The 55947-nt window shown below is 69.2% G+C and carries 55 protein-coding genes, 1 tRNA gene and 3 rRNA genes (1 of these 59 running past the window's edge); 18 read left to right on the top strand and 41 right to left on the bottom strand.

Going from position 1 to position 55947, the window contains the following annotated elements; translation table 11 throughout:
- Positions 1–1171, top strand: partial view of a PIG-L family deacetylase gene (locus HNR67_RS06165; protein WP_185001139.1) — the 3' portion only. It extends 686 nt beyond the left edge of the window; 1171 of the gene's 1857 nt are visible here — the last part of the coding sequence; its start codon lies beyond the left edge, outside the window; the stop codon is at positions 1169–1171.
- Between the two features lie 17 nt (positions 1172–1188).
- Here the strand turns inward: HNR67_RS06165 and HNR67_RS06160 are convergent, their stop codons facing one another.
- Positions 1189–3153 (bottom strand): DUF6541 family protein, encoded by a 1965-nt coding sequence (locus HNR67_RS06160; RefSeq protein ID WP_185001138.1) that lies wholly within the window; start codon positions 3151–3153, stop codon positions 1189–1191.
- 109 nt (positions 3154–3262) lie between these two features.
- Here HNR67_RS06160 and lhgO point away from each other — a divergent pair, with 109 nt between their 5' ends.
- Complete coding sequence (gene lhgO / locus HNR67_RS06155) at positions 3263–4450, top strand: L-2-hydroxyglutarate oxidase (RefSeq protein WP_185001137.1); 1188 nt, start codon at positions 3263–3265, stop codon at positions 4448–4450.
- Between the two features lies 1 nt (position 4451).
- Here lhgO and HNR67_RS06150 read toward each other — a convergent pair whose 3' ends face one another.
- Both HNR67_RS06150 and HNR67_RS06145 read right to left on the bottom strand, forming a co-directional pair.
- The gene (locus tag HNR67_RS06150) at positions 4452–4934 is read right to left on the bottom strand and encodes a DUF2304 domain-containing protein (RefSeq protein WP_185001136.1); all 483 of its coding nucleotides are present in this window, start codon (positions 4932–4934) and stop codon (positions 4452–4454) included.
- 3 nt (positions 4935–4937) lie between these two features.
- A complete protein-coding gene (locus HNR67_RS06145) occupies positions 4938–5624 on the bottom strand; it encodes a glycosyltransferase family 2 protein (RefSeq protein ID WP_185001135.1) in 687 nt (228 codons plus the stop codon).
- Between the two features lie 81 nt (positions 5625–5705).
- Between HNR67_RS06145 and HNR67_RS06140 the strand changes: the two genes are divergently transcribed.
- The gene (locus HNR67_RS06140; RefSeq protein WP_185001134.1) at positions 5706–6650 is read left to right on the top strand and encodes an NAD-dependent epimerase/dehydratase family protein; all 945 of its coding nucleotides are present in this window, start codon (positions 5706–5708) and stop codon (positions 6648–6650) included.
- Here HNR67_RS06140 and HNR67_RS06135 read toward each other — a convergent pair.
- From HNR67_RS06135 to HNR67_RS06125, 3 genes are read right to left on the bottom strand one after another with little or no spacing between them, the layout of a single operon-like run.
- Positions 6643–7950 carry a lipopolysaccharide biosynthesis protein gene (locus HNR67_RS06135; RefSeq protein ID WP_185001133.1) on the bottom strand — a complete coding sequence of 436 codons (1308 nt, stop codon included), beginning with the start codon at positions 7948–7950 and terminating at the stop codon, positions 6643–6645. The genes HNR67_RS06140 and HNR67_RS06135 overlap by 8 nt on opposite strands.
- A 16-nt stretch (positions 7951–7966) precedes the next feature.
- Positions 7967–8848 (bottom strand): glycosyltransferase family 2 protein, encoded by an 882-nt coding sequence (locus HNR67_RS06130; protein ID WP_246492923.1) that lies wholly within the window; start codon positions 8846–8848, stop codon positions 7967–7969.
- 34 nt (positions 8849–8882) lie between these two features.
- Positions 8883–9719 (bottom strand): Cof-type HAD-IIB family hydrolase, encoded by an 837-nt coding sequence (locus tag HNR67_RS06125; RefSeq protein WP_221489788.1) that lies wholly within the window; start codon positions 9717–9719, stop codon positions 8883–8885.
- 24 nt (positions 9720–9743) lie between these two features.
- On the opposite strand from HNR67_RS06125, the gene HNR67_RS06120 reads away from it, so the two are divergent.
- A complete protein-coding gene (locus HNR67_RS06120) occupies positions 9744–10619 on the top strand; it encodes an LLM class flavin-dependent oxidoreductase (RefSeq protein WP_185001130.1) in 876 nt (291 codons plus the stop codon).
- 50 nt (positions 10620–10669) lie between these two features.
- Here HNR67_RS06120 and HNR67_RS06115 read toward each other — a convergent pair whose 3' ends face one another.
- The 6 genes from HNR67_RS06115 to HNR67_RS06090 all read right to left on the bottom strand — a co-directional run bounded on the left by HNR67_RS06115 (position 10670) and on the right by HNR67_RS06090 (position 16496).
- On the bottom strand, positions 10670–12223 hold the full coding sequence (locus HNR67_RS06115; RefSeq protein WP_185001129.1) for an MFS transporter: 1554 nt from the start codon (positions 12221–12223) through the stop codon (positions 10670–10672).
- Entirely contained in the window at positions 12220–12771 is a 552-nt protein-coding gene (locus HNR67_RS06110) for a TetR/AcrR family transcriptional regulator (protein WP_185001128.1), read from the bottom strand. Before HNR67_RS06110 ends, HNR67_RS06115 begins: the two co-directional genes overlap by 4 nt.
- Before the next feature lie 86 nt (positions 12772–12857).
- Positions 12858–14126 carry a serine--tRNA ligase gene (serS, locus tag HNR67_RS06105; protein ID WP_185001127.1) on the bottom strand — a complete coding sequence of 423 codons (1269 nt, stop codon included), beginning with the start codon at positions 14124–14126 and terminating at the stop codon, positions 12858–12860.
- 80 nt (positions 14127–14206) lie between these two features.
- Positions 14207–14674 (bottom strand): DUF350 domain-containing protein, encoded by a 468-nt coding sequence (locus HNR67_RS06100; RefSeq protein WP_247760995.1) that lies wholly within the window; start codon positions 14672–14674, stop codon positions 14207–14209.
- A gap of 50 nt (positions 14675–14724) precedes the next feature.
- Entirely contained in the window at positions 14725–15894 is a 1170-nt protein-coding gene (locus HNR67_RS06095; protein ID WP_185001126.1) for a glutathionylspermidine synthase family protein, read from the bottom strand.
- Between the two features lie 2 nt (positions 15895–15896).
- Positions 15897–16496, bottom strand: coding sequence for a hypothetical protein (locus tag HNR67_RS06090; protein WP_185001125.1), 600 nt, complete (start codon positions 16494–16496; stop codon positions 15897–15899).
- Between the two features lie 163 nt (positions 16497–16659).
- Here HNR67_RS06090 and HNR67_RS06085 point away from each other — a divergent pair, with 163 nt between their 5' ends.
- Entirely contained in the window at positions 16660–17709 is a 1050-nt protein-coding gene (locus HNR67_RS06085; RefSeq protein ID WP_185001124.1) for a septum formation family protein, read from the top strand.
- Between the two features lie 3 nt (positions 17710–17712).
- Positions 17713–18063, top strand: coding sequence for a metallopeptidase family protein (locus HNR67_RS06080; protein WP_185001123.1), 351 nt, complete (start codon positions 17713–17715; stop codon positions 18061–18063).
- Here the strand turns inward: HNR67_RS06080 and HNR67_RS06075 are convergent.
- Both HNR67_RS06075 and pheA read right to left on the bottom strand, forming a co-directional pair.
- The gene (locus HNR67_RS06075; RefSeq protein WP_185001122.1) at positions 18060–18686 is read right to left on the bottom strand and encodes a histidine phosphatase family protein; all 627 of its coding nucleotides are present in this window, start codon (positions 18684–18686) and stop codon (positions 18060–18062) included. The genes HNR67_RS06080 and HNR67_RS06075 overlap by 4 nt on opposite strands.
- Positions 18683–19603, bottom strand: coding sequence for a prephenate dehydratase (gene pheA / locus HNR67_RS06070; RefSeq protein WP_185001121.1), 921 nt, complete (start codon positions 19601–19603; stop codon positions 18683–18685). The genes HNR67_RS06075 and pheA overlap by 4 nt, the downstream gene beginning before the upstream one ends.
- 141 nt (positions 19604–19744) lie before the next feature.
- On the opposite strand from pheA, the gene HNR67_RS06065 reads away from it, so the two are divergent.
- The gene (locus HNR67_RS06065; protein WP_185001120.1) at positions 19745–20323 is read left to right on the top strand and encodes a macro domain-containing protein; all 579 of its coding nucleotides are present in this window, start codon (positions 19745–19747) and stop codon (positions 20321–20323) included.
- Positions 20324–20389: 66 nt separating this feature from the next.
- Here HNR67_RS06065 and HNR67_RS06060 read toward each other — a convergent pair whose 3' ends face one another.
- Entirely contained in the window at positions 20390–20866 is a 477-nt protein-coding gene (locus HNR67_RS06060; RefSeq protein WP_185001119.1) for an Hsp20/alpha crystallin family protein, read from the bottom strand.
- Between the two features lie 107 nt (positions 20867–20973).
- Here HNR67_RS06060 and HNR67_RS06055 point away from each other — a divergent pair, with 107 nt between their 5' ends.
- Both HNR67_RS06055 and HNR67_RS06050 read left to right on the top strand, forming a co-directional pair.
- Positions 20974–21621, top strand: a complete 648-nt coding sequence (locus HNR67_RS06055; RefSeq protein WP_185001118.1) for a response regulator — start codon at positions 20974–20976, stop codon at positions 21619–21621.
- 12 nt (positions 21622–21633) lie between these two features.
- Positions 21634–22443 (top strand): CPBP family intramembrane glutamic endopeptidase, encoded by an 810-nt coding sequence (locus HNR67_RS06050; RefSeq protein ID WP_185001117.1) that lies wholly within the window; start codon positions 21634–21636, stop codon positions 22441–22443.
- 396 nt (positions 22444–22839) lie between these two features.
- Here HNR67_RS06050 and HNR67_RS06045 read toward each other — a convergent pair whose 3' ends face one another.
- Positions 22840–23703, bottom strand: coding sequence for a glutamate ABC transporter substrate-binding protein (locus HNR67_RS06045; RefSeq protein ID WP_185001116.1), 864 nt, complete (start codon positions 23701–23703; stop codon positions 22840–22842).
- Between the two features lie 57 nt (positions 23704–23760).
- Positions 23761–24303, bottom strand: coding sequence for a DM13 domain-containing protein (locus tag HNR67_RS06040; protein ID WP_246492468.1), 543 nt, complete (start codon positions 24301–24303; stop codon positions 23761–23763).
- 175 nt (positions 24304–24478) lie between these two features.
- Here HNR67_RS06040 and HNR67_RS06035 point away from each other — a divergent pair, with 175 nt between their 5' ends.
- Together HNR67_RS06035 and HNR67_RS06030 are read left to right on the top strand one after the other, a co-directional pair.
- Positions 24479–25720, top strand: a complete 1242-nt coding sequence (locus tag HNR67_RS06035; protein ID WP_407645113.1) for an arginine deiminase — start codon at positions 24479–24481, stop codon at positions 25718–25720.
- A 137-nt stretch (positions 25721–25857) separates the two neighbouring features.
- On the top strand, positions 25858–26394 hold the full coding sequence (locus tag HNR67_RS06030) for a ferritin (RefSeq protein ID WP_185001114.1): 537 nt from the start codon (positions 25858–25860) through the stop codon (positions 26392–26394).
- Between the two features lie 78 nt (positions 26395–26472).
- Here the strand turns inward: HNR67_RS06030 and HNR67_RS06025 are convergent, their stop codons facing one another.
- The 4 genes from HNR67_RS06025 to HNR67_RS06010 all read right to left on the bottom strand — a co-directional run bounded on the left by HNR67_RS06025 (position 26473) and on the right by HNR67_RS06010 (position 29478).
- Positions 26473–26961, bottom strand: coding sequence for a SigE family RNA polymerase sigma factor (locus tag HNR67_RS06025; protein ID WP_185001113.1), 489 nt, complete (start codon positions 26959–26961; stop codon positions 26473–26475).
- Between the two features lie 49 nt (positions 26962–27010).
- Positions 27011–27835, bottom strand: coding sequence for a hypothetical protein (locus HNR67_RS06020; protein ID WP_185001112.1), 825 nt, complete (start codon positions 27833–27835; stop codon positions 27011–27013).
- Positions 27832–28365, bottom strand: a complete 534-nt coding sequence (locus HNR67_RS06015; RefSeq protein WP_312986560.1) for a SigE family RNA polymerase sigma factor — start codon at positions 28363–28365, stop codon at positions 27832–27834. Before HNR67_RS06015 ends, HNR67_RS06020 begins: the two co-directional genes overlap by 4 nt.
- A gap of 162 nt (positions 28366–28527) precedes the next feature.
- The gene (locus HNR67_RS06010; protein WP_185001110.1) at positions 28528–29478 is read right to left on the bottom strand and encodes a DUF5926 family protein; all 951 of its coding nucleotides are present in this window, start codon (positions 29476–29478) and stop codon (positions 28528–28530) included.
- 123 nt (positions 29479–29601) lie between these two features.
- Here HNR67_RS06010 and HNR67_RS06005 point away from each other — a divergent pair, with 123 nt between their 5' ends.
- Positions 29602–30792 carry a cytochrome P450 gene (locus tag HNR67_RS06005; RefSeq protein ID WP_185001109.1) on the top strand — a complete coding sequence of 397 codons (1191 nt, stop codon included), beginning with the start codon at positions 29602–29604 and terminating at the stop codon, positions 30790–30792.
- Here HNR67_RS06005 and HNR67_RS06000 read toward each other — a convergent pair.
- The 12 genes from HNR67_RS06000 to HNR67_RS05945 form a co-directional block, all read right to left on the bottom strand.
- A complete protein-coding gene (locus HNR67_RS06000; protein WP_221489787.1) occupies positions 30789–31697 on the bottom strand; it encodes a DUF4328 domain-containing protein in 909 nt (302 codons plus the stop codon). The genes HNR67_RS06005 and HNR67_RS06000 overlap by 4 nt on opposite strands.
- A 4-nt stretch (positions 31698–31701) precedes the next feature.
- A complete protein-coding gene (locus tag HNR67_RS05995) occupies positions 31702–32010 on the bottom strand; it encodes a rhodanese-like domain-containing protein (RefSeq protein ID WP_312986557.1) in 309 nt (102 codons plus the stop codon).
- A gap of 65 nt (positions 32011–32075) precedes the next feature.
- A complete protein-coding gene (locus tag HNR67_RS05990) occupies positions 32076–32984 on the bottom strand; it encodes a hypothetical protein (RefSeq protein ID WP_185001107.1) in 909 nt (302 codons plus the stop codon).
- Between the two features lie 19 nt (positions 32985–33003).
- Entirely contained in the window at positions 33004–33549 is a 546-nt protein-coding gene (locus HNR67_RS05985; protein WP_246492467.1) for a SigE family RNA polymerase sigma factor, read from the bottom strand.
- 176 nt (positions 33550–33725) lie between these two features.
- Positions 33726–35345 carry a solute symporter family protein gene (locus HNR67_RS05980; RefSeq protein ID WP_312986554.1) on the bottom strand — a complete coding sequence of 540 codons (1620 nt, stop codon included), beginning with the start codon at positions 35343–35345 and terminating at the stop codon, positions 33726–33728.
- Positions 35342–35692 carry a DUF485 domain-containing protein gene (locus tag HNR67_RS05975; protein ID WP_185001105.1) on the bottom strand — a complete coding sequence of 117 codons (351 nt, stop codon included), beginning with the start codon at positions 35690–35692 and terminating at the stop codon, positions 35342–35344. Before HNR67_RS05975 ends, HNR67_RS05980 begins: the two co-directional genes overlap by 4 nt.
- Positions 35693–35885: 193 nt before the next feature.
- On the bottom strand, positions 35886–37676 hold the full coding sequence (locus tag HNR67_RS05970) for a sodium/solute symporter (RefSeq protein ID WP_185001104.1): 1791 nt from the start codon (positions 37674–37676) through the stop codon (positions 35886–35888).
- 12 nt (positions 37677–37688) lie between these two features.
- Entirely contained in the window at positions 37689–38099 is a 411-nt protein-coding gene (locus HNR67_RS05965; protein ID WP_221489785.1) for a hypothetical protein, read from the bottom strand.
- Entirely contained in the window at positions 38096–38881 is a 786-nt protein-coding gene (locus tag HNR67_RS05960; protein WP_185001103.1) for a LytR/AlgR family response regulator transcription factor, read from the bottom strand. Before HNR67_RS05960 ends, HNR67_RS05965 begins: the two co-directional genes overlap by 4 nt.
- A 211-nt stretch (positions 38882–39092) precedes the next feature.
- The gene (locus HNR67_RS05955) at positions 39093–39512 is read right to left on the bottom strand and encodes an aminotransferase class V-fold PLP-dependent enzyme (protein ID WP_185001102.1); all 420 of its coding nucleotides are present in this window, start codon (positions 39510–39512) and stop codon (positions 39093–39095) included.
- Between the two features lie 92 nt (positions 39513–39604).
- Complete coding sequence (locus HNR67_RS05950) at positions 39605–40438, bottom strand: S49 family peptidase (RefSeq protein WP_185001101.1); 834 nt, start codon at positions 40436–40438, stop codon at positions 39605–39607.
- A 37-nt stretch (positions 40439–40475) separates the two neighbouring features.
- A complete protein-coding gene (locus HNR67_RS05945) occupies positions 40476–41732 on the bottom strand; it encodes a sensor histidine kinase (protein ID WP_185001100.1) in 1257 nt (418 codons plus the stop codon).
- Between the two features lie 127 nt (positions 41733–41859).
- On the opposite strand from HNR67_RS05945, the gene HNR67_RS05940 reads away from it, so the two are divergent.
- The 3 genes from HNR67_RS05940 to HNR67_RS05930 are packed head-to-tail and all read left to right on the top strand — an operon-like array spanning position 41860 to position 44610.
- Entirely contained in the window at positions 41860–42582 is a 723-nt protein-coding gene (locus tag HNR67_RS05940) for a (Fe-S)-binding protein (RefSeq protein WP_185001099.1), read from the top strand.
- On the top strand, positions 42561–44000 hold the full coding sequence (locus HNR67_RS05935) for a LutB/LldF family L-lactate oxidation iron-sulfur protein (protein ID WP_185001098.1): 1440 nt from the start codon (positions 42561–42563) through the stop codon (positions 43998–44000). The genes HNR67_RS05940 and HNR67_RS05935 overlap by 22 nt, the downstream gene beginning before the upstream one ends.
- A 13-nt stretch (positions 44001–44013) precedes the next feature.
- Positions 44014–44610 (top strand): LutC/YkgG family protein, encoded by a 597-nt coding sequence (locus HNR67_RS05930; protein WP_246492919.1) that lies wholly within the window; start codon positions 44014–44016, stop codon positions 44608–44610.
- Position 44611: 1 nt separating this feature from the next.
- On the opposite strand, the gene HNR67_RS05925 is transcribed toward HNR67_RS05930, so the two are convergent.
- Positions 44612–45475 (bottom strand): Fpg/Nei family DNA glycosylase, encoded by an 864-nt coding sequence (locus tag HNR67_RS05925; protein WP_185001096.1) that lies wholly within the window; start codon positions 45473–45475, stop codon positions 44612–44614.
- 17 nt (positions 45476–45492) lie between these two features.
- Complete coding sequence (locus tag HNR67_RS05920; RefSeq protein ID WP_185001095.1) at positions 45493–45930, bottom strand: DUF983 domain-containing protein; 438 nt, start codon at positions 45928–45930, stop codon at positions 45493–45495.
- Positions 45931–46251: 321 nt separating this feature from the next.
- Between HNR67_RS05920 and HNR67_RS05915 the strand changes: the two genes are divergently transcribed.
- Positions 46252–46324, top strand: a tRNA-Gly gene (locus HNR67_RS05915).
- 49 nt (positions 46325–46373) lie between these two features.
- On the opposite strand, the gene HNR67_RS05910 is transcribed toward HNR67_RS05915, so the two are convergent.
- Positions 46374–46913: an alpha/beta fold hydrolase gene (locus HNR67_RS05910; RefSeq protein ID WP_185001094.1), complete on the bottom strand. Its 540-nt coding sequence runs from the start codon at positions 46911–46913 to the stop codon at positions 46374–46376.
- Positions 46914–47055: 142 nt separating this feature from the next.
- On the opposite strand from HNR67_RS05910, the gene HNR67_RS05905 reads away from it, so the two are divergent.
- Entirely contained in the window at positions 47056–47394 is a 339-nt protein-coding gene (locus tag HNR67_RS05905) for an MmcQ/YjbR family DNA-binding protein (RefSeq protein ID WP_185001093.1), read from the top strand.
- Positions 47395–47434: 40 nt separating this feature from the next.
- Here HNR67_RS05905 and HNR67_RS05900 read toward each other — a convergent pair whose 3' ends face one another.
- Positions 47435–48940, bottom strand: coding sequence for a chitinase (locus tag HNR67_RS05900; RefSeq protein WP_185001092.1), 1506 nt, complete (start codon positions 48938–48940; stop codon positions 47435–47437).
- 139 nt (positions 48941–49079) lie between these two features.
- The gene (locus HNR67_RS05895; protein ID WP_185001091.1) at positions 49080–49748 is read right to left on the bottom strand and encodes a DUF1990 family protein; all 669 of its coding nucleotides are present in this window, start codon (positions 49746–49748) and stop codon (positions 49080–49082) included.
- A 68-nt stretch (positions 49749–49816) separates the two neighbouring features.
- Here HNR67_RS05895 and HNR67_RS05890 point away from each other — a divergent pair, with 68 nt between their 5' ends.
- Complete coding sequence (locus tag HNR67_RS05890; RefSeq protein ID WP_185001090.1) at positions 49817–50491, top strand: alpha/beta hydrolase; 675 nt, start codon at positions 49817–49819, stop codon at positions 50489–50491.
- A gap of 61 nt (positions 50492–50552) precedes the next feature.
- On the opposite strand, the gene rrf is transcribed toward HNR67_RS05890, so the two are convergent.
- The 3 genes from rrf to HNR67_RS05875 form a co-directional block, all read right to left on the bottom strand.
- A 5S ribosomal RNA gene (gene rrf / locus HNR67_RS05885) occupies positions 50553–50669 on the bottom strand.
- A gap of 89 nt (positions 50670–50758) precedes the next feature.
- Positions 50759–53870 (bottom strand): 23S ribosomal RNA (locus tag HNR67_RS05880).
- Between the two features lie 373 nt (positions 53871–54243).
- Positions 54244–55761, bottom strand: a 16S ribosomal RNA gene (locus HNR67_RS05875).
- The 16S, 23S and 5S rRNA genes sit together here, the layout of an rRNA operon.
- Between the last annotated feature and the right edge of the window lie 186 nt (positions 55762–55947).

Raw genomic sequence — 55947 nt, 5'->3', positions numbered from 1 at the left:
CGACCACGTGATGGCCGCCCGGCTCACCGGCGAGGCGGTGCGCGTCTACCAGCGCTCCGGCCGCGCCGCGGTGGAGCTGAACTACCGCAACTACAACGTGGCCGACGCCCCGGTGAACCTGGCGCCCGGGGTGCAGCGGGACAAGCTGGAGGTCTTCGGCGCCTACGTGCCGCACGACCCCGAGGTGAGCCTCGGCGAGCCCTACGACGGCTGGCTGCGCCGCCAGTACCAGCGCTGGCCTGCCGGTTCGAGCTGGGCCGGTACCGACGAGGACGGCTCGCTGTACGCCTTCGCGGTGCGCTCCGGCGAGCTGACCTACTGGCGCCGCACCGGTGCCACCTGGTCCGGCCCGGCCGCGGTCGGCGGAGCGCCGCTCAACCCAGGGCTCAGCGTGGCCGCCGACGCCAGGGGCAGGCTGCACGTCTTCGCCCGCAGCCGCGATTCCGAGGACGTGGTGACCACCAGCCCCGGCTCCTGGACCTGGACGAAACTGGGCAGCCCCAACGATCGGGTGCTGCCCGGCCAGCGCCGCGCGGTGGGCACCCCGGTGGCGGCCAAGGACCCGGGTGGCGCGCTGGTGGTCTTCGTCAAGAACGGCGGCGGCGGGGTGAGCGCACTGCGTCAGTCCACTTCGGACGGCTGGCCGACGGCGTGGCTGGACCTGGGCGGCACGGACGTGCAGGACGGCCTCGCGGTCGGTCCGGGGCTGACCGTGGCGGCGAGCACCCGCACCGAGGTGCTGCGCTGGAAGCAGCAGGGCGAGGGCTTCACCGCCGAAGCGCCGATCCGCGCGCCACGGCCGGCCGGAGCACCGGTGACCGGCGGCGGACTGCTGGCCTACCCGGTCGAGGGCAGCGGCGCGCTGGCCATCGCGGCCGGGGCGGATCCCGTTGTGCGGCAAGGCACCGAGGGCCTGACCGAGCTGGGCCTCGCGGTCTCCGGCGACCTGGTCACGCTCTACGGCAGGCGAATCGACGGCTCACTGACCGTGGGCGTGGGCCGGGGCGCGAACCTGACCTGGTCGGAACTACGCGGCCCGGTGCTCACCCAGCCGGCCGCGGTGGCCGGGCCGGACGGGGTGACGCTGACCGCGATCGGTGAGGACGGCAGGCTGCTGGTCGCCACCGCCCCGCCGGGCGGCACGTTCCCGGCCTGGACCGCGGTCGGCTGACCGCGGCCCTGGGGCACTCAGCGGTCCAGCGCGCCGGGCTTGATCCGGTACAGCCGGTCGGACGGGCTGTCGTCCACGATCTCCAGCGACTTCACCAGGTCCAGGTTGCGCAGGCCGTTGGCCCTGCGGTTGGTCTCCCTGATCATGCCGAAGCTGACGTAGACGTACTCGATCTTGAGGTCCTTGGCCGCCTTGCGCACGTCCGGGTTGGTGTCGAACTGGTTGAACTTCTCCAGCAACAACTTCCGCGGCTTGTCCAGCGCCTGGTAGCTCTCCGGCGCGACCACGTGCCCGAACACCGGGGTCAGCCCGGCCAGCGCACGCATCCAGGCCGAACCGTCGAACGGGTCGTTCATCACCACGTGGCCAGGTCCGACGATCGGCTTGATCCGTTGCAGCGCCTGCCACTCGCCGGGGGTCACCGTGACGCCGATGTGCCAGCCCCAGCCCATCCGGGTGGCGTTGCGGCTGACGTAGAAGCCGCGGCTGGCCACGCCGACCACGCTGAGCATCACCAGCAGCAGCACCATCGGCCGGGCCAGGAAGCGCAGCCTGGCCAGCCGATCCCTGGTGCGCAGCTGGTGCAGCAGCCAGTCCCGGCTGACCAGCACGCCGTTCGCGGTGATCACGATCATGCCGATGGTGGCGATCGCGGCCAGCCGGTACCGGTCGTCCCACCAGGGCCGGGTCAGCACCGAGACGATCGGGTGGTCATAGGAGTAGGCCAGCATGGTCAGCACGCCGAAGAACCCGCAGCCGAGCAGGAACCAGGTGTACCGGCGCAGCCGCTTGATGGTCAGCAGGCCGATCAGCGCGAACGGGGTCAGGAACCACTGCGGGAACGGCGAACCGTGGTTGAGCGTGATCAGCTCGGCCACCGCGGCGGGCGGCGAGCCGACCGAACCCCAGTTCACCGGCTCGTCCGCACCGGCGGTGGACAGCGCGCCGAGCAGGTGCGGCAGGCCGATCACCACGGCCAGCGCGCCGACGCCGAGCAGCGCGGTCACCCCTGGCAGGATCTCCGCGCGGTGCCGGTACCAGTGCTGGCCGATCTGGAAGACGGCGAAGCCGAGCGCGATGAAGGCCGCGCTGGGGTGCAGCGAGACCAGGCCGACCGCGGCGATCGCGGTGAGCAGCACCAGGCAGATCCGCCGGGTGGCCAGCACCTGGCCGAGCAGCACCAGGAACGCGGGCACCAGCACCAGGCCGGTGGTGTAGGGCAGCAGCGGGCCGCGCCAGAGCACGTCCCAAGGCACCGAGGAGAAGGAGGCGCTCAGCACCGCGGTCACGCCGACCAGCAGCGCGGGCGCGCGCATCGTGCGCAGCACCGCGACCAGGCCGGTGGTCAGGAACAGCGGCACCAGGATGAGCTGGGCGTTGAGCACCTGCGGGATCGGCATCCCGGTGATGTCGTAGGCCACCGCGGCGATCAGGTGGTACCCGTTGGGGTAGAAGAAGCTGTCCAGGTTGTAGTTGTTGATCGCCTTGAGCGCGGCCGGGGTGCCGTCGCCGGTGTCGGCGATGAACCGGACCACCGCGCCGTGGAAGATCGCGTCCCAGTCCTGGTGGATGGCATCCAGCGAGCGCAGGCCGATCAGCACCACGAACGCGCCGACCAGGGTGGCGAAGGCGACCGCGCCGATCACACCCCACTGCGCGCGCCTGCTCCAGGCAGGCAGCGGCTCCTGCCGCGCCTTGGCCGGGCGGCGGCCGCGCAGCCAGGCGGTGACCAGGTAGATCAGCAGCATCAGCACGAACAGCGCGAGTGCCGAGCCGAGCAGGGTCACCGGCCCCCAGGACAACCCGAACTGCTTGGCCACCGGGCCGACCGCGCCGCCGATGCCGTAGGTGAGCACCGGAGCCACCGCGACCAGCCGCCATCCCCGCAGACCGGCCGCGGCCGCGATGGCCAGGCCGGGCAGGAATAGCAACAGCGCGTAACTAAGCACCAGCGCGACATCCGCGCCCGTCAGTGAGAACACCTTTGTCCTTGCTCTCCGGTCGTCCCCCCGGCCACAAGTCGTGCCAAGCCTACGGATCCGCCTGTTCGGCCCGCGCACCAGGCCCATTTGGAGCCGTACGGTGTCCGCTATGGCACATATCGCGGTGGTCGGCGGCGGCATCCTCGGACTGGCCGTGGCGCATGAGCTGGCCACGCGCGGTAAGCGGATCACCTTGCTGGAGAAGGAGAACGACTACGCGCAGCACCAGACCGGGCGCAACAGCGGGGTGGTGCACGCCGGGCTCTACTACGCGCCGGGCAGCTTCAAGGCGCGGATGTGCGTGGCGGGCAACGCCTCGATGACCGCCTTCGCCAAGGAGCACGGGGTGGCGATGGAGGTCTGCGGCAAGCTGGTGCTGGCCACCGAGGCCGACGAGCTGCCCCGGCTGCACACCCTGCGCGAGCGGGCGGCGGCCAACGGGGTGCCGGCCCGGCTGCTGAGCCAGGCCGAGGCCAGGGAGTTCGAGCCCGCGGCGCGCTGCGTTGCCGGGCTGCGGGTGGAGTCCACCGGGATCATCGACTACCGGGGCGTGTGCGCGGCGCTGGTGCGGCTGCTCGGCGAGTACGGCGCGGACCTGCGCACCGGGGCCGAGGTGCGCGCGGTGCACGCGCGGCCGGACGGGGTGGTGCTGGTGACGCCCGGCGGCGAGGTGCGGGCGGACGCGGTGGTCAACTGCGCCGGGCTGCACAGCGACCGGATCGCCCGGCTGGCCGGACTGCGCCCGTCGGCCCGGATCGTGCCCTTCCGCGGCGAGTACCACGAGCTGCGGCCCGAGGCTCGCAAGCTGGTCCGCGGGCTGATCTACCCGGTGCCGGACCCGCGCTTCCCGTTCCTGGGCGTGCACCTGACCCGGATGCTCGACGGCGGCGTGCACGCGGGCCCGAACGCGGTGCTCGCGCTGCGCCGCGAGGGCTACCGGTGGCGGGACATCTCGCCCAGGGACCTGGCGAGCACGCTGGGCTTCCCCGGGTTCTGGCGGCTGGCCCGCAAGCACACCCGCACCGGTGCGCAGGAGATGCTGCGGTCCTTCTCCACGGCCCGGTTCGCGGCCAGCCTGGCCCGGCTGGTGCCCGCGGTGACCGCGGCCGACCTGGTGCGATCCGAGGCCGGGGTGCGCGCGCAGGCACTGCGCCCTGACGGGTCGCTGGTCGATGACTTCCTGATCGAACGCGCACCACGACAGGTGCACGTGCTGAACGCGCCGTCCCCGGCGGCGACCAGCGCACTGGAGATCGGCCGCCACGTCGCGGACGAGGTGGCGGCCGTGCTCCCGTGAACTAAGCGGTGACGACCTTGGCCTCGGTGGACGCGACGGGCGTCTCCACCGCGGCGGCCTCGGTCTCGGCGACCGTCGGCTCGGTGTCGGCCGGTTCGTGCACCGGCTGCGGCGCCACGGCCGCGGTGAACACGTTCAGCCCGCGCTCCCGGTTGACCAGCTCGGCCTCGCGGATCGCGATGGCGCGGGCCAGGTCGGTGAAGCGCTGGTCGATCCCGCGGAAACGCAGGTAGGTGTTGAACGCCAGGAAGATGAACGCGACCGCCAGCAGGTACAGCAGCAGGTCGGCGCCACGACCGACGCCCACCAGCTTGGACACCACGGTGAGGTCGTCCGGGCGGGCCACCGCGTACACGCAGAAGGCGATGAAACCGAAGAACGCGATCCGCTTGCCTGCCTGCATCCGCACGCTGTGCCTGCGCCGGGTGAAGAAGAACAGCAGGATGACCACGGACAATAGGAGGACGAGCTGGATGATGAGCATTGCCTAGTTCCCCCGCTGCTTGACCGAGAGGTCGAACAGGATGTTGACCCCGTTGACCAGGGACTGTCCCTTGGACATGGAGTACTCGGTGTAGAGGATCGTCACCGGCACCTCCTTGACCCGGACATTGGCCACGGAGAGGAACGAGACGATCTCCGAGGCGTGCGCCATGCCGTTCATCGAGATGCGCAGGCGTTCGACCACCGGACGGCTGAAGACCCGCAGGCCGTTGTGCGCGTCGGTGAGCTGCAGCTTGCGCGCCTTCGGGCTCAGCGCGACAACGGTGCGCAGCACCACGCGCTTGATCCACGGAACGGTGACCGCCTTGTTGAGGAAGCGGGAACCGAGCGCGACATCGCAGCTGCCCGACTTCACCTCGGCGATCATGGCCAGCGCGTCCTCCACGCGGTGCTGGCCGTCGGCGTCGAAGGTGATGAAGTACTTCGCCCCCGGCCTGCCCAGCGCGTAGGACAGCCCCGTTTGCAGTGCGGCGCCCTGCCCCAGGTTCACCGGGTGGCGGACGAGGTGGGCGCCCGTGCGGGCGATCTCCTCGGCAGACCGGTCGGCGCTGCCGTCGTCCACACAGACGATGTTGGGGAAGGTCTTCCTGGTGTTCTCGACTACCTCGGCGATGACCTTGTCTTCGTTGTAGACGGGTACTACCACCCAGACGTCGTCGTGGTCAGACATGCCGGAAGGCTCCAAATCAGCGGACAACACGACCGGGCTATGGTAGGCCAACCAGCTTGACACCGGTCACAAGGGGCGTTCATGCGAGTTCTGGTCACGGGCGGAGCCGGGTTCATCGGCTCCCATCTGAGCGATCGGCTGCTCGCCGAGGGTCACCAGGTGACCGTGCTCGACGACCTGTCCAACGGTCGGCCGGCCAACCTGGCCGGGGCCGTGACCAGCGACCGGTTCCGTTTCGTGGAACTCGACGTGACCGGTCCGGAGCTGGCAGCCGCGGTGGCCGATGCGCAGCCCGAGGTGATCTTCCACCTGGCCGCCCAGGTCGATGTGCGGGCCAGCGTGGCCGATCCGCTGCACGATGCCAAGGTCAACGTGCTGGGCACCATCGCGGTGCTGGAGGCCGCCCGCGCGGCAGGCACCCGCAAGGTGCTCTTCGCCTCCTCGGTGGCCATCTACGGGCCGACCACGGACCTGCCGGTGGCCGAGACCGCGCCGACCAACCCGCTGTCCCCCTACGCCAGCAGCAAGCTCACCGGCGAGACCTACCTGCGCCAGTACCGGCAGCTGCACGGGGTCGACTTCACCGCGCTGGCCTTCGGCAACGTCTACGGCCCGCGCCAGGACCCGCACGGCGAGGCGGGCGTGGTGGCGATCTTCGCCGGCGCGCTGACCAGCGGCGGGCCCACCAAGGTCTTCGGCGAGGGCGGCAACACCCGGGACTACATCTACGTCGGCGACATCGTGGACGCGCTGGTCAAGGCCAGCGCCGAGGCCGGCGGCGGACAGCGGTTCAACCTGGGCACCGGGGTGGAGACCTCCGACCTGGAACTGCACCGGATCGTGGCCAAGGCCGCCGGGGTGGACCAGGAGCCGGAGTTCGCCCCCGCGCGGCCGGGCGACCTGGCCGCGATGGTGCTGGACTCCTCGGCCGCGCACGCCGAACTGGGCTGGCGCCCGGCGACCGACCTGACCGAGGGCGTGGCCAACGTGGTGGCCTGGGCCCGCGAACGGGCTTCCGTCAGCTGACGCCGACCGGCGCGCGGTGACCGATCGCGCGCCACAGTCCGGCCGCGGTCACCAGCACCACCAGCAGCGGTCCGACCAGCTGCGCCACCACCGCGGCCGGGATCGGCGCCATCGGCAGCAGCACCAGCAGCGCGACCAGCACCGCGGTGCCGATCACCCAGCCAATCGAGACCACCCGGTGCCGCCCGAAGGCCACCAGCGCGGGCTGCAGCACCTGGGCGATCATCAACAGCACGGTGGACAGCCCCAGCAGACCCATGTCCAGCGAATCCGGCTGCACCTTCGAGCCGAAGAAGGTCACCACCAGCCACGGCCCGACCAGCGCGGACAGCAGTGCGCCCGGCAGTCCGACGGCGGCGACCGCGAGCAGGATCTGCCCGACCCGGCGGCGTGCCTCGGCCAGGTCGCCGCGCACCGCGGCCGCGGTCAGCGCGGGCAGCATCATCGCCTGCACCGGCCCGAACAGCAGCAGCGGGATCCGGGTGAGCACGAAGGCGAAACCGAAGGCCACGGCCACCGCGGGCGCGTCCGGCATCCGGCCGGTGACCACCAGCGGAGCCAGGTTGGCCACCAGCTGGGCGAGCAGGGTGGCCAGACCGAGCAGGGCCAGCCCGTGCGCGATGGTCCGGGTGCTGTGCCCGGCCAGCACCGCGGCCGCGCCGACCGGATCCGCGGGCTCGCCGATGACCTTGGTCGCGGCCAGCACCCGGCGCAGCCAGGGCAGCGCGACCAGCAACGCGAACCCGCCGCCCAGGGCGAAGACCAGCCCGTAGCCGTCGGCCGCGGCGTACCCGAGCCAGGCCAGCAGCACACAGGGCAGCAACCGGCTCAGGCCCTCGGTGGCCAGGCTCGCGGCGTAGCCGGTGAGCTGCTGTCCGGCCGCCAGCAGCCCGCGGGCGAAGAAGATCGCGGCCGAGGCCAGCGCGCCCACCACGATCCACACCAGCAGCGAGGGATGCCCGCCCAGGTTGTTCTCCACCAGGATCGGCGAGAGCGCCAGCACCACCAGCACGGTCACCCCGGCCAGCCCGGCGCCGAGCAACGCGGCCCGCCGGATCCCCGGCCGCGGGTCCACCCCGGCCGCGGTGCCGCTGCTGAGCACCCGGTTGGTCTCCTGCTCCAGCGCCACGAACAGGCCGGGACCCAGGATGTTGATGATCATGTACAGGCCGAGCACCCCGGCCTGGTCGCCAGGGGACAGCGTCCGGCCGACCACGGCGAGGAAACCGAACCCGGACGCGCCGAGCACCGCGAGCCCGAGTCCCATGAGCACCGCAGAGCGCGCGGAGGAGTTGGCCATGCCGCCAACCCTAGGGTCAGCGCAGTGCGTGCCCGAGCAGGGTCCGGACTGCCGCGCCCTGGCCGGAGGCGACCGCGCCGGGGAGCTGGGTGAGCGCGTTCAGCCGGGAGAACAGCCGCCGCTTGGCCGCGCGGGCGGCCTGGTGCCAGCCGCGCTCGCGCAGTTCGGCCTCGATCTGGGTGAAGTAGTCCCGCTCCTGCTCGAACCGCTGCCCGGTCTTGGCCGCGGAGCTGGAGTGCCCGGCCCGGTGCCGCCGGTACTGGAACGCGGGCTCCTCGCCGATCACCAGCGAACCGCCCTGCAGCAGCACGTCCACCACCAGTCCGAGGTCGTGCACCGCGTCGGTGCCCGCCCGGAACGGCAGGTGCGCGGTGAGGTCGCGGCGGTAGGTGATGGCCGGGGTGTAGAGCCAGTTGCCGCGCAGCAGGCTGACCGCGGCCGCCTCACCGAGCAGCTCGGTCTCCTTCTTGCCCGGCCCGGCCAGCGCCTTGACCCGGTCCGGCAGCGGCAGGAACGGCTGGTCGGTCTCGTCGATCACCCGCACCCCGGGCTGCACCAGCGCGGCGTCCGGGTAGCGCTCCAGCAGCTCGGCGAGCTGGCTGCCGTAGTTGGGCAGCAGCAGGTCGTCCGCGCCCATCACCACGAACCGCTCGCGCTCGGCCAGCTGCACACAGCGGAAGTGGTTGCCCGCGGTGCCCAGGTTGGACTCGTTGCGGTGGTAGACGATGCGGTCGTCGCCGAGTTCGGCGATCCGCTTCTCCACCGCCGGTCCGTCGGGATAGCAGTCCTCGACGATGACCAGCCGCCAGTCGGTGTCCACCAGCGCGCGAACGCTGTGCACCGCCCTCATCAGGTAGTCCGGATCGCCGTAGTACGGGATGAGAACGTCCAGCTCCATCACGGATCCGATGCTAGTGGTTGCCGCGGGTGGCTCAGAACCAGCGTTCCAGCACGGCGGCCACGCCGTCCTCGGCGTTGCTCGCGGTCACCTCGTCGGCCAGCGCGATCAGCTCAGGGTGCGCGTTGGCCATGGCCACCCCGTGCCCGGCCCACTCGATCATCTCCAGGTCGTTGGCCATGTCCCCGAAGGCGATCACGTCCGCCTGCGCCACCCCGAGCCGCTCGGACACCCAGGCCAGCCCGGTGGCCTTGGTGATGCCCGGCGAGGCCAGTTCGATCAGCCCGGCCGAGGTGGAGAAGGTGATGCCGACCGCCCCGGCCAGCGCGGCCTCGGCCGCCACCGCCATCGCCGAGCTGTTCATGCCCTCGTGCCGGACCAGCAGCTTGATCGCCGGGTGGCCGAGGATCTCGGCCCGGCTGGCCTCCACCGACTGCGATTCCGGCCAGGCGTGGGTGTACCCGTGCTCGCTGAGGAAGGCGCCGTAGGGCTGGTCGGGCAGGAAGGTCGGCTCGTCCCCGTTGGGCGGCCGCTCCACCGCGAGCGCACAGCCGGGGATCGCCCTGGCCAGCGCGGTGGCCACGTCGCCGAGCAGCACCGGCTCCAGCAACCAGCTGCGCACCACCTGGCGCTGCCCCACGTCGTAGACCAGGGCGCCGTTGGCGGTGACCGCGTACCCGTCCAGCTCCAGCTCATCGCTGACCAGGTGCACCCAGCGCGGCGGCCTGCCGGTGGAGAGCACGAACGGGATGCCTGCCGCCCGCACCGCGGCCACCGCGCGCCGGGTGCGCTCGGTGAGGCGATCCAGCGGATCGATCAGGGTTCCGTCCACGTCCGAGGCAACCAGCAAAGGTTTACGCACGGGGTTCATCCTGCCCGACTAGGGTCGGCTGACATGCGTTTCGGCATTGTGATCCTGCCCGAGCACCGCTGGTCGGTGGCTGCGGAGAAGTGGCAGACGGCCGAGTCACTCGGCTTCGACCACCTGTGGACCTACGACCACCTGGCCTGGCGCTCGCTGGCGGACGGGCCGTGGTTCGGCACCGTGCCGACGCTGACCGCCGCGGCCACCGTGACCAGCACCGCCCGCCTTGGCACCTTCGTGGCCTCGCCCAACTTCCGGCATCCGGTCAGCTTCGCCCGCGAACTGCTCTCCCTGGACGACATCTCCGGCGGCCGGTTCACCCTGGGCGTCGGCTCGGGCGGGATCGGCTTCGACGCGACCGTACTCGGCGGCCAGGTGCTGCCGCCGGCAGCCCGGTTCCGGCGGTTGAAGGAGTTCGTGGAGCTGCTCGAACTGCTCTTCCTGGAAGACCACGTCAACTACGCCGGCGAGTTCTTCACCGCGGTGGACGCGCGCACCGTGCCCGGTTTCCGCGCGCCGACCGGGCTGCCGCTGGTGCTCGCGGCCAACGGCCCCAAGGCGATGGGGCTGGCGGTGGAGTACGGCTCTGGCTGGGCGACCACCGGCAACGGCGGGGACACCGTGGAGCAGTGGTGGTCGAACCTGCGGGTGCTGACCGAGAAGTTCAACGAGGTGCTGGCCGCCACCGACCGGATCCCCGGCTCGATCCAGCGCTATCTGCAGCTCGACTCCGGCCCGGTGTTCTCCCTCTCCAGCGTCGGCGCCTTCGACGACGCGGTCGGGCGGGCCGCCGAGCTGGGCTTCACCGATGTGGTCACGCACTGGCCGCGGCCGGATGACTGGTACGCGGGCAAGGAGGCGACCTTGTTCGAGGCGGCCGCGAAACACCTCACCCCACGCGCCTGAGACGACGACTGGCCCGGACCTGTGGTGGTCCGGGCCAGTCGGGTCGGTGCCTAGTGGTGGCCGGGAGAGGCGTCCGCGGACGCGCCCTTGAGCATGAACCAGGCGCTCACCGCGGCCACGCCGATCACCACGGCCGAGGCCACGCTGGCCCAGTGCATGCCGTCCACGAAGGCGTGCTTGGCCACGTCCACCAGCTGTTGCCCCAGCGCACCGAGATCCTTGGCGACGTCGGTGGCGCCGCCGAGGGAGTCCTTGGCCACGGCCAGGTCCGCCGCGGACAGGCCGGGCGGCGGGATCACGTTGGCGCGGTAGACCGCGGTCATGATCGAGCCGATCAGCGCGATGCCGAGGGCCGTGCCCAGCTCGTAGGCGGTCTCGGCGACCGCGGCCGCGGCGCCCGCCTTCTCCTTGGGCACCGCGGAGAGCACCACGCTGGCCGAGATGGTGAACGAGGCGCCGCAACCGAAACCGACCAGCAGCAGGATGATGCCGAAGGGCAGGTACGGGCTGTCGCCCTGGATGAACACGATCGCACCCAGCGAGAGCGCGGTCAGGCCAAGACCGCTGGCGCACACCACCCGCGCCGAATGCCGGGCGGCGAAGGCGCCTGCCAGCAGACCGGAGATCACCGAGCCGACGGTCACCGGCAGTTCCCGGATACCGGCGTCGAAGGGCTGGTAGCCCTGCACCAGCTGGAGGAACTGGGCGCCGAAGAAGACCACGCCGGAGAGCGCGAGCACCGCGAGCAGGTCGGCGAAGACCGCGCCGCTGAACTTGCCGGTGCGGAACAGTCGCACGTCCACCAGCGGCACCGGCAGCTTGAGCTGACGGCGGGCGAACCAGCCCAGCACCAGCACGCCGACGCCGATGCCGATCGCGGCCGGCAGGCCGAAGCCGACCGCGGCGATCTCCTTGATGCCGTAGACCAGCGCGATCATGCCGACCAGCGAGGCGACCGCACTGGGCAGGTCCCAGGCGCCGGGGTTGGGGTCCTTGGACTCCGGCAGCACCTTCCAGCCGACGATCAGCAGGATCACCATCACCGGCACGTTGATCAGGAAGACCGAGCCCCAGTGGAAGTTCTGCAGCAGCACGCCGCCGACCACCGGGCCGACCGCGGCGCCCGCCGCGGTCATCGCACCCCAGATACCGATCGCCATGACCCGCTCGTTGGGGTCGGTGAACAGGTTCCGGATGATCGACAGGGTGGAGGGCATGATCGTCGCGCCGGCCAGGCCGAGCAGCGCGCGGGCCGCGATCAGCAGCGCCGAGCTGGTGGCGAAGGCGGCCAGCACCGAGATCAGGCCGAAGCACACCGCGCCGATGAGCAGCAGTTTCTTCCGGCCGATCCGGTCGCCAAGGGTGCCCATGGTGACCAGCAGGCCGGCCAGCACGAAGGAGTAGATGTCACCGATCCACAGCAGCTCCTGGCTGGTGGGCTTGAGTTCCTCGGTGATCATGGGTAGCGCCAGGTGCAGCACGGTGCCGTCCACCGCGATCAGCAGCACCGCCAGCACCAGCGCGGACAGCGCGATCCAGCGCGCCCGCGGCGATACCGGCGATAACTCGGCACCGGTATTCGTCGTCTCGCTCGTCTCGCTCACTGAGCCCCTCCCCGGAGCATGCCGCCGATGAGCAGTTCGGCCACCGCGCGCGGCGCGTCCCTGGAGGCCAACTTTCCGTCCAGCACCGCGAATCCGGCGCCGGTGAGCAGCGCGACCAGCGCCTCGACCATCCACTCCGCGGTGAGGTCGACCCGGAACTGGCCGGATTCCTGACCGCGCCGGATCAGCGCGGTTAGTCGGCTGTCCAGCAGGTCATAACCCGCGTCCAGCTCGGAATTGGTGATGAGCTGGTGCTCGCCGGTGAGGAAGGCGTAGAGGTCCGCGATGGGCATCAGCTCCCGCACCACCCGGCGCACCGCCTCGGCCGCGTCCCCGTCCTCCGGCTTGGCCGCCTCCAGCGCGGCCTCGCCCTCGGACAGCGCCAGCTTGGCCAGTTCGACGACCAGCGCGTCCCGGCTGGGCACCAGCCGGTGCAGGGTCGCCCTGCTGATCCCCGCCGACTGCGCGACCTCGGCCATCGCCGAGTTGGGCCGCCGCACCAGCAGCGCGGCAGCCGCGCGCAGCACTCGTTCTCGGTCTGCCACCATGAGACGACGCTACCACCGGTGAGACACGACTGTCTCATTCCGAGGCTAAACCGAAACTGTCGGTCCTCGGGTTGTTGCCCCTTGGACTACCGGTTGATCGGCTTGAGCGTGTCCTCGCCGCCGAAGAACGGCCGCAGCGCCACCGGCAGCCGGACCGAACCGTCCTCCTGCTGGTGGTTCTCCAGGATGGACACGATCCATCTGGTGGTGGCCAGCGTGCCGTTGAGGGTGGCGGCCACCTGCGGCTTGCCGTCGGCGTCCCGGTAGCGGGTGCTCAGGCGGCGGGCCTGGAAGGTGGTGCAGTTGGAGGTCGAGGTGACCTCGCGGTAGGTCTGCTGGGTGGGCAGCCATGCCTCGCAGTCGAACTTGCGGGCCGCGCTGCTGCCCAGGTCGCCGGCGGCGGTGTCGATCACCCGGTAGGGCAGCTCGACCTTGGCCAGCATCTCCTCTTCCCAGGCGAGCAGGCGCTGGTGCTCGGCCTCGGTGTCCTCCGGCTTGCAGTAGGTGAACATCTCCACCTTGTCGAACTGGTGCACCCGGATGATGCCGCGGGTGTCCTTGCCGTAGGAGCCGGCCTCGCGGCGGAAGCAGGTCGACCAGCCCGCGTAGCGCTTGGGACCGTGCGCGAGGTCGAGGATCTCGTCCGAGTGGTAGCCGGCCATCGGCACCTCGGAGGTGCCAACCAGGTACTGGTCGTCATCGCGCAGCCGGTAGACCTCGCTGGCGTGCGCACCGAGGAACCCGGTGCCCTCCATGATCTCCGGGCGCACCAGCACCGGCGGGATCATCATGGTGAAACCGGCCGCGGTGGCCTGCTGCGCGGCCAGGTTGAGCAGCGCGAGCTGCAGCTGCGCGCCAACGCCGGTGAGGAAGTAGAACCGGGAGCCCGCGACCTTGGCCCCGCGCTCCATGTCGATCGCGCCGAGGCCCTCACCCAGTTCCAGGTGGTCCTTGGGCGTGAAGGTGAACTCGCGCGGCTGGCCGACGTGCTTGAGCACGACGTAGTCGTCCTCGCCGCCGTGCGGGATGCCGTCCACGATGATGTTGGAGATCCGGCGCTGGGCCGCGATGAACTCCGCGTCCGCCTCGTGCTGCTCGGCCTCGGCCGCCTTGACCTCGGCGGCCAGCTCCTTGCCCTTGGCCAGCAGCGCCGCGCGCTCCTCGCCCTGGGCCCGGCCGACCTGCTTGCCGAAGGTCTTCTGCTCCCCGCGCAGGGTGTCCGCCCTGGAGACCACGGACCGCCTGCGCTCGTCGGCACTCAGCAGCGCGTCCACCAGCGCCGGGTCTTCACCTCGGGCGCGCTGCGAGGCGCGCACCAGGTCCGGGTTCTCGCGGAGGGTCTTGAGGTCGATCACAGTCCGTCAGCCTAGCGCCTGACCAGGGTGATCAACGCGGCGGGCGGGTCCATCCGGACGCCGCCCGCCGCGCCGGGAGGTCAGGAGATGGCGACCGCGACGACCAGGCCGAGGCCGAGGTGGGCCGAGGCCACCACCAGGCTGGCCGGGGTGAACTGGTCAGCGCGCAGGATCGCGCCGATGTTGATCCGGGTGGCCCACTCCAGCACCCGCACCGCGAGCACCTGCACGATCACGCCGACCAGGCCGAAGATCAGGGCCAGCAACAGCCCCTCGGTGAGCTTGCCCGCGGCGTTGTAGATGGCCACCACCACGATGAAGGCCATGCTCAGCAGACCGGCGGCGGTGATCACCACCGCGTTCGGCGAACCGGCCCGCACCATCTCGTTGAGCTTGCCCGGCGTGGTCAGGTCGATGGCGTAGAAGCCGACGAGCATGAGCAGCAGGCCAACCACCGCGTACAGCGCGATGGCCCCGATGCCCCGGACGACGTTGCCGCCGAAGCCGGGCTCCAGCGCGAGGCTGGACACGGTGATCAGGTCGTACACGAGTGTTCCTCCTTGGTACCGACCGTCTGCCTAGGACGGTCCAGTGTGGACTAAGACGACTGCGGAATCCGGTGCGGCACGAACGCCGCGCCGTCGTCGGTCACCAGACCGACCGTCTCCCTGATGCCCAGCCCCGCGGAGTGGTCGCCGACCACCCAGGCGCCGAGCACCGGCCGCATCCCGTCGAACTCCGGCAGCGGCGAGAACAACTGGTAGACGAACCCCTCGGCGCCGTAGACGCCGCCGGTCCGCTGTTCCATGCCGGGCGCCACGATGTCGATGTTGGCGCCTTCCCGGCCCAGCAACGGCTTCTTCACGTACTCGGTGAGGAAGCCGGGTTCGTTGAGGTAGGCGGGCAGCAGGTTCGGGTGCCCCGGGTACATCTCCCACAGCACCGCGAGCAGCGCCTTGTTGGAGAGCAGCATCTTCCACAGCGGCTCGATCCACAGCGTGCCGGGCAGGGTCTCCACCGCGTGCTTGCCGAACGGGTCGTCGACCAGCCACTCCCACGGGTAGAGCTTGGCCACGGTGCCCATCGGGTCCTCGCGCAGGTCGACGAACCGGCGCAGCACCGGGTCCCAGCCGATCTCCTCGATGGCCAGGCCCACCGTGTCCAGCCCGGCCTCGGCCGCGGTCTCCTGCAGGTAGGCCGCGGTGAGGTGGTCCTCCCCGCTGGCATCGGCCCCGGAGAAGGTGAAGTGCACCAGCGGCGAGGGCAGCTTGTCGGCCAGCTCGCCCCAGCGCTCCACCAGCTTCTCGTGGATGGAGTTCCACTGGTCGTGGCCCTCGTGGGTGTCGGTGAGCCAGTGCCACTGCACCACCGCGGCCTCCAGCAGGGAGGTCGGGGTGTCCGCGTTGTACTCCAGCAGCTTGGCCGGGCCGGACCCGTCGTAGCGCAGGTCGAAGCGGCCGTACAGGTGCGGGTCGTGCCGCCGCCAGGACTCGGCGATGGCTGGCCACACCCACTCCGGCAGCCCGAAGTCCTTGTACCGCTCGGTGGTCACCACGTTGTCCACCGCGTCCAGGCACATCGAGTGCAGCAGCTCGACGTCGGCCTCCAGCGAGAGCACCTCGTCCAGCTCGAAGACGTAGTGCACCGACTCGTCCCAGTACGGCCTGCGGCTGCCGTCGGCGTTGGTCGCCGGGCTGCCGTAGACCAGGCCCTGCTCGGCGATCCGCGCTTCCCAGTCCGGGCGCGGGGCCGATCGTTCACGACGCACGGTCAGCTGCCTCCGCTGGAGCCACTGGAACCGCTGGAGCCGCCGCTGCCACCGCGGATGCCGAAGCCGCCGCGCTGGATGCTCTTGCCGCTGGCGGTGCTGATGTTGGCGTCCTTGGGCCGGATCGAACTGCCGCCGGTGATCTTCTGGCCCTTGGTGCCGTTGCCGCCGTAGTTGTAGCTGTACTGGCGGCCGCCGTTGTAGATGAAGATCCCGCCGCCGCCGTGGCTGGTGCCGCCGTGCGAGCGCGCGTAGTCGTCATCGCAGTAGTCGTCGTCGACGACCACCCCGTCCTGGTCAACGCAGCGCGCGGTGACCTCGTCGGGTTGCTGCGCGGCGTACCAGATGGCCACCAGCGCGACCACGCCCACGGTCACGCCGCCGCCGATGAGCAGCCGCTTGCGCAGCTTGGCCTTGCGCTCGGCCTCGGCGATCTCGGCCTGGCGCGCGGCCAGCTCGGCCGCCTCGGCCTCCTGGCGAGCACGCTGCTCGGCCAGGGTCGCCGGACGCGCCCTCGTCCTACTCGGGTCCTGGTGGCTAACCTGTCCTCGCCTGGGAGGCACAGGAGGCTGCGGGTTACCCGGATTCACGTTCTCAGTCATCGACCACTCCCGGCGCGCACCGTACCTATGTCGTCCGTTTGACGGAGCAAGGTGGCTGAATAGCAATACACGTCACCTGGATGGCCGTATGTAATGGGGGCCTCACGGCATCATGGAGAGGATGCCAGGGCCCCAGACGTCGACCGCTGATCGGATTCGCCTCATGAACAACACGGCAAGCACCCGCCGGGTGATGGCAGGGGCGTTCGCCGGTGCGCTGCTGGTCCTGGTGCTGAGCACCGTCCTAGGTTGGCACGTCGGTCCCGAAGTCGCAGGGGAGACCGACGGGCCGACCAACGCGGTGCGGGACGCGCCCCCCGGCACCTGTCTGACCTGGACCCGGCCGGACGCCGGGGACGCGCGGCGGGTGAAGTGTGATGATCCGCACCTGTTCGAGATCACCGGTTCGGTCGACCTGGCCGCGGACTTCCCGCCCGGCGCCCCGTTCCCGGACTCGGTGCGCTGGGAGGGCATCGCCGCGGACCGCTGCACCGAGATGTCGGTGCAGTACCTGGACGGCCGGTTCGACCCCAACGGCAAGCTCGGGGTGAACCTGCTGCGCTCCGGGGAGAAGAGCTGGAACTCCGGGGAGCGCAAGGTCTGGTGCGGGATGCAGGACTCGGCCCCGTCCGGACTGCTCTACCCGACCGTGGGCAGCGCGAAGACCGCCGACCCGTCCAACGTGCACCCGCAGGGCATGTGCCTGGGCATCAGCGGCAAGCAGGTCTACGACCCGGTGGAGTGCGGCAAACCGCACGCCTACGAGGTGGTCGGCGTGGTCAACCTGGGCGCCCGGTTCCCGCAGGAGTTCCCGGCAGAGCCCCGGCAGGACGAGCTGCTCGCCGGCGAGTGCGCGCGCACCGCGGCGGACTACGCGGGCGGGGCCGAGGTGGTCAGCCGCAAGGGCCTGATCGTCTTCTGGGACACCCTCAAGCAGGACAGCTGGCTGGCTGGCGCCCGCCGGGTGGAGTGCAAGGTCGGCGCGAAACTGAAGGACAACAGCGGGCTGGCCCCGGTCTTCGGCAGCGTCAAGAGCGAGATGCGGGTCGGCACCGAGCCCGCGCCGGTGCTGCTGTCCAAGCTGCCGCCGGGCGCCCCTGCCCCGCCCGGCAGCCCAGGCACCGACGTGCAGCGGGACGCCGGCGTGCCAACCGACGCCAACTCCGAGCACCCCGGCGGCTCGCCGGGACCCACCACCACCAGCGGCGGCTAGGCCGTGCCGGTGGACATGACGCCTGCCCGGTTCGACGAGCTGGTTGGCGAGGCGCTGGACGAGGTGCCGCCGGAGCTGGCCAGGGCGATGGACAACGTGGCCGTCTTCGTCGAGCCCCGGCACCCGGAGGAATCCGGGCTGCTGGGGCTGTACGAGGGCATCGCGCTGACCGAGCGCAACTCCGACTACGGCGGTGTGCTGCCGGACCGGATCACCATCTACCGGGACGCCATCCTGGACATCTGCGAGACCGAGGACGACGTGATCGAGGAGGTGGCGATCACCGTGGTGCACGAGATCGCACACCACTTCGGCATCGACGACGCCAAGCTGCACGAACTGGGCTGGGGCTAGAACCGCTCGTAGCCCAGCCACTCCACGAAACGCCACCCGCCGGAGCTGTCCGGATCGGCCTCCAGCAGCACCCGGCCGGTGTTGGGCAGGTACGGGTGCCCTGCCAGCACGTCGGTGCTGCCGTCGAGCAGGTGCGTGGCCATCAGCCGGATCGCCGCGCCGTGGCTGACCAGCACCACCACCCCGTCGCTGTGCTCGGCGATGATCCGCCGGACCGCCGCGCCGAACCGCCCGACCACGTCGAACCCGGTCTCGCCGCCGGGCGCGGACCCGGACAGGTCGCCCGCCAGCCAGGTGTCCACCACCGCGCGGAAGGCCAGGATCGCCGCGTCGTCGTTGCGGCCCTCCAGCGTCGGGCCCACCTGGGTCTCGTGCACGCCCTCGATCACCCGCACCGGCAGCCCGTGCCGCGATGCCACCGGGGCGGCGGTCTCCTGTGCCCGCACCGCGACGCTGGCGTAGACCGCGGTGACCGGCTCGATGGCCAGGTCCTCGGCCAGCTTCTCGGCCTGGCCGCGGCCCTCCGCGGTCAGCGATGGGCCGGGCGGCAGGGAGTCCAGCGCGTGCCGCACGTTGGACGGGGTCTGGCCGTGCCGGACGAGCATCAGGCGTAACGAACTCATGCCTGCCCGCCCGCGCGCACCTGGGTCAGCCACTGCGCGGCCTCGGTGAACTCGGCCGTGCCGGTGCCCGGCGGGGGCGGCGGCGAATCGCCGTCGGCGCGCGCGAAGGAGCCGAGGAAGCGCACGTCGGAGCAGGTGCGGTGCAGGGCGGAGAGCGCCTCGCCGACCCGCGGTTCGGCGATGTGCCCGGCGAAGTCGAGGAAGAACCGGTAGATGCCCAGCTTCTCCCTGGTCGGCCGGGACTCGATCCGGCACAGGTCGATCCCGCGCAGGGCGAGTTCGACCAGCACCTCCGAGAGCGAGCCCGGCCGGTTCTCGGTGACCACCACGATCGAGGTGCGGTCGTTGCCGGTCGGGGCCGGCACCAGGCCGGGCTTGCGGACCAGCAGGAACCGGGTCACCGCGTCGGCCACGTCGCCGATGTCGGCGGCCAGCGCGGTCAGTGCGGAGCCCTCGGCCGCGATCGGCGCGGTGATCGCCGCGTCCGCGGTGCCCTCGGCGACCGCGACCGCGGCGGCCGCGGTGGAGGTGGTGGCCAGTTCGGCCGCGTTGGGCAGGTTGGCCGCCAGCCACTCCCTGACCTGGGCCAGCGCGTGCGGGTGGCTGGTCACGGTGCGCACGTCGGCGGCCTTGGTGCCGGGCCGGACCAGCACGGTGAAGCGCACCGGCAGCACGGTCTCGGCGATCGCGACCAGCGGGCTGCCCAGGGCCAGGCCGTCCAGGGTGGGCGGGACCGAGCCCTCCACCGAGTTCTCCACCGGCACCACGGCGGCGTCGACCTTGTCCAGCCGCACCAGCTCCAGCGCGGCGGCGACCGTGGTGGCCGGGATCAGCTCGTGGGTGGCGGGGTCGACCAGGCGCCGGGTCGCCTGTTCGGTGAAGGTTCGTTCCGGCCCCAAGTAGGCGATGCGCGGCATACCTCAGCCTAACGCCGTAGCGGGAGGTCGCTGTGGCCTTGCTCTCAACCGTGAGAACACCCACCCGACTGGTGGAAGACCCGGTGACCGGCCGTGTTGGTTTGCTGCAATGCTTTCCCCGTGACCGGCGATGCTTGGGGCGTGACCGGGAAAGTGCAACCGCAGGCGGCCGTGCCGCGCCTGGTGCTGTGCGCCGTGGCGGGTCCGCTCGGCTGGGAGTGGGAGCGCGCCGCGACCGGCCGCTCCGGGGTGGAAGTGCACCAGGGTTCGGTGCTGGATCTGGACGTGGACGCCGTGGTCAGCCCGGCCAACTCCTACGGCTGGATGCGCGGCGGCATCGACGCGGTCTACGCGACCGCCTTCCCCCAGGTCGAGCAGCACGTGCGCAGCGCGGTGCTGGCGCTGCACGGCGGTGAGCTACCGGTCGGCGAGGCGCTGATCGTGCCCACCGGCGAACCAGCCCCGCAATGGCTGATCAGCGCCCCCACCATGCGCGTCCCCGGCGAACTGCTGCCCAAGGACACCGTGCATCCCTACCTGGCCGCCCGCGCGGTCTTCCGGCTCTGGCAGGAGGGCAGGCTGGAGGACGGCACCCCGGTGCGGCACGCGGTCCGCTCCATCGCCCTGCCCGGCCTCGGCACCGGCGTCGGCGGGGTGGATCCGGCCACCTGCGGCCGCCAGGTCACCGCGGCCTGGGACGAGGTTTTCGGCGTACGCTGAGCGTGAAAGGGGCATTCCCGTGGTGCAAGCACGGGAATGCCCCTTTCACATTGGGATTCTTCCGGGTCAGCCTGCCTCTACGGCGGGCACCTCGACGGCCTCCGCACCGCGGATGGCGATCTTCGCGGGCGCGGCAGGCACCTTCACGACCTCGCGGATGCGGACCTTGAGCAGGCCGCGGTCGTAGTCGGCCTCGACCTGTCCGGCGGTGACACCGGCCGGCAGGGAGAACTCACGCCGGAACTCGCCGTGCCGGATCTCCTTGCGGATCAGGCCGCCCTGCTCCGCGCTCTGCTCGTCGTGCCTGCGGCCGCTGATGGTGAGGCGGCGCTCGGCCACCTCGACCTCGACGTCCTTGGCCACGTCGACACCCGGCAGCTCCAGGGTGAGCACGACGTCGGCGCCGTCCTTGCGGACGTCGGCGGCGGGAACAAAGCCCTGGGCCGAGGGCGCTGAACGGGTCAGGCCGTCGAAGACATCACGGTCGAACTGGCGGACCAGCGCGGTGAACGGGTCCCACGTGGAACGGACTGCAAGAGCCATGTTCTTTCACCCTTTCCAGGTTCCTCACCGGCGGTTTTAGCACTCGCCGGTCATGAGTGCTAACGACCGGCGCACCGAGGTTGTTCCCGCCGCCGTAGCCTGAGTTCATGCCGATCCGGGTCCTGCTGGTAGACGACCACGAGGTGGTCCGGCGCGGGCTGCGCGATCTGCTCTCCACCGAGGACGACATCGAGGTGGTGGCCGAGGCGGGCAGCGTGGCCGAGGCCGAGGTGGTCGCGCTGGCGCACCGGCCCCAGGTCGCGGTGGTGGACATGCGGCTGCCCGACGGCGACGGGGTGGCACTGTGCCGCACCCTGCGTGCCCAGGGCCCGGACGCACCGCACTGCCTGGTGCTGACCGCCTTCGACGACGAGGCCGCGCTGGTCGGCGCGATCATGGCCGGGGCCTCCGGCTACCTGCTCAAGCAGGTGCGCGGGCAGGACCTGGTGACCGCGGTGCGCGAGGTCGCGGCCGGCCGCTCGCTGCTGGACCCGGTGACCACCGCCAGGGTGCTGGACCGGTTGCGCCGCGGCGATCCCGAGCCGCCGGACGAACTGGCCGCGCTCACCGAGCAGGAGCGCAAGGTGCTCGGCCTGATCGGCGAGGGCCTGACCAACCGGCAGATCGCGGAACGGCTGTTCCTGGCCGAGAAGACGGTGAAGAACTACGTGACCTCGGTGCTGGCCAAGCTCGGCATGGAGCGCCGCACCCAGCTCGCCGCCTGGGTCGCCCGGCACTCACACGGGACCGACTGACACGCTGCCAGCATGGCGAGCGTGATCGGCAACTGGCTCAACCCGGCGCGGCCGGAGGTCGAGGTGATCACCGACCCGGTGCAGCGCCGGGCGGTGTGGATCGAGCTGGCGATCGTGTTCGCCGCGACGCTGGGCCTGTCCGGGCTGCGCAGCCTGCTCTCCTTCATCAGCTCGCTGTTGCAGCCCAAGCCGCTGAGCCAGCAGTCGGTGGCGCTCAACGTCTCCCGCTCCACCCTCAGCCTGCTCGACCTGGCCCACCAGCTGCTCGGCGTGCTGCAGCTGCTCGCCTGGGGTGGGCTGGGCGCCTACCTGCTGTGGAAGGCGGGCAAGAAGCTCGCCGAGGTCGGTCTGGACCGGACCAGACTGCGCTCGGACGCACTGCGCGGGCTGGGCCTTGCCGCGCTGATCGGCCTGCCCGGCATCGCCTTCTACCTGATCACCAGGGCGATCGGGCTCAACCTGACCGTGGTGCCCTCGGCGCTGGATGACACCTGGTGGCGCACGCCGATGCTGATCCTGTCCGCGATCGGCAACTCCTGGGCCGAGGAGGTGCTGGTGGTCGGCTACCTGATCACCAGGCTGCGGATGCTCGGCTGGTCGGAGAACCGGTCGCTGGTCGCCTCCGCGGTGCTGCGCGGCTCGTACCACCTCTACCAGGGCTTCGGCGGGTTCGCCGGCAACATCGTGATGGGGCTGGTCTACGGCCGGGTGTGGCAGCGCACCAACCGGCTGTGGCCGCTGGTGGTCGGGCACGCGGTGATCGACGTGATCGCCTTCGTCGGGTACGCGCTGCTCAAGGGCGCGGTGTCCTGGCTGCCGTGAACGAGGAAGACGGACGGGATGATCTCCAGGGTGGGGGGCGCGGAGATCATCCCGTCCGTCCGATGCCGGAGGGGGCGGGCAGCTATCCCCTGCGGCTTGGCGCGGTCTGACCGGGCGGTGTCAGACCGACTAAAAGCTTCTTCACATTTTCCGGACGGGGCGGCATCACATTCCCGGTGACAGCCGGGAGCGCCAATTCCGTCAACCCGGCGGCGGCGCGGTGTGTGAGCATGCCCATGGCCGACACGATATGCGGAACGCGGCGGATTCCAAGCCCCTGGCAGGCACTTCAGCCCAGGGAGGGAGTGCCGGTCAAACCATGGTCGGACGCTGGATCAGACTATCGTCGGTTTGAGTCGCTCCAACGGACCAGCCGGACTTTGCCGCCCTTATAGTTCACGGCGAGTCGAGCACAGCCGGTGGTTCAGGAATTTTATAGCCAGATTTCCCGATGTTCTCCTCGACCGAGCGTTTCCAGCTCCCGTCGGAAACCATCTTGCGCAGCGCGGCGGTGACCTTGTCCCGGCGGGCGTCGCCCTTGCGCAGGCCGACGCCGTAGCGCTCCTGCGAGAACGGCTTGCCGACCAGCTTGAACTTGTCCGGCTGCCCGGCGGCGTAGCCGGCCAGGATCACGTCGTCGGTGGTGACCGCGTCCACCGGGTCGTCCGCGTCCTCCAGCGCCACCAGGCACTCCGGGTAGGACGGGAACTCGCGCAGGGTCACGCTCTTGGCGTAGGACTGCTTGACCTTCTCCGCCGGGGTGGAGCCCTTCACCGAGCACAGCCGCCAGTCGCTCTGGTTCAGCGACTCAGGGCCGGTGATGTCCGAGGTGGTCTTGCGCACCAGCAGGGACTGCCCGGCCACGAAGTACGGCCCGGCGAAGTCGACCTTCTTCTTGCGCGCGTCGCTGATCGAGTAGGTGGCCGCGACCAGGTCGACCTTGCCCTGTTCGAGCATGGTCTCCCGCTCGGCGCTCTTGGCCTCGACGAAGCTCACGTTGCCGGGGTGCACGCCCAGCTCCCTGGCCACGTATCTGGCCACGTCCACGTCGAAGCCGGCGAAGGTGTTGTCACCGGTCTTCTGGCCGAGGCCGGGCTGGTCGAACTTGATGCCGACGGTCAGCTTCGGACCGTCCGGCGGCGGGGTGTCCGCGCCGTCGGCCGAGGAACCGAAGAACCCACAACCCGCTGGCAGCACGGCCAGCAGGGCCACCGCGACGAACGCGGTGCCCACGTGCCGCAGCGCACGAACCTGACGCATTCCGTTGTCCCCTCCGGACCCGGTCACTCCGGGGGAGGCTACCCGAACGGGTGAGCGTCACAGCGTGAGCGGGGCGGAACCGAATGCGACGTTGAACCGGTCGCACCAGATGACCACGCTGCGCAGGCCCTTCAGGTCGGCCCCGGCCGGGATGGCGTAGTTCTGGTTGCCGTGGGTGGCCTTGAGCTTGCCCAGCTTCACCTGGCGGCCGTCGTCGTACTTGCCCCACTCGCCGCCCGCGGACTGGTCGGTGAGCCAGACGTGCAGGTCCGGACCGTCACTGCTGGCCAGGCCGGTCAGCCTGAGCACCCGGGAGCCGTCGGCCAGGCTCAGCACGGTGGCCTTGCCCTTGGTCGGGTGCTCCTGGGAGACGAAGTCCCCGCCGGCCAGCGTGCTCGGCTGGGCGGGCGGCGGCGGGCCGGGGACGGAACTGGGCGCGGTCGAACCCGGCGGCGGGCTGGCGGGCGCCCCGGAGCTGGTCGCGGGGGCCGCGGCCGAGGTCGGGGCCAGTTCGCTGGTCACCCCGGCCGGCAGGGCCTCGTCCAGGGTGCTGCTGGTGAACAGCTTCCAGGGCTGGAACAGGTACAAACCGACGCTCAAAACCGTTGCGACAATCACAATCGCAACCAAAACGACCGGACGACGCAACAAACCGCGCTTCACCACCGTGTTCTGGTTCACAATCCGCCTCCCGAGGTTCGACTCCTTACATCCTGACCCAAATTCACTGATCAGCGCGCTGCCATGATCTTTCGAGAGCATTACGCTCCGCTGCGTGAGCGCTCACCAGATCGCAAGCGAGACCCCAGCCGCCGAGCCGATCCACCGGGTGGACAGCGAGGTCGGCCCGTTGCGCACGGTGCTGCTGCACCGTCCTGGCGCGGAACTGAAGCGCCTCACCCCGCGTAACAACGACCAACTGCTGTTCGACGGGGTGCCGTGGCTGGGCCGGGCCCAGCTCGAGCACGACGCCTTCGCCGAGGTTCTGCGCTCGCGCGGGGTGGAGGTGCTGCTGCTGGGCGAGGTGCTGGTGGAGGCGCTGGCCGATCCGCGGGCCCGCTTCGGCGCGGTGCACTCGGCGGTGGACGAACGCCAGCTCGGCCTTGACCTGGCCGACGCGCTGCGCTCGCACCTGACCGGGATGAAGGCCAAGGACCTGGCCGGGGTGCTGATGGCGGGCATGACCTTCGAGGAGCTGCCCGCCGCCGAGGGCGCCTCGCTGGTGCGCCGGATGCACCAGCCTGCCGACTTCGCGGTCAACCCGCTGCCCAACCTGCTCTTCACCAGGGACTCCTCGGTGTGGGTCGCGGACAGGGTGGCGATCACCTCGCTCGCGCTGCCCGCGCGCAGCAGGGAGACCGCGCTGACCGACCTGATCTACGCCTACCACCCGCGGTTCAGCCGCACCGGCCGTGCCTACGGCGCGCACTCGGCCCCGCTGGAGGGCGGCGACGTGCTGCTGCTCTCCCCCGGCGTGCTCGCGGTCGGCGTGGGCGAGCGCACCACCCCGGCGGGCGCGGAGTCCTTCGCCCGCTCCGCCTTCGCCGACGGCCTCGCGCACACCGTGCTCGCGGTGCCGATCGAGCAGGAGCGGGCCACCATGCACCTGGACACCGTGTGCACCATGGTCGACCGGGACGCGGTGGTGATGTACCCGGCGGTGCGCGAGACCCTCTCCGCCTACCCGCTGCGACCGGACGGCTCCGGTGGAGTGATCGTGGACGGCCCGCTGCCGTTCCTGGGCGCGGCCGCCGAGGCGATGGGCATCGAGCGGCTGCGGGTGATCGACACCGGCCTTGACGCGGTGACCGCCGAGCGCGAGCAGTGGGACGACGGCAACAACACGCTGGCCGTGGCGCCGGGCGTGGTGGTGGCCTACGAGCGCAACGTGGAGACCAACGCCCGGCTGGAGGACGCCGGGGTGGAGGTGCTGCGGATCGCGGGCAGCGAGCTGGGCTCCGGCCGTGGTGGCCCTCGGTGCATGTCCTGCCCGATTGCGCGAGACACGCTCGGGTGAATTCGCGGAAATAGGCCCGCGCAATTACGGAATGGAATTGCGCGGGCCGTCTGCCAGCAAGTTCAACAAGGCTTGGCTAAGTTAGGCAAACCTGGCTTTACCTGCGGAAACTCGAATTCCGTTGTATTGTTTGGGCCATGACCACGACTACCAAGTTCCAGCAGCTGCTGCAGACCCAGGTCCGGAATGAACTCACCGCGTCCCAGCAGTATCTCGCCGTCGCGGTCTGGTTCGACGCCAAGGACCTCCCGCGCCTGGCCGCGCACTTCTACCGCCAGGCGCTCGAGGAGCGCAACCACGCCATGATGATCGTCCAGTACCTGCTGGACAACGGCCTCCCGGTGGCCATCCCCGGGGTGGACGAGGTGCGCAACGACTTCGCCTCCGTGCGCGAGCCGGTCGAACTGGCCCTCAACCAGGAGCGGCACGTCACCGAGGAGATCACCGCGCTGGCCAAGTCGGCCCGCGACGAGGGTGACTACCTCGGCGAGCAGTTCATGCAGTGGTTCCTGAAGGAGCAGGTCGAGGAGGTCGCCTCGATGTCGACCCTGCTGACCATCGTGGACCGCGCCGACGGCAACCTGTTCAACATCGAGGACTTCCTCACCCGCGAGAACGTCGGCGACGAGGGCTCGGACCCGACCGCCCCGCGCGCGGCCGGCGGCACCCTGTAAGCCAAGTGCTGATTGCTCCCACCACAGGCCAGCGCCCGTGCACCGCGACCCGGTCCACGGGCGCTGCCATGTCCGCGCTCAGTCCTCGCCGAGGTCGCCGAGCTTGCTCCGCAGGGCCGTCATCGCCTTGCTGGACTGGCTTTTCACCGTGCCCTTGCTGATGCCGAGTGACTCGGCGATCTCGGCTTCGGTGAGCCCGTCGTAGTACCGCAGCACGATCACCGCGCGCTGGCGTGGCGGCAGCTCGCGCAGGGCCTGCCAGAGCGGCTCGTTCTCCAGCCGGTCGGCCTGCTCGTAGCCCTGGCCGTCCTCGGGCAGATCGGCGACCAGGCTCTCCTTGCGCACCCGCCGCCAGAAGCTGACGTGGGTGTTGGCCATGGCCCGCCGCACGTACGCCTGCGGGTTGATCTCCTGGCGGAGCAAGGAGCGCCACCGGGTGCCGACCTTCTCCAGCACCGACTGCACCAGGTCGGCCGCGTCATGCGGATTGCCGGTCAGCGCGTGCCCGTAGCGCAGCAGCGCGGGCAGCGACATCCGCACGAACTCGCTGAAATCCTCGTCCACCAAGCCCCCATGTCACCTACTCCGGCACAAGGATAGGAGTAGGTGACCGGGCTTACTTGTAACAGTCCTGCTCTTTCAGCTCGAGCCGAATCTCGCTCACCGCGTTGTTCCGCATGATGAACCAGTAGTTGGCCGCCGCGTTGCCCGGCGCCGCCACCACCCGCTCGCCCACCGCGCCGTGCGTGGTGCCGGAATCGGTGTAGACCTTGTCGAAGTCCGAGACCGGCGCGCCGACGCCGATGCCCTCCGGGGTCCGCTCGTCACCGCGGCCGTGGATGCGCACCACGCCCTTGGTCTTGGAGATCACCACGGTGTAGAAGCCGGCCGGCTTGGCCTTGCCCGCGTAGTCATAGCCCAGGCAGCCCGAGTCGGACTCGGCCTTGGCGTTGGGCTTGATCAGCCCGGTGGCCTCGGCCTGTTCCTTGGTCATGCCCAGCCGCAGCGCGCCGTAGCCGGTCGGCCCGATCTGCGCGGTGCCAAAGGTCTTCGGCGTGGTGGTCGAGGTCGGCGGCTTGCTCGAGGAGCTGGGCGGGGTGCCCTGGCCGCTGCCGACGCCACCGCGGTTGGAGGTGCTGGCGGTGCCGCCCTGGCTCTCCGCAGAGGTGCTGCTCTGCTCGGTCGGCCCGGTCGTGCTCGGGAAGGTCAGCGTGGAGCTGTCCGCCGGCTGCACCGTGTTGCGCATCTCCGGCTGCAGCACGGCGACCGTGCCTGCCACGATGGCCAGCGCGCTCAGCGCACCGGTGGCCGCGATGGCCACCCGGCGGCGCCGCTGCCTGCGCTTGACCCCGGTGAGCACCGCGTGCTCGGCGTCCGGCAGGGGACGTAGCTCCAGCCGATCGTCGGAGAAGAGCCTGCGCAGCTCGTCGTCGACGTTCATCGTTGATCCCCTCCTCCGACCAGTGAGCCCAGTTTTCCTCGCAGCGTCACCATGGCCTTGCTTGTCTGACTCTTGACCGTGCCCTTGCTCACTCCGAGCGCCTCCGCGATCTCGGCTTCGGAAAGCCCGTCGTAGTACCGCAGCACGATCACCGCGCGCTGCCGCGGCGGCAGGTCCCGCAGGGCCTGCCACAGCGGTTCGTTCTCCAGCCGGTCGGCCTGCTCGTAGGACTGCACGTCCGGCAGGTCGGCGACCAGGCTCTCCTTGCGCACCCGGCGCCAGAAGCTGACGTGGGTGTTGGCCATCGCCCGGCGCACGTAGGCGGTGGGGTTGGTCGACTGCCGCAGCACGGTACGCCACCGCGAGCCGATCTTCTCCAGCACCGACTGCACCAGGTCGGCCGCGTCATGCGGATTGCCGGTGAGCGCGTGTCCGTAGCGCAGCAGCCCCGGCAGGGACATGCGGACGAACTCACCGAAGTCTTCCTGCACCGTGGCTCCCCCGGCCGCGCTGTCCACAACGTCCACCACGCTCGGGACGGCAGGCGCGAAACCTACCCCCGTCCCGAACACCCAGCCCGGTGCTGCCACCGCCGACGCTCCCCTCAGTGCGGCCCGACCGCGGGCCCCCGACATGAGGTTCACGTCTGATCGCGCGCCAGGGTTGCCCTGGCGCGACGACCAGTTTGACCGTTACCTGAGCGTGACCTGGCGGCCGCGCAGACCGTCCCTGGACCGGCGCTCGGCCTCGGAGAGCGGCTCGGCCTCCAGCGAGTCCAGTGCCCCGGCCAGCCGCTCGCCCAGGGCGGCGGTGGGCTGGGCCCATTCCTTGGAGTGCTGCTCGCGGTCGACGTCCCAGACCGGCACCAGCAGCCCGTGCGCGCGGAAGGAGCCCGCGTACCGGGAGCCCTCGCCCAGGTCGTGCTCACCGCGCACGGCCAGCCGGGCCAGCGCGGCCAGCAAGCGCTCCTCCGGCTCCGGGCGGACCCAGCGCACGTGCGCCTTGTCCCCTGCGTCGACCCAGTAGGCCGCGTGCACGCCCTCGGCCAGCACCGGCTCGGTGGGCATGATCGCCGCGTTGGCCCGCTCAAGGGACAGCGCCACATCGCTGTTCTGCTCGGCGTCGGCCGGGATCCACCAGGAGAAGTCGGCGTGCAGCTCGACCTCCAGCCGGGCTTCGGGCTGGAGCAGGTCCTGCAGCCGCAGGGTCTCGCCCTCGGCCGGGGCCGGGGCCACCGACAGCGCGTTGCCCGGCTCGGCGGTCTGCGCCCAGCGCAGCGCGCGGGCCAGGTCGCCGCTGATGTCGCCGGTGCGGGTCTGCACCTGCAGGCCGATGAAGGCGGCGCCGTCGGTGCGGACCAGCGCGGCGGCGGCCATCGGCAGCACGGTGGCCACGGTGATCGGCCGCGGACCGGCCTCGGTCAGCGGCAGCACCGCGGTGGCCGATGGCACGAACTCACGCAGCGCGATCAGGTCGGTCTCCACCGCCAGACCCTCGAACGGGCGGATGACCATGACATCGGCCACCGACCCGCCGTGGCAGGCCTTGTACCGCTTGCCGGAGCCACACGGACAGGGCTGACGCGGCCCGATGCCACCCTCGGCGGCTTGGTTCTTGCGCTTGGCCGCGGTGCGCTTGGCCATCCGGTCCTCCTAGGGAAACTGGTGATCTGCCGGACCGTAGCAGGGGGGTAAACGGGTATTTCCACCAAGGACACCGCCACTCGGATGGACGAGTGACACGCCCAGGACTTACCGTCGGTGATCGTGCTTCCCTTTGATCCCAGCGATACCGCGTTCATCGCGGACCCCTACCCGCGGTTCGCGCAGTTGCGGGCGGAGGGGGAGGTGCACTGGCATCCCGGGCTGGGCCTGGCGGTGGCGGTCTCGCACTCGGCCTGCTCGGCGCTGCTGCGGCACCGCGCGCTGGGCCGGATCTGGCAGGACGCCTGCCCGGTTGACGACTTCGCCGCGTTCAACCTGTTGCACCGCAACTCGTTGCTGGAGAACGAGCCGCCCAAGCACACCCGGCTGCGCAGGCTGGTGGCCACCGCCTTCGCCCGCGGCCACACCGAACGCCTGCGGCCCTGGGTGAACACCCTGGCCGACCAGCTGGTGGACACCCTGGCCGCGCGGATCGCGGTGGACGAGCAGGCCGACCTGCTCAAGACGGTGGCCGAGCCACTGCCGGTGGAGGTGATCGCCGAACTGCTCGGCGTGCCAGCCCAGGACCGGCATCTGCTGCTGCCCTGGTCGCACACCATCGTGAAGATGTACGAGTACGGCCTGGCGCCGGACAAGCGGCTGGCCGCCGAGGCCGCCTCCACGGAGTTCGTGGCCTACCTGCGCGAGCTGGTCGAGCAGCGCCGGGCGCACCCGGGCGAGGACCTGGTGAGCGACCTGGTCTCGGTGGCCGACGCCGACGGCGCGCGGCTGACCTCCGACGAGCTGGTGGCCACCGCGGTGCTGCTGCTGATGGCCGGGCACGAGGCCACGGTGAACGTGGTCGGCAACGGCGTGCTGGCCCTGATGCGGCACCGCGACCAGTGGGATCGCCTGGTCGCCGAGCCGGAGCTGCTGCCGAGTGCCGCCGAGGAGCTGATCCGGTACGACTCGCCGCTGCAGCTCTTCGAGCGCACCGCCACCGCCGAGGTGGAGATCGCCGGTTACCGGCTGCGGCCCGGTGAGAAGATCGCCGCGCTGCTCGGCTCGGCAGCCCGCGACCCGGAGGTCTTCACCAATCCGGACCAGCTCGACCTGGGCCGCTCCCCCAACCCACACCTGGGTTTCGGCGCCGGCATCCACTACTGCCTCGGCGCGCCACTGGCCAGGGTCGAGGTCACCGCGATCCTGGACGCGCTGCGCCGCAGGCTGCCGGAACTGGCCTTGGCCGGTGAGCCGGAACGCCGCTCGGAGTTCGTGATCCGCGGCCTGCACACGCTGCCGGTCACCGCCTAGCGGACGGCGTCCTTCGGGCGTTCGCGGCGGGGCAGCTCGGGCAGGTCCGCGCCGCGGACGCTGATCAGCTCGTAGCGCTGCACGCTGGCCGGGTTCACCGGGGCCAGCAGCGCGTTGTACCGCTTGAGCAGCCGGACCGAGCGGATGGCCACCACCGCGACCAGGGCGTCGGCCAGCAGGTGCCACAGCACGCCGTCGGCCTGGGCCTGCACGCCTGCCCGCAGCGACCAGAGCAGGGTGATCCCGGAGGCCAGCAGACTGGCCGCCCACCAGCCCCACCAGTGCAGCAGCTCGCGGGAGGGCCGGGGCCGCTCCGCGCTGGGCCTGCCCAGGATGGTGTGCTCCAGCTCGGCCAGGGTCGCCCCCGGCAGCACCAGGTTCACCCCAGGGACCAGCACCCCGGCCACGACCTGCCAGTTCGGCCGGTCCGGGCGGGTGCTGGTGAGTTCACCGGCGACCTGGCGGGCCCGCAGCAGCCACAGGATGCCGACCAGCGCGGCCAGCGCCGCGCTCACCGGGGCGACCACGCCACCGGTGACCACCAGCGCGTCGGAGGTGTGCAGCAGTCCGGCAGGCAGCACCGCGTCCCGGCTGACCAGCAGCAGGATGTAGCGCAGCAGTTCGGCCCCCGCGGTGAACGCGGCGGCCACGCCGGTGATCCAGAGCAACGGCACCGCGCTGCCTGCCAGCGCCCGCATCCGGTCAACCGGCTGGGCCACCGGCTTGTCCGCGCCGGGCACCGTGGTGGGCCAGCGCCAGGTCAGCGCCGGGAAGCCCCAGCGCGGCGGGGCCGGGTAGGCGGGCGGGCCGGAGTAGTGCGGGTCCGGGCGCCGGGACCGGTACGGGCGCAGCGGAACGGGCGGACTGGCCACCCAGTCCACCCGCATCGGCTGCATTGGCTGCATGCGCTCAGATCACCGTCGGTTCGGCGCCGGACTCGGCGACCAGCGGACGACCGGCGGCCTGCCAGAGCTGCATGCCGCCGTCGACGTTGATCGCGTCCCAGCCGTTGGAGTTGAGGTAGGCGGTGACCCTGGCCGAGCGGCCACCCGCGCGGCAGATCACGTGCACCACCCCGTCATTGGCCAGCTCGTCCAGGCGAGCCACCACCTCGCCCATCGGGATGTGCTTGGCGCCCTCGGCGTGCCCGGCCGCCCACTCGTCGTCCTCGCGGACATCAAGCAGGTAGGCGTCCTGCGGGACCTCGTGCGCTGCCACCGAAGGCACCTGAGACGGGTTCACCTGTCGATAGTCCCACGGCCAGGTGTGGCGGCAGCGTGAACTCAGCCGAGGTCGGCCATTGCCTCGCCGATCTGGACCACCTGTTCCCGGCTGAGCACCAGGCCGGCCACGCCGACCTCCTTGTCGGTGGGGATCGGGGAGCCGTCGCCGGTGAGCGAGCCCGCGGTGACCGTGACGTTGTAGAAGCGGCCGTTGGGCGTGTACACGCCGATCCGGCGGGTCGGCTGCTTGCCGCCGTAGTCCTCGTCCTGGAACAGCTGCAGCACCGCGCCGTCCGGGCGGATCCGGCGCAGCGGTTCCTGGCAGCCGACGCCGGAGCTGTACCGGTAGGACTCCGCGGCCAGCGAGGGCGGCCCGCCGAAGCGCCCGGCCTCCAGCCGCACCGTGCCGGGGGTGCCCTTGCCGGGCACGACCACCGCGAGGTGGCCGCGGTTGGCGTTGACGTAGTTCTGGAAGCTCACCTTGACCCGCTCGCCGACGGTCTTGCTGACCGACTCGACGAAGGCGGGCAGGTAGCGGTCCTCCGGCAGGATCGCGCGGCCGTTGGCCGGCGGGGTCTGCGGGCCGGTGCAGTACTGCTGCGGCGTCTTGACCGCGCTGGTCGGCGTGGAGTCCGGCAGGCTGGTGGCCGTCGGGGAGTCCAGCTGGGTCCAGCCCGGCAGGTCCAGCGCGGGTTGCTTGCTGGTCGACGGCGCGCTGCTGGTCGCGGCCGGCGGCAACGCGGTGTGGTCGCCGTTGAACAGGCTGCCCGAGATCGCGGTCGCGCCGAGGCCGATGACGCCGACCGCCACCACCACCCCGGTCACCGCGCCGATCCGATTGACCAGCACCCGGCGCTTGCCACGCCGGATCACCTCGGCCACGTCGGTGCGTACCGCGGGCGCGGGTGTGTCCACGACCCGCTGGAGCGCGTTCCGCACGTCCTGCTCGTCGTGCCACATCTCGTTCACCGCCTCCGTACCTCCACTTTCAGCGCCCGGCCGACAACAGCGGCGGCGGGGTCTGGCCAGGTTCGGACGCCCCGTCGGTGCCGTTGGCGGCATGGTAGGCGGCCCGCAGCGTCTGCAGGCCGCGCGCGGTCTGACTCTTCACCGTTCCGGTGGTGCACCCCAGTGCCTCGGCCACCTGTTCCACCGAGAGGTCCTGGATGAACCGCAGCACCAGCACCGCGCGCTGACGCGGCGGCACCTGCTGCAGGGCCGCGGTGAGCGCGGCCCGGTCCTCCGCGGCCCCGTGGTCGGGTTCCACCGGCTGGTCGGGCACCTCGGCCACCGCGTGCTCGCGGGCCCGGCCCCGGCGCTTGGTGTCCAGGAAGGCCCTGGTGAGCACCGTGCGCAGGTAGGCGTCCGCGGTCTCCCGGTGCACCTTGGGCCAGCGGGCGTAGACCCGCACGAACGCGGTCTGCGCCAGTTCCTCGGCCTCCGACCAGTTCCCGCAGAGCGCGTACCCGATCCGCCGCGCCGCGTCGAACCGGGCAGCGAAGAACTCGGCGAAGCCGTCATCGCGTCGCGCCAAGCTCCTGCCTCCTCGTGAACTGCCCGGTCTGCTGCCTATACGCCGGGGAGGAAACAAGGGTTGCATCGGGAACCTGGCGAAGTCTGTGCAGTTCCTGTCACGAAATGTCACAAAGTCTGTGACACAAGAAAAGCGGCCTCCCACCTGGGGAGACCGCCCTCTTGTAGATCAATAACTCAGTGCTGCGTCGCCTTCTCGGCGCCCGCGCCGGTGAGTGCGCGGACCTCCATCTCGGCGTACTTGGCGTCGTTTCCTGGGTCCTTGCTCAGGACCGTGCCCAGGTAGCCGAGCAGGAAGGCCAGCGGGATGGAGACGATGCCGGGGTTGTCCAACGGGAACAGGTGGAAGTCCACCCCGGAGATCATCGAGTTGTCCCGGCCGGAGACCACCGGCGAGAAGACGATCAGCAACACCGTGCTGCCAAGGCCGCCGTAGATGCTCCACAGCGCGCCGGTGGTGTTGAACCGCTTCCAGAACAGCGAGTACAGGATGGTCGGCAGGTTCGCCGATGCCGCCACCGCGAAGGCCAGCGCCACCAGGAAGGCGATGTTCTGCCCGTTGGCCAGGATGCCGCCCAGGATCGACACGATGCCGATCACCACCGCGGTCCGCCTGGCCACCTTGACCTCGGCGTCCTTGTCGTCCACCTGGCCGTTCTTGATCACGTTGGCGTAGATGTCGTGGGCGAAGGAGGCCGATGCCGTGATGGTCAGCCCCGCGACCACCGCCAGGATGGTGGCGAAGGCGACCGCGGCGATGAAGCCCAGCAGCAGCGTGCCGCCGATCTCGAAGGCCAGCAGCGGCGCCGCCGAGTTGGCCTTGCCGGGTGCGGCCAGGATCTTGTCCGGTCCGACCAGGGCCGCCGCGCCGTAGCCCAGCACCAGGGTGAACAGGTAGAAGATGCCGATCAGCCAGATCGACCAGACCACCGAGCGGCGGGCCTCCTTGGCCGTTGGCACGGTGTAGAAGCGCATCAGGATGTGCGGCAGGCCGGCGGTGCCCAGCACCAGCGCGAGGCCGAGCGAGACGAAGTCGAGCTGGGTCAGCCCGCTCTTGCCGTACTGCAGGCCGGGGCCGAGCAGCTTCTCGCCGACCTTGGGGCTGTTCTCCACCGCCGCGCCGAGCAGCGCGGAGAGGTTGAAGCCGTACATGCCCAGCACCCACAGGGTCATCACGCCGGCGCCGATGATCAGCAGCACCGCCTTGATGATCTGCACCCAGGTAGTGCCCTTCATGCCGCCGATCAGCACGTACAGGATCATCAGCGCGCCGACGATGGCGATCACGATGGCCTGGCCCCAGCTGTCCTTGATGCCCAGCAGCAGGGCGACCAGGCCGCCCGCGCCGGCCATCTGGGCCAGCAGGTAGAAGAAGGAGACCGCCAGCGTGGACAGCGCGGCCGCGGTGCGCACCGGCTTCTGCTTCATCCGGAAGCTGAGCACGTCGGCCATCGTGTACTTGCCCGTGTTCCGCAGCAGCTCCGCGACCAGCAGCAACGCCACCAGCCATGCCACCAGGAAGCCGATGGAGTACAGGAAGCCGTCGTAGCCGTAGACCGCGATGGCGCCCGCGATGCCCAGGAAGGAGGCCGCGGACAGGTAGTCACCGGCGATCGCGATGCCGTTCTGCGGTCCGGTGAAGGCCCGGCCCGCGGCGTAGTAGTCCGCGGCGGACTTGGTGTTCTTGCTCGCCCGGAACACCACGATCAGCGTGATCACCACGAAGCCGGCGAAGATGCTGATGTTGAGTGCGGGCGAGCCGGTCGCGGCCTGGGCCAGGGTGATCGGCGCGCTCACTTGTCGCCCCCTTCGATCTGTTCCCTGATCCGCTCGGCCGCCGGGTCCAGGTGCTTGTTGGCGTGCCGGACGTAGAGGGTGGTGATCAGGAAGGTGGACACGAACTGCAGCAGGCCGAGCACCAGACCGACGGTGATGTTGCCGGTCAGCTTGGTGCTCATGAAACCGTGCGCGTAGTCGGCTAACAGCACGTAGACCAGGTACCAGCTGAGGAACAGCACGGTCATCGGGAACACGAACCTGCGTAGCCGCCGACGTAGTTCGGCGAATTCAGGGCCGGACTGGACAGCGCTCCAGACTTCCGGGTCTGGCGCTCCGCCCGTCTGCGGCCGCTCGGTGGTACTCACGATCCGGCCTCCTCGCTGGGGGTGTTGGACCGGGACGTTAGTAGAGACCCAGGTCACTCGACCAAGGCTCGAACGAGGGACTGCGACCAACAGTCGGGTTAGGCGATAAACGGTAGTGATTGCACGTTAAGTGGCTCGACGGTCGGATGTCATCCGATCGAGTGACACAGCGTCACTCCTCGGTGAAGTTGGTTCAACTTCGGTGACGGCCCGTGGACTGCCGGGCCTTCTCCTCCGGGGTGCCGTACTTCTGCACCTCCCGGTCCTTGGTGAAACCGAGCCGATCCGGGGCGTGCAGCCGCAGCATGATCTGGGAGACATCCGGCGGCATCCGCCGCCGGGACAGCTTGCTCACCACCACCATGGTCACGAACGCCACCGGCACGGTGACCGCGGCAGGCTGCTGCAGCAGCGGCACCGCGGCCCAGCCGCCGGTGCTCGCGCTGACGAAGTTCAGGATCGTGGTCAGCAGGGTCAGCCCACCGCCGGCGATCATGCCCGCGGCGGCGCCGACCGAGGTCAGCCCACGCCACCAGATGCCCAGCACCAGCAACGGGCAGAACGTGGACGCGGCGGTGGCCAGCGCCAGGCTCACCGCCTGGGAGACATCCAGCGAGGCCGCCATCAGCGCCATGCCCAGCGGCAACGCCCCGGCCAGCAGCGCGGCCAGCCGGAAGTCCTTGAACCGCCCGGCCAGCACGTCGGTGAACAGCACCCCGGCCACGCTGACCACCAGCCCCGAGGCGGTGGAGAGGAAGGCGGCGAAGGCGCCAGCGGCGACCAGCGCGGCCAGCAGCTTGCCCAGCCAGTTGTCCAGCATCGCGGTGGGCAGCAGCAGGATCGCCACATCGGTCTTGCCGGTGACCAGCAGCTGCGGCACGTACAGCCTGGACAGCGCGCCCAGGATGGTCGGGAACAGGTAGAACGCGCCGAGCAGGATCAGCACGTACAGCGTGGTCCGGCGGGCCGCCCTGCCATCAGGGTTGGTGTAGAAGCGGACCAGGATGTGCGGCAGGCCCATGGTGCCAAGGAAGGTCGCGAAGATCAGCGAGTAGATCTTGAACAGGCTCATCCCGTTGCCGTCGGCCTGCTGCGGCCGCAGCCAGTCCTCGTTGCGCACCGGCGAGCCCTTGACCACCGGCACCGCGGTACCGGCCGTGAAGTGCAGCTTGGTGTCCGCGCCGATGTCGTGCGGGGTGCCGGGCCCCCAGATGGCCTCGCCCTTGGCAGGCGCGCCGTCCACCGTGCCGTATGCCTCCAGCCGGACCCCCTCGACCACCTGCACCCGGACCGGGGTGCTCACCGTGACCACGGTGTCGGTGGGGAAGGTCGGCGGCAGCGGCTCGTTCAGCGCCCGCTGCGGCCGGTCGTCGTTGAGGAAGACGATCACCAGCAGGAACGCGGGCAGCGAGATGGCCAGCAGCTTCAGGTAGTACTGGAAGGCCTGCACCATGGTGATCGCGCGCATGCCGCCGCCGACCACGTTGATCACCACCACCAGCGCCACCCCGGCCACCCCGATCCAGGCAGGCAGCTGGGTCACCGTGGAGAAGGTCAGCCCGGCGCCCTGGAACTGCGGCACCAGGTAGAGCCAGCCGATGAGCATGACCACCCAGGTGGACAGCCTGCGCAGGTGCGGCGAGCCCAGCCGGGCCTCGGCGAAGTCGGGCACGGTGTAGGCGCCGGAGCGGCGCAGCGGCGCGGCCACGAACAGCAGCAGCGACAGGTAGCCGGCGGTGAAGCCGACCGGGTACCAGAGCGCGTCCGGCCCGTCCCGGAAGACCAGGCTGGCCACGCCGAGGAAGGAGGCGGCGGAGAGGTACTCACCGGAGATCGCGGCGGCGTTGTTGCTGGCCTTGACCCCGCGGGAGGCGACGAGGAAATCCGAGGTGGTCTTGGAGCGCCAGGAGGCGACGAAGCCCAGGGCGAGGGTGGCCAGCACGGCCAGCACCACGCCGACGAGCGACCACTCGTTGGGCCCCAAGTCCCGGGGCTCCTAGTTCTCGACCATGTCGATGAAGTCCTTCTCGTTGCGCTCGACCACGCGGTTGTAGAGCGCGCCCACGCCGATCAGCAGCGGGTAGGCGGCCGCGCCGAGCAACAGCCACGGCAGCCGGACCCCGAGCAGGGTCGCCGAGGCCACCGCCGGGAACAGCGCGAACAGCAGGGGCAGGCTACCCAGGGCCACCGCGGTGATCACCGCGAGGGTGACCGCGACGGTGAGCTGCTTGCGGATGAGCACCCGCACCACCTGCTCGCCGATCTGGGTCTGCTGCTCGATGTGCACCATGGTGCGCACGACCTTGCGCGCGCCCCGCCGCTCGGCGAGCACCACCTTGACCCGGCGTCGCCGCCGTTCCGCCTCCTGCTCGGCCCCCTCGTCCTCCGGCGGGCCGGGCTGGGTCACCGATGACCCCAGTTGTTCTTCGGCGAGCGGACCAGCCGGTCCTTGAGTTCCCTGGTGTGCCTGCGGCTGACCGGCAGCTCGACCGCGTCGTCCCCGCTGCCCACCCGCACGGTGTAGCCGGAGGTGGCCATCTTCAGCTCGGTGATCAGCCCCATGGCGACCAGGTAGGAGCGGTGGATGCGGACGAACCCGGCGTCCCCCCAGCGTTCCTCGAGCTGGGCCAGCGGGATCCGCACCAGGTGACTGCCCTCGGCGGTGTGCAGGCGGGCGTAGTCGCCCTGGGCCTCCACGTAACGCACCGCGGCCCGCGGGATCAGCTTGGTGGTGCCTGCCAGCTCGACCGGGATGACCTCCTCGTCAGCTGGCTCCTCCGCGGGCGGGGCCATGGTGGCCATGGAGGTGCGCTCGATCAGCCGCAGCACCCGCTCCAGCCGCTCCGGGTTCGGCGGTTTGCTGATGTAGTCCAGCGCCCCCAGGTTGTAGGCGGCCAGCGCGTGGTCACCGTGCCCGGTGACGAAGACCAGCGCGGGCGCGTCCTTCAGCCCGGTGATCACGGTGGCCATCTCCACCCCGGACAACCCGGGCATCTGGATGTCGGCGAAGACCGCGTCCACCGCGGGCAGCCCGGCGGCGATCCGCTGCTGCAGCTCCGGATCCTGGCCCCGGATGATGCGCAACGCCTCCAGCGCGTCCGAAGCCTCCAGAACCCGACGCACCCTGGGGTTCTGCCGCAGCAGGTAACACAATTCGTCCAGGTTCTTGGGCTCATCGTCGACCGCCATGACGATGAGTCCGGGGGGGCTGCCGTTGGTACTCACAGTGAGGTTAATCCTGCCGATACGTGGTGCCGACTGTCCACGAGCGAGCCACCCGCCAACGGGGTGACGCTGTTGATCGCTCAGCTATTACTTGGCTTGAACGAGCGAGTCAATGCGCGGTGACGCGTCGTGGGAAAGATCAACCCACTCAGGTCATCTGCTCGTGCCGACAGTATCACCCACAGTGATCAAACTCCGAGTTCAACATCCCCCCGCCGGGCCAGCCGCCAAGCTGGATGTCCACCGCGTCCGGCGGCAGTCCGCGCTGGGCCGCACCGCTGTCCTCGAGCACAGTCCGTGCCCGGTGCGCCCGCGCTATCTCGGCGATCTTGGCGACGTTCTCCACCTCGCCGGTCAGCCGGTACTCCCCCATGATGCCGACCAGCACGGTCCGCCCGGCCAGCACCGATTCGGCGAGCAGCTCGTCCAGCGCGGCATAGTCCCGGTGCGGGTAGTGGCGCAGTTCGGCGCCGGATGCCCTGGCGCCGCGGACCAGACCGCCGTGCGCGGCCTGGTCCAGCACGATCAGATCGCCCTTGCCTGCCAGTGCGGCCAGCAGGCCGGAGCCGGTGGTCCCCTTCGGCGCAGCGCTCATTTTCTCAGCGTAGGAGCAAAAAGCGGGCCGGAAAGATGTGCGGTGTTGTGTGCGCGAATCAGCAGGACTGCACAATCACCCGGCCCCGGCGCTCACAGCCCGAAACGCGACCACATCGCCCGGTGTTCCAGCGCCTCGATGGCCGCGCCGCCGATGCCCAGCCGGGCCAGCAGCGGCCGGCGCGGTTCGACCATCGCGATCTCCGCGTCCGGCCAGCGTTTCTTCACCACACCGCGCAAAGTGCCAATGCCGTCGACCAGACCGAGTTCCGCCGCCTGGTCGCCCAGCCACACCTCGCCGGTGAAAAGCTCGTCGGGGCCGCCATTGAGTTTTGCCCCACGGCGTTCGGTCACCCATTCACCGAAGCGGGTGTGCAGCCGGGCCTGCAGGCCCTTGAGCCATTCCACGTCCTCGGCCTTCTCCGGGCTGAACGGGTCGAGGCGGACCTTGTTCTCGCCCGCGGTGTGCACGCGGCGTTCGATGCCGAGGCGGTCGAGCACGCCGTGCAGGCCGAAGCTGGAGCTGACCACGCCGATGGAGCCGACCAGGGAGGTGGCGTGGGCGTAGATCTCGTCGGCGGCGCAGGCCAGCCAGTAGCCGCCGGAGGCCACCACGTCCTCGCAGAAGGCCAGTACGGGCACCTTCTTGCTGGCGGCCAGTTCCCGGATCCGGTCGGCCACCAGCGCGGACTGGGTGGGGGCGCCGCCGGGGGAGTTGATCGCCAGCGCCACGCCGACCAGCCGGTCGTGGCCGAAGGCGCGGTGCAGCGCGGATTCCATCGTGTTGATGTTGATCGTGTTCCTGGCCAGTGGCGACGGGGTCGGGCTGATCACCCCGTGCAGCCGGACCACGGCGACGACGGGCGAGCGGTCCACGCTCCCGCTGATCATGGGCAGTTTCTTGGCCAGCCGCTCCGCGACGTTCATGGTGCCGAGCCTACGGAAAAACCTTCCGCACGCCTGCTCAGCCGGCGGCCTGGTGGGCTTCCTCCTGCTTGCGCCCCACCGCATCCGGCCAGGTCGGCGGCGGCGCGTGCACGCCCGCGGTGAACTTCGGGACCCGCATGCTGATCTTCGTGCCCGCGCCCAGGTTGGTCTCCACGACCAGGCCGTAGTCGTTGCCGAAGAAGGAGCGCAGCCGGTGGTCGATGTTGTTGATGCCCACGTGCGCGCCGGTGAAGTGCGAGTTCAGGTCCTGGGACAGCCGCTCGGGGTCCATGCCGACGCCGTCGTCCTCGACGCTGATGGTGGCCTCGGCCCCGTTGTCCGCGGCCACCACGGTGACCGTGCCACCGCCCGGCTTGTTCGCCAGGCCGTGCCGGACCGCGTTCTCCACCAACGGCTGCAGGGTCAGGAACGGCACCGCGACGGAGAGCACCTCGGGTGCGATGCGCACCTGCGCGTTGAGCGCGTCGCCGTAGCGGGCCCGCTCCAGGGTCAGGTAGCGCTCGACGTTGTGCAGCTCCTCGCCGAGGGTGGTGAACTCCCCGGCGGTGCGGAAGGAGTACCGGGTGAAGTCGGCGAAGTCGAGCAGCAGGTCCCGCGCCTGTTCCTGATCGGTGCGCACCAGCGAGGAGATCGTGGTCAGCGCGTTGTACAGGAAGTGCGGGGAGATCTGCGCACGCAGCGCGCGGACCTCGGCGATGGCCAGCCGGGAGCGGGACTCCTCCAGCTCGGCCAGCTCCAGGTGCGTGGTGATGTAGCGCGAGCCCACCTCGGCCGCCCTGGACAGCCTGCGGCCGCCGACCGCGGAGGCCACCAGCAGCGAGCCGACCATGATCCCGTCGACCTCCAGCGGCGCCACGATCGCGTGCCGCAGCGCGCACTTGTTGACGTCGCAGTCCATCATCCCGTGACTCGTGGTCTCGGTGGTGCGATGGATGATCGCCTTCTCCACGGTGGGACGCAGGTCCTCGTAGTGGTAGTTCGCCTCACCGGCCCAGGACAGCACTTCGCCGTCCCCGTCGGTGAGTGCGACCGCCACACACCCGAGCATCTCCTTCAGGTGCGGGGTCAGCTCATCAGCCGACCGCACCGACAGGCCCTCGCGCAGGGTCGGGGCAGCATCAGTCACCCGGTGCAGGGCGGTCAGCGTCGCGTCCTCCATCGAGGTGCTGACCCGCCGTGCCCGGCACAGCAGGACAAAGGCGGCGAGAACGGCGATACCCGCCAGGACCGCCATGGCCGATCGCTCAGTGAGCAGTTCACCCACGGCGTCCATGCTGGGCCCAGGATGCTGAATCTGCAACCACCCCGTCACTCGGAGATGGCACCAAAAGGATGAACCGTAGACATCGGAGGTTTTCCGAGGCAGGGTGTCCGCTGTGCGCACAGCAGGTGGAGAGGCCATGCGGGTCGGATTGTTCGCGACCTGCCTGACCGACACGTTCTTCCCGGAGACCGCCAAGGCCACCGTGCGGCTGCTGGAACGACTGGGCTGCCGGGTGGAGTTCCCGCTGGCGCAGACCTGTTGCGGGCAGATGCACTTCAACACCGGCTACGCCAAGCAGGCCAAGCCGCTGGCCCGCGACTACGCCGAACTCTTCGGCGACTACGACGCGGTGGTCGCGCCCTCCGGCTCCTGCACCGGCATGGTCCGCGACATCCACCCCGGCCTGACCGCCTCCCCGATCGCCGCGCGCACCTACGAGCTGTCCGAGTTCCTGGTCGACGTGCTCGAGGTGACCGAGGTCGGCGCCTACTTCCCGCACCGGGTCACCTACCACCCGACCTGCCACTCGCTGCGGATGCTCGGCGTCGGTGAGAAACCGTTGCGGCTGCTGCGCGCGGTGCGCGGGCTGGACCTGGTCGAGCTGCCCGAGTCCAGTTCCTGCTGCGGGTTCGGCGGCACCTTCGCGGTGAAGAACGCCGAGACCTCCACCGCGATGCTGACCGACAAGATGCACCACGTGATCGGCACCGCCGCCGAGGTGCTGACCGCGGGCGACAACTCCTGCCTGATGCACATCGGCGGCGGACTGTCCCGGCTGCGCAGCGGGGTGCGGCCGGTGCACCTGGCGGAGATCCTGGCGAGCACGGAGGAGGAACCATGGTCGTCCGCAACCCGGTGACCTGGCTGGGCACCCCGGCCTTCCCGAAGGCAGCCAAGGACGCCCTGGCCAACACCCAGCTGCGCCGCAACCTGCGCAACGCCACCAGCACCATCCGCGGCAAGCGCGCGGCCGCGGTGGCCGAGCTGCCGGACTGGGAACGGCTGCGTGCCGCCGGGGCCGCGATCAAGGACGAGGTGCTGGCCAACCTGGACACCTACCTGATCCGGCTGGAGGCCGCGGTCACCGCCCGCGGCGGCACCGTGCACTGGGCAAGGGACGCCGCCGAGGCCAACGCGATCGCGCTGCGGCTGATCCGCGCCACCGGCGAGACCGAGGTGGTCAAGGTCAAGTCGATGGCCACCGCGGAGATCGGCCTGAACGAGGCGCTGGCCGAGGGCGGGGTCACCGCGATCGAGACCGACCTGGCCGAACTCATCGTGCAGCTCGGCGAGGACCGGCCCTCGCACATCCTGGTGCCCGCGATCCACCGCAACCGCGCGGAGATCAAGGAGATCTTCCAGCGCGCCATGCCGGACGTGCCAGCGGACCTGACCAGCGAGCCGCGGGCGCTGGCCGAGGCGGCCCGGCGGCACCTGCGGCGCAAGTTCCTCTCCGCCAAGGTGGCCATCTCCGGCGCCAACTTCGGCGTGGCCGAGACCGGGTCGATCGTGGTGGTGGAGTCCGAGGGCAACGGCCGGATGTGCCTGACCCTGCCGGAAACCCTGATCACCGTGATGGGCATCGAGAAGGTGGTGCCGAGCTGGCCGGACCTGGAGGTCTTCCTGCAGCTGCTGCCGCGCTCCTCCACCGCAGAGCGGATGAACCCCTACACCTCGGTGTGGACCGGCGTGACCCCCGGCGACGGGCCGCAGGCCTTCCACCTGATCCTGCTGGACAACGGGCGCACCGCCACGCTGGCCGATGAGGTGGGCAGGCAGTCGCTGCGCTGCATCCGCTGTTCGGCCTGCCTCAACGTGTGCCCGGTCTACGAGCGCACCGGCGGCGAGGCATACGGCTCGGTCTACCCGGGCCCGATCGGCGCCATCCTGACCCCGCAGCTGGTCAACGACCCCAAGGACAAGCAGGCCGCCTCGCTGCCGTTCGCCTCCTCGCTGTGCGGGGCCTGCTACGAGGTCTGCCCGGTCTCGATCAACATCCCCGAGGTGCTCACCCACCTGCGCGCGCGGGTGGTGGAGAACAAGAGCAGCCTGGCCCCGGAGGCGATCGCGATGCGCGCGCTGGCCTGGGTGATGGCCGACGCGAAGCGCTTCGAGCGAGCGCAGCAGGCGGGCACGCTGGCCCGGTTCCTCGGCCGGGACGGCAAGATCACCCGACTGCCCTGGCCCGGCTCGAAGTGGACCGACGTCCGCGATGTGCCGGTGCCGCCCGCCGAATCGTTCCGCAGCTGGTGGAGGAGGACCCGCGGTGACCAGTGACGCCCGCGCGGTGATGCTGACCCGCATCCGCACCGCCCTGCGCGACCAGCCGAAGGCCACGCCGGTCCCCCGCGACTACGACCACACCAGGGACCTCGGCGATGTGATCGAGGTGCTGGCCGAACGGGTCGCGGACTACCGGGCCGCGGTGCACCGGGTGCAGGCGGACCGGCTGCCGGTGTGGATCGACGCGTTGCTGGACGCCCGCGGCGCGCGCCGGATCGCGGTGCCGGCCGACCTGCCTGCGGACTGGCTCAACGACGAGCTGACCTGGCTGGTGGACCGGCCGCCGCTGTCCATCGAGACCCTGGACGGCTGCGACGGCGTGCTCACCGGCTGCGCGGTGGCCATCGCGGAGACCGGCACCATCGTGCTGGACGCCGGGGTGGCCCAGGGCAGGCGGGCGCTGACCCTGCTGCCGGACTACCACCTGTGCGTGGTCAGGGCCGACCAGGTGGTGGCCACCGTGCCGGAGGCGCTGGCCAGGCTGGACCCGGTGCGCCCGCTGACCTTCATCAGCGGCCCGTCGGCGACCAGCGACATCGAGCTGGACCGGGTGGAGGGCGTGCACGGCCCGCGCACCCTGGAAGTGCTCATCGTCGAGGGCTGAGCTACTTCAGCAGCCGGGACATCCGCCGGTCGGCCAGTGGCTTGCCGCCGGTCTGGCAGGTCGGGCAGTACTGCAGCGACTTGCTCGCGAAGGACACCTCGCGCACGGTGTCCCCGCACACCGGGCAGGGCAGGCCGGTGCGTGCGTGCACCCGCAGCCCGGCCCGCTTCTCGCCCTTGAGCCGGGCCGCGGCCTGGCCGACCGAGCGTTGCACCGCGTCGGTGAGGATCTCCCGCAGCGCGCTGAACAGCCGGTCCACCGCGTCCTCGGCGAGCCTGCCGGTGGTGGCGTACGGGGAGAGCCTGGCCAGGTGCAGGATCTCGTCGGAGTAGGCGTTGCCGATGCCGGCGAGCACGGTCTGGTCGGTCAGCGTGGTCTTGATCCGCTCCCCGCGCCCGGCCAGCAGCTCGCCCAGTTCGGGGCGGCTGAGCGCGAGCGCGTCCGGGCCGAGCCGGGCGATGCCGGGCACCTGCGCCGGATCGGTGACGATGTAGACGGCGAGCCGCTTCTGGGTGCCGGCCTCGGTCAGGTCGAAGCCGGGGGCCTTGCCCGGCGGGCCCAGGTGCACGCGCAGCGCGAGCGGGCCGCGGCCGGGTTTGGGCGGGACGGCGCTCAGCTCGTCGGACCAGCGCAGCCAGCCTGCCCTGGAGAGGTGGGTGACCAGGTGCAGGTCCCCGCAGTCCAGCGCGAGGAACTTGCCGAAGCGGGACGCGCCGGTCACCGCCCGGCCGTAAAGGTCGGTCGGCGCGGGCGCGACCGTCTTCAGCACGGTCATCGACGCCAGGTCGATCCTGGTCACCGTGCTGCCGACGGCATGCTCACGCAGGTGGTGGGCCAGCGCCTCCACCTCGGGCAGTTCGGGCACGCGGCCAGACTACGACGTCAGTCCACCGGTTGCAGCGGGCCGTCGAAGGCCGGCGAGGAGTACACCTCGATGTCCCTGGCCACCTTGATCGCCTCCTGGCGCATGGCCAGGAACCCGCGCACGTTGCCAACCCAGCGCTCCGGCCCGGCGTCGTCCAGCTCGCCGGGGGTCTCCGCGACCACCGTCCACGGCCGCCGGATCACCCAGCGCAGCGGGAAGAAGAGGAAGACCAGCGCCAGCGCCAGGATCAGCCAGGGCGGGATGATCACCGCGGCCGGCGTCCAGATGATCAGCACGGCGGTGAGCAACACCATCAGCGTGGCCATGAGCACGGCGGCGCCGTGGCCACCACTCACGTCGTGCTCGAACTCGTCCATGCCCGCCGGGCTGGACCACTCGACGTTGGTGCGCACGGTCCACTTACGACCGTCCGCACCCCGTACCAACCGCGTCATGCGTTCCTCCTCAGCCGCGGGCGTCGGTCACACGGACGCCACGACCGCTCACTGAGCGTGTGTCCACGGTACCGGTTCGGCGATGGGCCCCGAGGGTGAAAATCAATGTCTCGGAACTACCGTTCGGTCGCATCCGACCCTTGGCTGTCACCCGGGGGATTCTGCCGGGTCATGATCGTTGTGGTCCAGCCGGGTGAGTCCCCAGCGCAGCCAGTCACCACGCCCGACCTGCCTGTTCACCAAACCGACCCCCCGGTGAAACCCGGTTGCCCGGCCATGTACTGTTACCCACAGCGATCAGGGCCACGGCCCGGAGAGCGTGCGGATGTAGCGCAGCTGGTAGCGCATCACCTTGCCAAGGTGAGGGTCGCGAGTTCGAATCTCGTCATCCGCTCGCAATAGAAGGCGAGTGCTCGTGGAGCACTCGCCTTTTTGCTTCGCCATCACACCGGGGGTGCGACCCCCGGACCCCGCTCGGGGGCACGCCCCCGAACCCCCGGAACCGCTGTTGGCTGCTTTCGGGCACAGCGGGCGAGGGTTCTGGCCACTTCGTCCGGACTGGACAGCTGGGGGCAAGGTCCGCCGGCGAGTTCCTCGAACTCCATTCCGGGTACTGCCAGTGCGGCTTTTTCCGCCACCTGGTCCTCGGGATCTCCCGCGTAGGTCTGGCCGACGGTCAGCCAGTCCTGCTCGGTTGTCGATTCCGGGGCGGGCACTTCCGCGGCCAGCCACACCACGTGTGCGAAGCGGAATCTGGCCAGTGCTTCCGGTACGTACGCGCCTGCGTCGCCGTGCGCGACCAGGATCGGCGAGGTCAGCGAGTGCTGGGCGGCCCACGCGATCCGGTCCGCCTGGTCCTCGCCCTGAACGGATGAAATGTCGACGAGGAGGCAGCGGTCGCCGCGGTCCTCCAGGTCCTCGACCAGTGCCGCCCAGTCGTCCTGGGTGGATCCGGTGCCGTTGACCAGCACGAACGTCGCCAAACGTCATCACTCCAGTCGACTGCGCGCACGGTGATGGGGCGATACCCATTCCAACCAGACCAGACCCATCCTCGGCTACAGCCAGACGGAGTGCAGGCCCGTGACCCCGGACACTGTCGGTGGCCCGGGTTAGGTTTCCGGCATGGTCACACCGGAGGAGCTGAGCAGCCTGGCCCTGGCGCTGCCCGAGGCGCACGAGCGCCCGGCCTGGGGCCGCACGTGTTTCCGGGTGAAGGACAAGATCTTCGCCTCGATGTCACCCGATGGGGTCGAGGTGGCGATCAAGGTCGCTGAGGACGAGCGGCTGGCGCTGGTGGCCGGGGACCCGGACACCTTCAGCGTGCCGCCGCACTACCAGAACTGGGGCATGGTGGTCGCTCAGCTCGACTCCGTGCAGGCCGACGAGCTGGGCGAACTGCTCACCGAAGCCTGGCGGATGACCGCGCCCAAGCGGCTGCTGGCCGCCTTCGACGCGGGCTGACCGCGGCGGCGCCACCGGGGCGACGCCGCCGCGGACCGGGCTAGCGGTCGAGATAGGCCCGGTGGTTCTTGCTGAACTCGGCGTTGTTGAACCGGTCCCAGTTGATCGACCAGGTCATCAGGCCGCGCAGGCTGGGGTACTTGGCCCTGGGTTTGTAGGACTCGCAGTTGCTGCCCTTCATCAGGCAGTCCAGCACCTTGTGCACCGCGGCCACCGCGGTGTGCCCGTTGCCCGCGTTGGGACTGGCCGGCAGGCCGAGCGCGATCTGGTCCTGGCGCAGGGCGGGGAACTGGTTGTTCACATCGCCCTTGACCGGGAAGCCGCCGAGCACCATGTCCGCCATGGCCACGTGGAAGTCGACGCTGGGCATCTGCTTCCACTGGTTGTCCAGGCCCATGATCGGCCCGGAGTTGTACTGCTGGACGTGCAGCAGGGTCAGGTCGTTGCGCATCGCGTGGATCACCGGCAGGTAGGAACCGGCCCGGTTGTCCGCGCCGCCACTGCCGCCGTAGTGCTGGTAGCCGAGCTGGACGAAGAAGGTCTCCGGCGCCATGGTGAGCTGGAACCCGCTGCCGTACTTGGCTTTCAGCGTCTTCAGCGCGGAGATCAGGTTCACCACGACCGAGGTCTTCGGCGCCTTGAAGTCGGTGTCCCCGGAGTCCAGGTAGAGCGAGTGACCCTCGAAGTCGATGTCCAGGCCGTTGAGCCCGTACCGGTCGATGATCGCGCTGACCGAGCTGACGAAGGCATCCCGCGCCGCGGTGCTGGTGAGCTGCACCTGACCGTTCTGCCCACCGATGGAGATCAGCACCTTCTTGCCCTGGGCCTGCTTGGCCCTGATCGCGGCGGTGAACTCGGCCTCGGACTCCACGTTCGGGCATTCGGCCACCGGGCAGAGCTTGAAGCGCAGGTCGCCGGAGGTCACCGAGGTCGGCTCGGCGAAGGCGAGCTGGATGATGTCCCACTCGGCAGGCACGTCGGCCATCCGGATGTAGCCGGACCCGTTGGCGAAGCTGCTGTGCAGGTAGCCGACCAGCAGCTTGTTCCCGGCAGGCGGCGGACCGGTGGTCGTGGTCGTCGTGGTGGTGCTGGTCGAGGTGGTGGTCCGGCTGGTGGTCGAGGTCGTGGTGGTGGTCGGGTTGGTGGACCCGCCGTCACAGGGACTGCCGTTGATCCGGCAGTTCACCGGGGCCGCGGTGCCTGCCGCGTTGAAGCCGAAGGTCGCGCTGGCGCCGGGCGCGAGGTTGCCGTTGTACTCGCGGTTGGTGAAGACGTAGTGGCCGCCGGCGTTGGTCTGCAGGGCGTCCCAGTAGGCGCCGACCGTGGTGCTCGCGGGCAGGTCGAACTCCACCTTCCAGCCGGTGACCTGGCTCGCGGTGTCGTTCTTGAGCGTGATCTGGCCGGTGTAGCCGGTCTCCCATGCCTGTTGTTTGACGAACGAGGCGGTGACCCCGGCCGCGTGCGCAGGCACGAATCCGGCCAGCGCGATGCCGAGCACCACCGTGAGCACTGCCGCCACCCGAGCAACGAGGATCTTGCGTGACATCGTTTCCTCCCACCATTTCCGGCGTGGAGCGTCGGCTGGTGGGACAACGAGGGTCCGGGCGGCGAAAAGACCTGCACAGGCCCACCAGGTGTCCTGGAATTGGACTAGACCACGTGGGCGGTGTCAAGAGTGTGAACGGCTAGCGCAACGCGTGCAGGTAGGCAGTCATGGCCAGTCGCTGGGCCAGTCGGCCGATCGGCCCGGTCCACCGCGCGAGCTGCCCGGCAGGCCGGGACACCGCGGTGATGGTGAACTCCACCGCCCCGTCCGCCCCCAGTACCAGCACAAAACCCTCCTCGCCGATCACCGGGTGCCCCGGCAACGTCCCGTACCCGAACCCACACCGCCGAGCCTCATCCACCCGCCACACCACCCGGCAGGGCCCCACGACCGAAAGCGGCCCAAACCCCAGCACCGATACAACGGTGTCCCCCACCTGCTGCCCGGTGTCCTGCTGCCCGGTGTCCTGTCGCCCAACGTCCCGCTGCCCGACGTCCCCCGGCCCGGCTTCCCCCGGCCCGGACTCCCCCTGCCCGGACTCCCCCTGCCGCCCGGCCTCCTGCCGCCCGACTTCCCCCGGCCCCACTTCTCCCAGATAAATCCCCCGCCCAAATCCCCGATGTGTCGCCCAGCCCCGCAACGCCAGCCGGGCCCGCGCGAACTCCGCTTCTCCACGCCCCAACCGCAATGTCCGGCTGACCCGCCGATACCCGGGCGGGCAGTCCGTCTCCCTGGTGACCCCGACCTCCGGATAGGTCACCTCGGCCTGAGCCGCCCGGTCCCGGATGCGCGCCAACCGTCCACTCATGCCCCCAGTCTTGCGCCAGCAGCGAACCCCGCCCCATCCCCGCCCCCACCCGTGCCAACGTCGGAACCATGAAGGTGGTTTTCGTACACGGCGCCCTGGTCCGCGACAGCGCCTGGTGGTGGAGCCGGATGTCCCCGCGGCTGGCCCAACACGGCCTGTCCAGCGCAACCCTGGACCTGCCGAGCTGCCACACCGGCGGCGGCCTGCACACCGATGGCGATGCCCTGAAAGCCTTGCTGGCCAACATTTCCGAAGAGGTGATCCTGGTCGGCCACTCCTACGGCGGCATGGTGGTCACCGACGCGGGCACCGCCCCCAACGTCCGCCACCTGGTGTACCTCACCGCGTTCCTGGCCGACACAACTCAGTCCCTGGCCAGCTTCGCCGGCCCAGAACCCGCGCCCCACCTGGAATTCCACCCGGACGGCACCCTCAGCCTCCGCCCCGAAGACCTCCGCGCCCGCTTCGCCCAGCACTGCGACGAGGGTGCCTACGAAGGCGCCCGCGCCCGCCTGACCCGCCAACCCCAACTGGCCCTGACCCAAACACCCCGCAACGCCGCCTGGCAGTCCAAGCCGAGCACCTACCTCGTCTGCGCCCAGGACCGCGGCACCCCACCGGAGGTCCAACGCGAACAGGCCACCCGCGCGCACAAGGTGATCGAGCTGGACAGCGACCACCACCCATTCCTGTCTCAGCCAGACCAGCTCACGAACATCCTGGTCGAGATCAGCCGGCAGTGATTCGAACGCAAAAAAAGCGTGTGGCCCCAGAACCGAAGTTCTGGGGCCACACGCAAATTTAGTTCGGCGGCGTCCTACTCTCCCACACGCTCACGCATGCAGTACCATCGGCGCTGGAGGACTTAGCTTCCGGGTTCGGAATGGGACCGGGCGTTTCCCCTCCGCCATAACCACCGAAACACTATGAAAAAACACAAACCATCAACACACACTCAGGTGTGCCAGGTTGGTTCTTTCAGAACCACACAGTGGACGCGTAGCAACTTTGTGAGCAAGCCCTCGGCCTATTAGTACCCGTCAACTCCACCTATTACTAGGCTTCCATCTCGGGCCTATCAACCCCATCGTCTATAGGGGGCCTTAACCCTTCAAGAGGGTGGGAGACCTCATCTCGAAACAGGCTTCCCGCTTAGATGCCTTCAGCGGTTATCCCTTCCGAACGTAGCCAACCAGCCATGCCCTTGGCAGAACAACTGGCACACCAGAGGTTCGTCCGTCCCGGTCCTCTCGTACTAGGGACAGCCTTCCTCAAGTCTCCAACGCGCGCGGCGGATAGGGACCGAACTGTCTCACGACGTTCTAAACCCAGCTCGCGTGCCGCTTTAATGGGCGAACAGCCCAACCCTTGGGACCTACTCCAGCCCCAGGATGCGACGAGCCGACATCGAGGTGCCAAACCATGCCGTCGATATGGACTCTTGGGCAAGATCAGCCTGTTATCCCCGGGGTACCTTTTATCCGTTGAGCGACACCGCTTCCACAAGCCAGTGCCGGATCACTAGTCCCGACTTTCGTCCCTGCTCGACCCGTCAGTCTCACAGTCAAGCTCCCTTGTGCACTTACACTCAACACCTGATTGCCAACCAGGCTGAGGGAACCTTTGGGCGCCTCCGTTACCCTTTGGGAGGCAACCGCCCCAGTTAAACTACCCACCAGGCACTGTCCCTGAACCGGATCACGGTCCGAGGTTAGATATCCAGTACGACCAGAGTGGTATTTCAACGATGACTCCACCACAACTAGCGTCGCAGCTTCACAGTCTCCCACCTATCCTACACAAGCCGAACCAAACACCAATACCAAGCTATAGTAAAGGTCCCGGGGTCTTTCCGTCCTGCCGCGCGTAACGAGCATCTTTACTCGTAATGCAATTTCACCGGGCCTGTGGTTGAGACAGCGGAGAAGTCGTTACGCCATTCGTGCAGGTCGGAACTTACCCGACAAGGAATTTCGCTACCTTAGGATGGTTATAGTTACCACCGCCGTTTACTGGCGCTTAAGTTCTCAGCTTCGCCACACAAGTGTGACTAACCGGTCCCCTTAACGTTCCAGCACCGGGCAGGCGTCAGTCCGTATACATCGTCTTGCGACTTCGCACGGACCTGTGTTTTTAGTAAACAGTCGCTTCTCCCTGGTCTCTGCGGCCAACCAACCCTAGCCCGTAAAGAGCTTCAAGTCAGCGGGCCCCCCTTCTCCCGAAGTTACGGGGGCATTTTGCCGAGTTCCTTAACCACAGTTCACCCGAACGCCTCGGTATTCTCTACCTGACCACCTGTGTCGGTTTGGGGTACGGGCCGCGTGAACACTCACTAGAGGCTTTTCTCGGCAGCATAGGATCACTCTACTTCGCCTCAATCGGCTACGCATCACGTCTCAGCCTACATGGATGACGGATTTGCCTATCACCCGGCCTACACGCTTACACCAGTACTACCACTCACTGGCGGAGCTACCTTCCTGCGTCACCCCATCGCTTGACTACTACGAGATCAGGTCCCACGCTCACTCAGTTTCTCCCGAAGGATCCACTTCGCTCGGGTGGTTAGTATCCCTCGCCTCACCATGGGCGCATCCACACGGGTACGGGAATATCAACCCGTTGTCCATCGACTACGCCTGTCGGCCTCGCCTTAGGTCCCGACTTACCCTGGGCGGATTAACCTGGCCCAGGAACCCTTGGTCATCCGGCGGCAGAGGTTCTCACTCTGCAATCGCTACTCATGCCTGCATTCTCACTCGCACACCCTCCACAACTCGCTCACGCGGCTGCTTCCCTGGATGCACGACGCTCCCCTACCCATCCACACGACTAGACACCCGGTTCAAGCCCGGGAGCCGATCTATAGTGTGAATGACACGGCTTCGGCGGTACGCTTAAGCCCCGCTACATTGTCGGCGCGGAACCACTTGACCAGTGAGCTATTACGCACTCTTTAAAGGGTGGCTGCTTCTAAGCCAACCTCCTGGTTGTCTGAGCGACCCCACATCCTTTCCCACTTAGCGCACACTTAGGGGCCTTAGCCGGTGTTCTGGGCTGTTTCCCTCTCGACTACGAAGCTTATCCCCCGCAGTCTCACTGCCACACTTCACACACCGGCATTCGGAGTTTGGCTGATTTCAGTAAGCTTGTAGGCCCCCTAGACCATCCAGTAGCTCTACCTCCGGCGTGAAACATGTGACGCTGCACCTAAATGCATTTCGGGGAGAACCAGCTATCACGGAGTTTGATTGGCCTTTCACCCCTACCCACAGCTCATCCCCCAGGTTTTCAACCCTGGTGGGTTCGGGCCTCCACGACGTCTTACCGTCGCTTCACCCTGGCCATGGGTAGATCACTCCGCTTCGGGTCTAGAGCACGCGACTATTTCGCCCTATTCAGACTCGCTTTCGCTACGGCTACCCCACACGGGTTAACCTCGCCACGCACCACTAACTCGCAGGCTCATTCTTCAAAAGGCACGCCATCACCCGAAGGCTCTGACGGATTGTAAGCACACGGTTTCAGGTACTCTTTCACTCCCCTCCCGGGGTACTTTTCACCTTTCCCTCACGGTACTAGTCCGCTATCGGTCACCAGGGAGTATTTAGGCTTAGCGGGTGGTCCCGCCAGATTCACAGCAAATTCCACGAGCTCGCTGCTACTTGGGAACACCATCAGAAGACCATCACGTTTTCGCCTACAGGACTCTCACCCTCTACGGTCGCCCTTCCCAGAGCGTTCAACTAACGCGATGCTTTCTTACTTCTTGCCAGACCGGCAGATCTAGCTGATAGGTCCCACGACCCCAGTAACGCAACCCCTGCCGGGTATCACACGAAACTGGTTTAGCCTCTTCCGCTTTCGCTCGCCACTACTCACGGAATCACGGTTGTTTTCTCTTCCTGCGGGTACTGAGATGTTTCACTTCCCCGCGTTCCCTCCACACACCCTATACATTCAGGTGCAGGTGACCCCACATGACTGGGGCCGGGTTTCCCCATTCGGAAATCCTCGGATCTCAGCTCGGTTGACAGCTCCCCGAGGCTTATCGCAGCCTCCTACGTCCTTCATCGGCTCCTGGTGCCAAGGCATCCACCGTATGCTCTTAACAACTTGACCACAAAGATGCTCGCGTCCACTGTGTAGTTCTCAAAGAACAACCAGACACCACCACACCACGCACCACCTAGCTCCCGATCAACTCGGGCCGGTTTGGTTGCTAGCAGTAGAACTGGATCTTCTGCTTCCTCAAGAGCAACCCGCTTACGCGTGTTCTCTCAGGACCCAACAGCGTGCCGAACACCCCATCATCCCTCACCACACGTACACAGTTTCCACACTCGATCACTCGAGTAGTACTCCCTGCACGCATCGCAGATCCGACAGCGTTTTCACCAGTAGTTCCACAATTCTTTGAGCGCCACCAGCTCAGACACGGTCGGCCTGAAAACTGGATGGAACCCCACCCCGAAGGGCGGAATGTGCTCCTTAGAAAGGAGGTGATCCAGCCGCACCTTCCGGTACGGCTACCTTGTTACGACTTCGTCCCAATCGCCAGTCCCACCTTCGACCACTCCCCCCCTTACGGGTTGGGCCATGGGCTTCGGGTGTTACCGACTTTCGTGACGTGACGGGCGGTGTGTACAAGGCCCGGGAACGTATTCACCGCAGCGTTGCTGATCTGCGATTACTAGCGACTCCAACTTCACGGGGTCGAGTTGCAGACCCCGATCCGAACTGAGACCGGCTTTTAGGGATTCGCTCCACCTCACGGCTTAGCAGCCCATTGTACCGGCCATTGTAGCATGTGTGAAGCCCTGGACATAAGGGGCATGATGACTTGACGTCATCCCCACCTTCCTCCGAGTTGACCCCGGCAGTCTCCCATGAGTCCCCGCCATTACGCGCTGGCAACATGGAACGAGGGTTGCGCTCGTTGCGGGACTTAACCCAACATCTCACGACACGAGCTGACGACAGCCATGCACCACCTGTACACCGACCACAAGGGGGCCTACATCTCTGCAGGTTTCCGGTGTATGTCAAGCCCAGGTAAGGTTCTTCGCGTTGCATCGAATTAATCCACATGCTCCGCCGCTTGTGCGGGCCCCCGTCAATTCCTTTGAGTTTTAGCCTTGCGGCCGTACTCCCCAGGCGGGGCGCTTAATGCGTTAGCTGCGGCACGGAGGCCGTGGAATGACCCCCACACCTAGCGCCCAACGTTTACGGCGTGGACTACCAGGGTATCTAATCCTGTTCGCTCCCCACGCTTTCGCTCCTCAGCGTCAGTATCGGCCCAGAGACCCGCCTTCGCCACCGGTGTTCCTCCTGATATCTGCGCATTTCACCGCTACACCAGGAATTCCAGTCTCCCCTGCCGAACTCAAGTCTGCCCGTATCGACTGCAAGCTCAGAGTTAAGCCCCGAGTTTTCACAGCCGACGCAACAAACCGCCTACGAGCTCTTTACGCCCAATAATTCCGGACAACGCTCGCACCCTACGTATTACCGCGGCTGCTGGCACGTAGTTGGCCGGTGCTTCTTCTGTACCTACCGTCACTTTCGCTTCGTCGGCACTGAAAGAGGTTTACAACCCGAAGGCCGTCATCCCTCACGCGGCGTCGCTGCGTCAGGCTTTCGCCCATTGCGCAATATTCCCCACTGCTGCCTCCCGTAGGAGTCTGGGCCGTGTCTCAGTCCCAGTGTGGCCGGTCGCCCTCTCAGGCCGGCTACCCGTCGTCGCCTTGGTAGGCCATTACCCCACCAACAAGCTGATAGGCCGCGGGCCCATCCTGCACCGCCGGAACTTTCCACAACCCTGGATGCCCAAGGTTGTCATATCCGGTATTAGACCCAGTTTCCCAGGCTTATCCCAGAGTGCAGGGCAGATTACCCACGTGTTACTCACCCGTTCGCCGCTCGTGTACCCCGAAGGGCCTTACCGCTCGACTTGCATGTGTTAAGCACGCCGCCAGCGTTCGTCCTGAGCCAGGATCAAACTCTCCATCAATGAATGGTGTCTGACCACAGACTGTCAGGATCGCTAGACGCAATCCTTTATCAATGTGATCTCAAAGGAACCTCAAACGAGGTTTCAAATATATAAGCTCTACTGGCTTACATCGGCACACTGTTGAGTTCTCAAAGAACACACGCACACCGCACAACCTACCAGCTATTCGCTGACAGCTTGTTC

Origin of the sequence: Crossiella cryophila (genome assembly GCF_014204915.1) — a bacterium.
Taxonomy (GTDB): Bacteria; Actinomycetota; Actinomycetes; order Mycobacteriales; family Pseudonocardiaceae; genus Crossiella; species Crossiella cryophila.
This window is presented reverse-complemented; position numbering and strand designations above follow the sequence as displayed.

Excerpts from the sequence above, each read along its gene's own strand:
- HNR67_RS06055 (WP_185001118.1), top strand. The coding sequence starts at position 20,974 with ATGCCGATCCGGGTCCTGCTGGTAGACGACCACGAGGTGGTCCGGCGC.
- HNR67_RS05890 (WP_185001090.1), top strand. The coding sequence starts at position 49,817 with ATGAAGGTGGTTTTCGTACACGGCGCCCTGGTCCGCGACAGCGCCTGG.
- HNR67_RS05950 (WP_185001101.1), bottom strand. The coding sequence starts at position 40,438 with ATGAACGTCGCGGAGCGGCTGGCCAAGAAACTGCCCATGATCAGCGGG.
- HNR67_RS06045 (WP_185001116.1), bottom strand. The coding sequence starts at position 23,703 with ATGCGTCAGGTTCGTGCGCTGCGGCACGTGGGCACCGCGTTCGTCGCG.
- HNR67_RS06110 (WP_185001128.1), bottom strand. The coding sequence starts at position 12,771 with ATGGTGGCAGACCGAGAACGAGTGCTGCGCGCGGCTGCCGCGCTGCTG.
- HNR67_RS06145 (WP_185001135.1), bottom strand. The coding sequence starts at position 5,624 with ATGTCTGACCACGACGACGTCTGGGTGGTAGTACCCGTCTACAACGAA.
- HNR67_RS05920 (WP_185001095.1), bottom strand. The coding sequence starts at position 45,930 with ATGACGCGGTTGGTACGGGGTGCGGACGGTCGTAAGTGGACCGTGCGC.
- HNR67_RS05905 (WP_185001093.1), top strand. The coding sequence starts at position 47,056 with ATGGTCACACCGGAGGAGCTGAGCAGCCTGGCCCTGGCGCTGCCCGAG.
- HNR67_RS06010 (WP_185001110.1), bottom strand. The coding sequence starts at position 29,478 with ATGGCCAAGCGCACCGCGGCCAAGCGCAAGAACCAAGCCGCCGAGGGT.
- HNR67_RS05940 (WP_185001099.1), top strand. The coding sequence starts at position 41,860 with ATGCGGGTCGGATTGTTCGCGACCTGCCTGACCGACACGTTCTTCCCG.
- HNR67_RS06060 (WP_185001119.1), bottom strand. The coding sequence starts at position 20,866 with ATGGCTCTTGCAGTCCGTTCCACGTGGGACCCGTTCACCGCGCTGGTC.
- HNR67_RS05930 (WP_246492919.1), top strand. The coding sequence starts at position 44,014 with ATGCTGACCCGCATCCGCACCGCCCTGCGCGACCAGCCGAAGGCCACG.
- HNR67_RS06085 (WP_185001124.1), top strand. The coding sequence starts at position 16,660 with ATGAACAACACGGCAAGCACCCGCCGGGTGATGGCAGGGGCGTTCGCC.
- HNR67_RS06130 (WP_246492923.1), bottom strand. The coding sequence starts at position 8,848 with ATGGAGCTGGACGTTCTCATCCCGTACTACGGCGATCCGGACTACCTG.
- HNR67_RS05895 (WP_185001091.1), bottom strand. The coding sequence starts at position 49,748 with ATGAGTGGACGGTTGGCGCGCATCCGGGACCGGGCGGCTCAGGCCGAG.
- HNR67_RS05945 (WP_185001100.1), bottom strand. The coding sequence starts at position 41,732 with ATGGACGCCGTGGGTGAACTGCTCACTGAGCGATCGGCCATGGCGGTC.
- HNR67_RS06135 (WP_185001133.1), bottom strand. The coding sequence starts at position 7,950 with ATGGCCAACTCCTCCGCGCGCTCTGCGGTGCTCATGGGACTCGGGCTC.
- HNR67_RS06050 (WP_185001117.1), top strand. The coding sequence starts at position 21,634 with ATGGCGAGCGTGATCGGCAACTGGCTCAACCCGGCGCGGCCGGAGGTC.
- HNR67_RS06020 (WP_185001112.1), bottom strand. The coding sequence starts at position 27,835 with ATGAACGTCGACGACGAGCTGCGCAGGCTCTTCTCCGACGATCGGCTG.
- HNR67_RS06030 (WP_185001114.1), top strand. The coding sequence starts at position 25,858 with ATGACCACGACTACCAAGTTCCAGCAGCTGCTGCAGACCCAGGTCCGG.
- HNR67_RS06090 (WP_185001125.1), bottom strand. The coding sequence starts at position 16,496 with ATGACTGAGAACGTGAATCCGGGTAACCCGCAGCCTCCTGTGCCTCCC.
- HNR67_RS05935 (WP_185001098.1), top strand. The coding sequence starts at position 42,561 with ATGGTCGTCCGCAACCCGGTGACCTGGCTGGGCACCCCGGCCTTCCCG.
- HNR67_RS06120 (WP_185001130.1), top strand. The coding sequence starts at position 9,744 with ATGCGTTTCGGCATTGTGATCCTGCCCGAGCACCGCTGGTCGGTGGCT.
- HNR67_RS05960 (WP_185001103.1), bottom strand. The coding sequence starts at position 38,881 with ATGGCGGTCGACGATGAGCCCAAGAACCTGGACGAATTGTGTTACCTG.
- HNR67_RS06000 (WP_221489787.1), bottom strand. The coding sequence starts at position 31,697 with ATGCAGCCAATGCAGCCGATGCGGGTGGACTGGGTGGCCAGTCCGCCC.
- HNR67_RS06125 (WP_221489788.1), bottom strand. The coding sequence starts at position 9,719 with ATGAACCCCGTGCGTAAACCTTTGCTGGTTGCCTCGGACGTGGACGGA.
- HNR67_RS06140 (WP_185001134.1), top strand. The coding sequence starts at position 5,706 with ATGCGAGTTCTGGTCACGGGCGGAGCCGGGTTCATCGGCTCCCATCTG.
- lhgO (WP_185001137.1), top strand. The coding sequence starts at position 3,263 with ATGGCACATATCGCGGTGGTCGGCGGCGGCATCCTCGGACTGGCCGTG.
- HNR67_RS05955 (WP_185001102.1), bottom strand. The coding sequence starts at position 39,512 with ATGAGCGCTGCGCCGAAGGGGACCACCGGCTCCGGCCTGCTGGCCGCA.
- HNR67_RS06150 (WP_185001136.1), bottom strand. The coding sequence starts at position 4,934 with ATGCTCATCATCCAGCTCGTCCTCCTATTGTCCGTGGTCATCCTGCTG.
- pheA (WP_185001121.1), bottom strand. The coding sequence starts at position 19,603 with ATGCCGCGCATCGCCTACTTGGGGCCGGAACGAACCTTCACCGAACAG.
- HNR67_RS06075 (WP_185001122.1), bottom strand. The coding sequence starts at position 18,686 with ATGAGTTCGTTACGCCTGATGCTCGTCCGGCACGGCCAGACCCCGTCC.
- HNR67_RS05900 (WP_185001092.1), bottom strand. The coding sequence starts at position 48,940 with ATGTCACGCAAGATCCTCGTTGCTCGGGTGGCGGCAGTGCTCACGGTG.